The sequence below is a fragment of the Candidatus Neomicrothrix sp. genome (genome assembly GCF_035329545.1).
Classification (GTDB): Bacteria; Actinomycetota; Acidimicrobiia; order Acidimicrobiales; family Microtrichaceae; genus Microthrix; species Microthrix subdominans.
Window position 1 is genome coordinate 46,234 of record NZ_DAOLGP010000005.1, and the last position, 57,671, is coordinate 103,904.

Sequence of the window (57,671 nt, forward strand, 5' to 3'; positions counted from 1 at the left end):
GCGGGCGGGGCCGGTGGGGGCGGCAAGTGGGGGGCCGCCTCGGCACCGAAGCGGCGCAACTGGTCGCAGTAGTCCCCGACCGAGGTGGCCAGAAAGCTCAGCTGCAGCTGGTTGATGCCGCGCTCGGCGTAACGGCCAAGCCGCTCGGCGACATGATCGGCCGAGCCGCCGAGCGCGTACGAGGGCTGGTCGGCCACGGAGTCGCCCAGCCGGACCGGCTCGCACAGCACGCCGACGGCGAAGCCTTCGTCCGCGCGACCGGCCGCTTCGCGCAGTTGACCGATCCGCTCGATCGCCGCCCGCATGCCGCCCTCCGGCGGGCCCTGGGGCAGCCAGCCGTCGCCCAGCTGGGCGGCGCGGCGCACCGCCGCCGGCGACGAGCCGCCCACCCAGATCGGCGGGCCCCCCGGGCGCGTCGGGGGCGGGCCGACCCGCACCTGGTCGGCGCTCCAGCGTTCGCCGGCCAGGGTGAATCCGGCATCGACGTCGCCCGGGTTGGCCGCCTCGAACGCGGTGCGCAGCACGCCGATCGCCTCCTCCAACGCCGGACCGCGACCGTCGTAGTCGGCGTCGAGCGCCTCGAACTCACCCCGAACGTGGCCTGCACCGACGCCCATGATCGCCCGGCCCCCGGTCAGCGCATCGAGGGTGGCGAAGCCCTTGGCGGCAACCAGCGGGTGACGGTAGGCGAGCACGTACACGTGGCTGAGCAGCCACAGGTTGGGGCAGCGGGCGCCCAGCCATGCGAGCGTGGCCACCGTGTCGTACCAGGTGGAGCTGATGTCGACATCGGTCGGCACCGCCACGTGGTCACACACCGCCACGTACCCGAGGCGGGACTCGTCGGCAGCGGCGGCGATGCGGGCCAGATCGCCCGGACCGGCCTGGGCCTCCCAGGGCTGGGCGAACGTCGGGCTTTTGGATTGGATCGGCAACTGGATCCCCCGCAGCTGCTCCCCCTCCCCAATGATGCTCGACATCGCCTCTCTCCCCTTCGATCGGTCCCGCCGAGTTTCTGACGGCCCGTCAGATACTACCGGGCCTCCTTTCGCTCCCGCCGCCCCAAGCCAATTCGGGACGTCGGGGCAGTGTCGGTAACCTCGGCGTGTGAGCCGCTACTACGTCACGACCCCGATCTATTACGTCAACGACGCCCCCCACATCGGCCACGCGTACACCACGCTCACCGCCGATGCGCTGGCCCGTTGGCACCGTTTGATCGGCGACGAGGTGTTCTTCCTCACCGGCACCGATGAGCACGGCCAGAAGGTGGCGAGGGCGGCCGAAGCAGCTGGCCGCACGCCCGCCGAGCACGCCGAGTTGAACGCCGACCGCTACCGCCAGGCCTGGGACCTGTTGCAGATCAGCTTCGACGACTTCATCCGTACCACCGAGCCGCGCCAGATCGACACCGTCCAAGCCTTCATGCAGCGGATCCACGACAACGGCCACATCTACTCGGGCACCTACGAGGGCTGGTACTGCGTGCCCTGCGAGGCCTATTACAACGACGACGACCTCGTCGAGGACCCCTCGGGCGGCGACACGCCGCTGTGCGAGATCCACCGCAAGCCGGTCGAGTGGCTGTCCGAGGAGAACTGGTTCTTTCGCCTGTCGGCGTTCGCCCAGCCGCTGCTCGACTGGTACGAGACCAACCCGGACGCCGTGCAGCCCGAGGGCAAGCGCAACGAGGCGCTCGGCCTGATCCGTGGCGGCCTTCAAGACATCTCGGTCAGCCGATCGGCCGTTCAATGGGGCATCCCCGTGCCGTGGGCCGAGGGTCACGTGTTCTACGTCTGGTACGACGCGCTGATCAACTACGTGACCGCCATCGGCTACAACTCGGATCGCCAGCGCTTCGAGGACTGGTGGCCGTCGGTCAACCATCTGCTGGCCAAGGACATCCTGCGGTTCCACTGCGTGTACTGGCCCGCCATGCTGATGGCCGCCGGCGAGGCACCGCCCCGGCAGCTCAACGTGCACGGCTACCTGCTGGTCGGCGGCGAGAAGATGTCGAAGACGTCGCTCAACCAGATCACCCCTGCCGAACTGGTCGAGGACTTTGGCGTGGACGGCTTTCGCTACCAGTTTCTGCGCGGACAGCCCTTCGGGCCCGACGGCGACTTCAGCTACGAGGGCATGGTCGTCCGCTACAACACCGACCTGGCCAACAACCTGGGCAACCTGGCCGCCAGGGTGGCCACCGTGGTCGCCAAGAAGTGCGGCGGCATCGGTCCGGCCCCCGACCCGGACAGCCCACTGGCCCCCATCGCCGCCGAGGTCGTCGCCGAGGCGGTCCGGGAGTGGGCCGAGACCTCGCCACCCAAAGCCCTCGAGGCCACCTGGCGGCTGGTGCGCGAGGCCAACGCCCACCTGGAGAACAACGAGCCGTGGAAGGCCGAGCCCGGCCCGGCGGTCGACCGGGTGCTGGGCGATGCGCTCGAGGTGCTGCGAATCGTCGCCGTGCTGGCCTCGCCGGCGCTCATCGATTCGACCGACGAGCTGTGGCGCCGCATCGGCCTGACCGACGCCGAGGGCCAGCCCAACCGCCCCACCGACGTGCGCGTCCCCGACGGCCTGGCCTGGGGTGGCTACCCGGGCGGCGTGCCCGTCGACAAGGGCACCCCGCTCTTCCCTCGGCTCACCACCAGCTGAACCCGGTCGGCCCAACCGGGCTGCTGCCATTCCCTCACCCCCCCGGCGGGCCACCGACGCAGCCGCTCCGCTAGCTTCGGCGGCTCGGCGCCGCCGCCGTGGTGCGCGCATCTCAGGGAGGGCACCCATGATCATCGTCTCCGGCACCGTCAGCCTCGACCCGGCCAAGACCACTGCGTTTCACGAAGCGCTGGCACCACTCATCACGGCCACCCGCGCCGAGGCCGGCAACGTGAGCTACGGCTTCTACGCCGATCCCTTCGAGGACGGCAGTTACCGAATCTTCGAAGAATGGGCCGATCAGGACGCTGTCGACGCCCACATGAGCACCGACCACATGGCCGCCTTCATGGGCGCCATCGGAGACTTCGGCGTCACCGGCATCGACCTGAGCAGCTACCAGGCCTCGAACAAGACCAAATTCATGTGATCCGCGCCGGGCGGCTTCGGCCACCCGACGTCGAGACCACGCCCGACAACTACGAGGCGACGTAGTCCTTGGCCACCCAGGTGACGATCTCGTTCCACACCGTCTGGATCTGACCGAAGTAGCTCGTGTTGGTCGCCCACACGCCCGCCAGGTCCTTCCAGGTGGAACAGCAGCCCCGCACACCCAACTTTTCGGGGTCCCAGCGGACCTTTGGGTTGGCGAACTGCGACGACGTCAGGCCGGGATTGGCATAGATCTTCAGCAGCTGCATCTGGGCTCGGGCACCGGTTCGGGCATCGGGAAACCCGAAGCCATTGGAACAGGAGTCGCAGGCCCCGATGCCGGCGAAATTGTTGTCGGTGCCGCGGACCTGGCCAAAGCTCGGGTAGCTGAAGGAGCCTGTCTCCAGAATCGACTGGGCGAAGGCGATATCGCCGCGGATCGACTCGCTGCGGCCCTCCTCGATGAACAGCCGGGCGAGCTCCTCGATCGGCACGGTGGTGTTGGCCCGCCGCCCGTCGGCGACGAACCAGCGGGACAGGTCCTCAGCGGCCAACAACGGCTCGCCGTTGATCGATGTCGTCTGGTCGAGGGCCAACGCAACGAACCGCTCGGAGACGGTACCGGCCCGCTCCAAATCCTTGCGGACGGTCAAGCGTTCCTGAGCGGCGCTCTGGCGACGGGCCAGCTCGGCCTGCTCGGCCGCGGCCCGCTCCTCCACGAGTGCCTCCACCCGTCCGAGGTGGCCCGACTCGATCTCAAGCTGCGTTTGTTCCTCGGCGACCTTGCCGGCCCGTTGGTTGGCAAGCTCGTCTACCTGCACCTCGGCGGCCGCGACATACATCTCGGCTTCCTTGGTCCGCGACACGTGGGCCCGACCCGAACTGCGCAGCAGCTCGCGCCGCCGCGACGACAGCAGCTCCGCGTCGTCGGAGATTCCATCCAGGCCGGCGGGCGCACTGTTGGAGACGAAGGCGGCCACCGAATAGGTCCGCAGCTTGCCGGCCGTCTTCAGCAGTCCCTCGTTGGCGTCGACCCGGTCGACGTCGGCGCTCTTGAGCCGCACGGCCAGCTTCTCGGAGTCCGTGCGCGCCTCACCGGCAAGGGCCCGGGCCTTCTTGGCCCGCTCGCCCTCCGCGTTGGCCTCCTCGGCGAGTTCTCCGTCCCGCTTGGCCGCCGCCTCGCGCGCGGCAACATCGGCCTGTTCCGCCGCCGTCAGGGCCGAGGTGAGCCGACTGACCTCGCCCTTGGCCTTGTCGACCGCCTGCTGCAACAACACCGGCTGGCTACTCGAGGGGCCCGCATCGCCCGATCCCGAACCGCTCGGCCCGGTGTCGCTCGACTCGGTGCCAGGGACCACGGTCGGCGGAGCGGTGGCGTAGGGGGAGGGTGGATCGGCCGCTGGGTCGTTCTGGGCGGGATCGTTCGTCGCGGGAGGGGTGTCGGCGGGAGCGGGAACAGCGGTCGCCGCCGTGGCGATGGGCGGGTCCGAGGTCGGTGCGACGTCGTCCTGGGCGGGAGCGGCCCCTGCGGGCGACGCGACGACACCCACGGCGAACAACACGACCGCAGCCATCGCCTGAGCCAGCGTCCTGAGCGGGCGCCGGGGCGCCGACCGTCGCAACGGACGACCCGTGCTCATCAAGGTTCGGGAGGAGATGACGGCACCAAGGGATGACCGGACGCGAGATGGAGCGGCCGACCATGCGCGGCGGGGAGAAGACATGGCGATCGGGACAGGATAGGGGACGTTGGCGGTCACGTCCCGTCGAGGGCCCGGTTGGCGTGTGCCAAGGCGTTCCCCACCGCCTGGGTTCGGCCCGCCGATACGATAGAAGCGGGGGCCAGAGCATGCCGAACCTCACCAAACCAGGGGCCAACCCGACGCCGGGAGGTGCCGTGACCTCCGACAACACGCTCGACGACGCCTCGCCGGTCCGCGGCGCGACGGTTCAGCTCACCGAGGCCCATGCGCCCCAACACCTTCGGGGTGTCCAAGCTGCCCAACAGGCGGACGGACTGCGATGGGCGATCCGCATCCGCTTTGCGGCCGCCAACGTCGTCGGCGGGATGCTGGTGTGGGTCTACCTCCGCTTCCTGTTCCCTTGGAACGACGCTGGCCGCCCCCGCGACGACGCACTGAACGAGCGAGTGTTTCTCGCCTACCTGATCGTCGTCACGTTGATCGCATTCCTCATTCAGAACGTGCTGATGAACCTGGCGGTGCGGTGGGCCGAGCGGGGCCGCCTCCCCGGTCGCTTCCGACGAGGTCTGGTGCTGCGGCTGGCGCTGACGCTGTCGGTGCAGAACTACTTGTGGTGGGCCTTGGCCGGGTTGATCTTCGCCTGGTTGAACCACTCGCCCCGGGTGGGCATCGGCATCGCGGTGGTCGGCCTGGTGACCAGCACCTCCATCTACCTGCTGCTCGACCGGCCGATCCGCCCCCTGATCGACCTGGCTCAGGCCGGCCAGGTTCTCGGCCGGCGCCAGAGGGACGTCGAGCGGCGCATTTGGCTGTTCTGGCTACTGGGCAGCGGGCTGCCGCTGCTCGCGGTGGGCTTGGCATTACTCACGTCCCCGACCGGCCGTGCGATGCCTCACTGGCGGCTGGCGGCGCTGCTCGGCGCCGGGCTGGGAGCGGGCGGAGCAGTGATGTGGGGGGCCGCTTCCTCCACTGGTCGGCGCATCGAGCGGGTGCGCCGCGCGATGGGCGAGGTGGGCGAGGGCAACTTCGATGTGCGGGTCCCCCTCGACGACGGCGGCGACCTGGGACGCTTGGCGGCCGGCTTCAACTCGATGACCGAGGGCCTTGAGGAACGAGCCGTGCTCCACGACCTGTTCGGACGTCACGTCGGCCGTGACGTGGCCCGCTGGGCGATGGACCATCAGCACGACTTGGGCGGCGAGGAGCGCCAGCTCAGCGTGCTGTTCGTCGACCTGGACGGTTTCACCGCCTACAGCGAGACCCATGCCCCGCGCGAGGTGGTCAAGATGCTCAACCGGTTTTTTGGCGCGATCGCCGATGTCGTGACCGCCCACGGTGGGTGGATCAACAAGTTCGAGGGCGACGCTGCGCTGTGCATCTTCGGGGCTCCCGTCCCGCAGGCCGACCACGGTGCTCGGGCCCTCGGCGCCGCCGCCGAGCTTCCGAGCGCCCTCGCCAAGCTCCCCGGCTCGCCCCGCGCCGGGGTAGGCGTGGCAACAGGAACAGCGCTGGCCGGCTACGTGGGCACCCCGGACCGTCACGAGTACACCGTGATCGGCGACGTGGTGAACATCGCCGCCCGCCTGTGCGAGGGGGCCAAGCACAGCGAGTCGGGGGTGCTCGCCGACGCTGGCTCGATCGCGGCCGCCGACGGGGGGGCGAATCCGGCCAGCCGACGGGCGCTCGACAGCGGGTGCTACGCGCTGCGAGAAACCGTTCAGCTGCGGGGGCGAACGCAGGAGACCGAGGTCTACGAGCTGCTCCTGGGTGGCTCCGACGGCACTCCGGGGTGCTGACCGGACCGCCCTGCCCGTCGGATCGAACCCGACACCGGCCGAACAGGGCTGCCCGACCGATCGGGCGTCACCCGGCGGGCGTGGTGCTCGACGTCGGCTCGGCGGTGGTGTCGGCCGAGCCGCCAACCGGACCCGTCGTGGCGCACTCGGTCACGCCGGTCGCCTTGGCGGTGGCCCTGCCCATCGGCCCCAGCTCGCGCGCCGACTGGTCGAGCAGGGAGCGCACCCGCATCCCGTCCCCATCGCCGGCCGCCTCCTCGAGGTCGGCGACCAGCTCGAGTTGTCGATCGAGGTACTCGGCCATCGATGTGGGCGTTTCGCCGTCCGGCCCGTCGAGGTCGGCGATCTTGGTTTGCTCGGTGGTCAGCAACTGCCGGATCCGCCCGATATAGGCATCGAAGGTGGCCAGATCGTTACCGGGTTCGGGCAGCGCCTCAACCTCGGCGTTGATCTCGGCACACACCCGGTCGGCTTCTTTGGCCCATTGCGCCATCGATGGTCCGCTCGAGCACCCGGACAGGGCCATCGAGACGGCGACGGGCAGCAACAGCAAAGCGCCGGTTTGGCGCACTGCTGAGAGCGGCCGCAGCCGCGCGGCGACGCTGCGCCGGTTCGGGGTGTAAGGGTGAAGCGCGATGTCGAGGTCCTATCACAACCCCACCACCGTCCCCACCCCCCGGTCGGACGGCCACTCGGCCGACGCCCGCCGGGCGGTTCCGGTCGCCAACCCGGCGACCGCCGGCGTCCTCGCCGGGGCGGTCGGGCTCGGCACCGCTGAGCTGCTGGCCGCACTGATCGGACCGATCAGCTCGCCGCTGCTGGCGATTGCCGATCGGGTGGTCGACCTCAGCCCGACCGGTGTGCGGGAGTGGGCGATCTCGACGCTGGGGACCCTGGACAAGCCCGCCACGATCGTGGGAACCCTGCTGATCCTGGCCGCAATCTCGGCGGGACTGGGCCGGCTCGCCGCCTGCGGTCGTCGCCAGGCCGCCTGGGCGTCGGCGGGCGCCGCAGCGGTGGCACTCGTCGGTGCCGCCGCCGCCTGGTCCGGGCGCACCGGCGGGCCAGGCGCCGGGCTGGGGGCCATCGTCGGCGGGGCCGTGTCGGCGGTCGCCCTGTGGATGCTCTTCGGCGCGGGGACCGCGGCCGCAACCGACGACGACATGCCGGCCGACGAGCGGGCCACCGGGGCCGACACTCCCCCGCCCACATCGATCGTTGGGCGGCGCACCCTGGTCAGGGGCCTCGGCATGGTGGCGATCGCCCAGTTGGCTCTCGCAGGGGCGATCCGGTTTGTCGGCGGCAAGAGCCAGGCCGCCGCCGCACGTCGGCGGGTGACACTCCCCGCGGTCGACGAACAGCTCGAGGCCCTGCCCAATGCGGGCTCCGGCGGTGGTGCCACGCCCGGCCTCTCACCGCTGATCACCCCCAACGACGGCTTCTACCGCATCGACACTGCGTTCACCGTGCCCAGCATCGACCCAGCAACGTGGCAGCTGACGATCGGCGGCGGCAGCCGCGGTCCGCTCACCCTCAGCTACGCCGATCTGCTGGCTCGCGAGCAGATCGAAATCGACTGCACGCTGAGCTGTGTCTCCAACGAGGTGGGCGGTTCCCTGGTGGGCAACGCTCGATGGCAGGGGGTCGAGCTGGCACCGCTCCTTGCCGAGGCCGGCATTCCCGACGGCACCACCCAGGTGGGCGCCACCTCGACCGACGGCTGGAGCTGCGGTTTCCCGATCGAGACGCTCGATCGGCCCCCGGGAGACCCAACCCCGCCGGCGATCATCGCGGTCGGCATGAACGGCGAGCCGCTTCCCCTCATCCACGGGTTTCCGGCCCGTCTCGTCATCCCGGGGCTCTACGGGTACGTCTCCGCGTGTAAGTGGCTCGAGACGATCGAGCTGACCACGTGGGAGGACTTCACCGGCTACTGGGTTCCGCGAGGTTGGTCGAAGGAGGCGCCGATCAAGACCCAGAGCCGCATCGATGTGCCAGCCGAAGGCTCCACGGTCAACGCAGGGGCGGCCACAATCGCCGGGGTCGCCTGGGCCGGGATCCGGGCCCTGTCCAAGGTGGAGGTGCGCGTCGACGGCGGCCCGTGGCGCGCAGCCACGCTGGGGCCCGAGCTGTCCGAGGCCACCTGGCGTCAGTGGTGGTTGGACTGGGATGCCACACCCGGCCGACACACCCTCACCGTGCGGGCCACCGACGGCGACGGCGTCACCCAAACCGCTCAGCCCAGCCGCCCGGACCCCGACGGCGCCACCGGTTGGCACGCCGTCGTCGTCACCGTCCGCTGACGTTCAGAAGCAGGTACGAACCGGAGAGGCGACGAACCGGGGAGCCCAAACGACCGCCAGAGCGCGCTCTCGGCTCCCCGGTTCGAAGGTGGGGCGCCGTTCCCTTGCCAGTTGTGAAGGGGGTGGAGTGACGCGTTCCGCTGGCTGTCAGGCCAGGCTGAGGAACTCCAGGGGTGCCCGCTCCTCGAAACGCTTTCCGACGTTGCCGGCCAGACCGCCCTGCAGCGCGGTGTCGCCCATCAGGTCGAGCCGTCCCGCCGAGGCGCCCTCGGTGAGGTCCAGGTCGGCGAAATCCACCCACACGACGTTGGGTCGGGTGGTCGAGGTAAACACGTAGCGCTTGTTGGTCAGGTCCGCGACCGTCTGCCACAGGGTCTGGGATGCGTGGGGTTGATCCGGATCCGGAATGCGGAACGGCTGGGCAGCGTTGCGGATCACGCTCAGGATTGAGGCGATCGCATCGACCTGGCCGGTCGGGGTCGGCAGCCGGCCCACGTAGTAGTTTGCCCGGGCGAAGCGATCGGCCGCCAGGGTTGAACCCGGCAGCGGGGCATCGCCGCCGAAGCCCTCGATCGTGGCCAGCAGCTCGAGCTGCTGGTCGTAGGTCGGCGAGTTGGTCATCACCTTGTAGTCGGGGCTGTGCCACACGGTCGCTTCGTCGTCGGTGTACTCGATCACCGCCGAGTCGCCCGTCGAGTCGCTGAGCGCCAAGTGCACGGCCGGCACCTCGCCGGTGGCCGGATCACTCAACGGGACGACCTGCACCTTGGTCTCGGCAATCCACGCCGCCGCCTCGGCGACGGTGGCGAAGTTGTCGAGGAAGTACTGCAGCCACACCGCCATCGACAGCGCCGGGCGCTCCGGGTCGTGGTCGCCGTAGTGAGATTCGGTCAGCCAGAGAATGTGCCCGGACAGGCCCGCCTCGTTCATGCCATCGACGGTCATCATGTCGTAGGCCGCTGCGACCACGCTGCCGTACACGGCGGTCCAACTCAGCGAGCCACCCACCCCGTCGTTGCGCTCCAGGCCCTTCGGCAGCGACCACAGGTTCGTGCCGGTGTCGCGGTGGTAGTCCATGTTGCGGCCGACGAGGACCGGACCGGACGGGTCATGCCAAAGGACCTTGGTGCACATGTTGGAGCCTTTCGCTACACGTTAGACGTCGGTTGGCGGGCCTAGAGCGGGGCCGAGTCGGTCCGCTCGACTGCCGGCTCGTCGGCGATGGCCGAGCCCTGGCCCTTGGAGAACACCACGGCACCGATCAGCACGGCCGCGGCGACCACGGTGATGATCGCACGGGCGGCATCGTTGTCCGCCAGGGAGAACACGGCGGGCAGCACCAGCAGCGCCACCAGGTTCATCACCTTGAGCAGCGGGTTGATCGCCGGGCCGGCGGTGTCCTTGAACGGGTCGCCCACCGTGTCGCCGATGACGACGGCGGTGTGGACGTCGGAGCCCTTGCCGCCGACGTTGCCGTCCTCCACGTACTTCTTGGCGTTGTCCCACGCACCACCGGCGTTGGACAGGAAGTTGGCCATCAACGCACCGATGACGATCGCAGCGGCCAGGTAGCCACCGAGCGCCTCGGCGCCCAGGCCGAAGCCGACGGCGACCGGCAACAGCACGGCGAGCAGCGCCGGGGTGGCCAGCTCACGCAGCGCCGCAGAGGTGCAGATGTCGATGACCGGGCCGTAGTCGGGGCGCTCGGTGCCCTTCATGATGCCGGGCTTCTGCCGGAACTGGCGGCGGACCTCCTCGACGACCACCCCGGCGGTGCGGCTGACCGCCAGGATCGACAGCGACGAGAACAAGAAGACGACGGCGCCGCCCAGCAGAGCTCCGACGAAGATCTTCGGGTCGGCGATGTTGATCACTGCGGCGGCGAAGTCGCCGTTGAAGAGTTCCTCGGCGATGATCTCGCGGAAGGCGGCGAACAGCGCCACTGCGGCGATGACCGCCGACGCGATGGCGTAGCCCTTGGTGACGGCCTTGGTCGTGTTGCCAACCGTGTCGAGCCCATCGAGGATCACCTCGGTCTCGCCCTCGAACTCGCCGGCCATCTCGGCGATGCCCTGGGCGTTGTCGGCAATGGGACCGAAGGTGTCCTCGGCCACGATGATGCCGGTGGTCGCCAGCATGCCCACGCCGGCCAGGGCCACCAGGTAGAGCGAGAACTTGATGTCACCTCCACCGATGCCGATCGACACCAGGATGGCTCCGCCAACGGCGACGACGGCCCACACGGCCGACTCCATGCCCGAGGAGATGCCCGACAGCACGACGGTGGCCGGACCGGTTCGTCCGGCGTCGGCGATGTCACGCACCGGCTTGAACGAGGTGGACGTGTAGTACTGGGTGATGCGGCTGGCCACCTGGCCCAGCACGACGCCGGCGACGATCGCCAGGAAGAGTCGCAGGCCCAAATTGGACATCGTGGAGCCCTCGGGGTTGCCCACGTAGCCGAACGCGACGATCGCTGCGCCCACCAGGGTGATCACCGACGCCAACAGCACGCCGCGGTTGATCGGGGGCAGGGCATTGGTCTCGCCCGGGCGGGCCTTGACCGAGAAGATCGACACGGCCGAGGCCAACAGCCCGATCGCCATGATCGCCAGGGGGAAGATGATGCCCTTGGCGGCGCCACCGACGCCGATGCCCACCGAGTTGAAGGCGGTGATACCCAGGATGATCGAGGCGACCAGGATGACGCCAAAGCTCTCGAACAGGTCGGCCGCCATGCCGGCGCAGTCACCCACGTTGTCGCCCACGTTGTCGGCGATGGTGGCCGGGTTGCGGGGGTCGTCCTCGGGGATGCCCGCCTCGACCTTGCCCACCAGGTCGGCGCCAACATCGGCGGCCTTGGTGAAGATGCCGCCACCGACCCGCAGGAAGAGGGCCAACAGCGAACCGCCGAAACCGAAGCCGATCAGGATCGACGAGGCGGTGTTCTGGAACAACATCACGATTGCGGTTGCGCCCAAAAGCCCGAAGCCGGCGGTGAACAGCCCGACCGTGCCTCCGGCGCGGAACGCCACCTGCATGGCACCGTTCATGTCGTGGGCCTTGGCGGCGGTGGCGGTGCGAATGTTCGCTCGGGTGGACAGCCACATGCCGAGGAACCCGATCGAGGCGGACGCCAGCCCACCCACGAGAAACGCGAGGGTGCGAAAGCCCCCCGACTGGGCGAAGTTCAGGCCCTCGCCGCTGCCTTCATCGATCACCTTGCTGGACGTGAGGAACACGATCACCGCCAGCGGAACCACGATGATGCCGATCGTGCGGAACTGGCGGGTGATGTAGGCCATCGCCCCTTCCTGCACCGCTTCTGCGATCTCGCCCATCTCCGGGGTGCCCGTGGGCTTGGCCAGCACCCCCTTCATGCTCACCACGCCGACGACCAGCGCCAGCAGCGCCACCACCATCGAGAACACCAGCCAAAACCATTCGGCGCCGCCAAGCACAAAGAGTTGGTAGCCGCCTTCAGAAGCGAACAGGTTGGTCATGAGTTCCTCCGGGAAGCGCTCGGGCGCCTCCCCAGTTGGCAGGCCACGCGCGTTGCTCACGCGTGCCGGATTGCACAGGACCCGGACATGGAAGCCGCTCGCCCCCTGCGACGTCAAAAGACCCGGCCTGCCGTCGCAGGGTCAACTCCCTCTCATCGGGGGCCAACCACTACCGTGCTCGGATGCTGAAACAAGCTCCGATGCAGGTCGTACGAGGGTTCCTCATGGGCGCGGCCGACATCGTTCCCGGCGTGTCCGGCGGAACGATCGCCCTGGTTCTCGGCATCTACACGCACCTGATCGATACCGTGCGCGATGGCGCCGCGGTGCTCGGCGCGGCGGTGAAGGGCGACTTCTCCGGGGTGGTCGAGAAGTTCAAAGCGGTCGATTGGGCCTTTCTTCTTCCGTTGCTGCTCGGCATCGGCGTGGCGATCATCGCCCTGTCCCACACGATCGAGCGCCTGTTGGAGGACTACCCGGTGCGCATGGCCGCCGCCTTCTTCGGCCTGGTCGTCGGCTCGATCGTGGTCACCGCCCAACGCCTCAAGTTGGACCCCGCTCGGGCGGTCACCCTGGTCGTCGTCGCCGTCGTGGCGTTCTTCGTGCTCGGGCTGCGTTCCGGCCCGGTGAGCGATCCGGCGCTGTGGTACGTGTTTATTGCCGGGGCCATCGCCATCTGCGCCATGATCCTCCCCGGCATCTCCGGCTCGTTCCTACTGCTGATGCTCGGCCTCTACGACACCATCCTCGGGGCGGTCTCCGACCGCGACCTGGCGCTCATCGTCGTGTTTGGCCTGGGTGCGGTGCTCGGCCTGGCCGGCTTCTCCACCTTCCTGCATTGGGCACTGCACAACTATCACCAGCTGGTGCTCGCCGGGTTGACCGGCCTGATGCTCGGTTCGCTCCGCGTGCTGTGGCCCTGGCCGAACGGAACCGAGACCAACGAGATGACGATGCCGTCCGGCGACGTCTGGGTGCCGATCCTGCTGGCGATCATCGGTGGGGTCGCCGTCGTGGCGATGAGCATGCTCGCCGGCGAGGAGCATCACGACGAGGAGCTCGACGCCGAATCCGAAGCGCGCACCGCCGCCCGCTAAGACACGGCGGCCGGCGAGCTCGCCAACTCGGACGAGCCCGCCAACTCGGGAGCCCACACGACCGCCAGACCGCTCTCTCAACTCCCGACTACCGAGTGGTGAGACACAAACTACCGAACTCGGGAGCCCACACGACCGCCAGACCGCGCTCTCAACTCCCGAGTTGCGGGTGGGTGGCTACCCGGGCTCGGGCGAGGTGGGCGTGGTGGTCGAGGGAGCGACGGTCGTCGAGGCCGGTGCGCCATCGGCGGGCTGTCGGTCGAGCAGCTTTGCCGCCCGGTCGAGCAGATTCTTCGCCTCGGCGTTCTTCTTCTCGTATTCGGCCAGGCCGCCCTCCCCACCCTTGGCCTTCTCCGCCTCGTCCATCGTCCGGATCGCGTCGGACACGAGTTCGGCCGCGGTGGCATCGTCGGCGGGTGGCGTCGAACCCTCTGGGGTGGTCGTCGGCGTCGGTGTCTCAGCCCCCGGGTCGGGCGTGCTGCCGGTGGCCTCGGGCGCATCGACCTTGTTGCCGCGGATGGCGTTGAGCACACCTTCTTCGGCGGTGTCGCCCAGGAAGGCCGAACCCTTCCACACGACGACCACCTGGTTGAGCGCCGGCGAGCTGTCCTCGCCCTTGCCGACGACGTAGAGCGGCCGGATGTAGAAGACACTGTTGCCGACGGGAACGAGCATCATGGCGCCGAAGCGAACGTTGGACCCACTCTGGTTCAGCAGCGTGATCTTCTGGGAGATCCGGGCGTCGTTGTTGATCGCCACCTGGGCTCTGGTTGGGTTCTCCACCTCGGCGCCCTCACGGCGTTTCCCGTCGGCTTCAACCGTGGTCATCCGGTACGAGGTCAGGTCGCCGAAGCGGTCCGGGTCGGAATCACCGACCAGATAGGCGGCCAGGTCGGCGCGGGCCGCGTCCTCGGTGCCCGGCGTCAGCGGCCGGGTGCGTACGAAGCCGGGAGCGCCGTCGCGGTCCAGCATCAGCTGGGTGGGAGGGATCGGTCCCGAACCCGCCCCAGACGCCTCGGCCACCGCATCCCCGGGGTTGCGGGCGACCACCCAGTTTTCCGAGCCGTCGTAAAAGGTCTCGGGGTCCTTCACGTGGTAGCGGCCGTACATACGCGACTGCACACGCAACAGTTCGTCGGGATACTGCAGATGAGTGCGGAGGTCCTCCGGCAATTTGTCGAGCGGCGTGAACAACTGGGGCATCGCTCGCTCCCATGCGGCGATGATCGGATCCTCGTCGATGGCGGCACCCTCGGAGAACTCGCGGTCGATGCGATAGATCTTCACCGAGCCGTCGTAGCCGTCGATCGTGGCGACCACCGCAGCCCGCAACGAGTTGAACCGACGCGACCGCAGGTCCGAGCCTTCCGGCAGGTCGTCGGTGGGCGAGAACTGAGCGTAGGGGTAGGTGGAGACGGTCGTGTAGCCCATCTGGAGGTACTTCACCCGGCCTTCGGAGACGACGGGGAGAGCTTCGGAAGACCAGGACACGAACGGGGCCAGGGCCGACAGTCGCTCGTTGGGGTCGCGGCGCATCAGCAGCCGGGAGTTCTCGTCGACCGACGAGGAGATCAGCGGATCGATCGCACCGAAGCGCAGCGACGTCTCCAGCTGGCGCCAGAAGGTGCCCAGCTTGATGCCGGTCGAACCGTCGAACTTCTCGCCGTCCTCTCGCGAGGTTCCGGCGATCGCGTACCAGTCGGCCAGCCCCCGCCCGAAGTACACCTGGGGTTTGGTCAGCTTGAACTCGTCGGAGGTTCGGACCGGCAGGTCCTCGATCAGGTAGTCGGGTCGACCGTCGGCGGCCACGCGGTCGGCGGCGGCCAGCGCTACCCCTTCGCCGGCGGTGTAAACGAGGTGTTCCTGTTCCCACGAGCGGCCGGGTAGGTCTTTGCGCGACAGGTCGCGGACCGACAACACGGCAGGTTGCGACGACCCCTCGATCTCGTAGCGGTCAAGAAACACCTGGCCCATCGAGAACTGGGGCTTCTTGGACTGCTGGGCCCGGAATGTGTCGCCGATCAGCACGGGATCGAGGACGGGCACCCGCTCGATCACCGGGGAGGCCTTCTCAGCATCGGCCGCGGTGACGTTCTCGGTGTAATCGAAATCGGCCGTCTTCAGCGTGTCGAGCCCGTAGGCCGCTTCGGTGGCTGACTGGTTGCGTTTGATGAAGTCGATCTCCCGTGCGGCCTTCTGGGGATCGACCTGAAAGCGCTGCACGAAGGCGGGTAGAGCGCCGGCGCCGAGCACCGCGACCGCCAACCACAGCGAGAGGGCCACCACGGGCAACCCCCAACCACGACGCTTCACGTTGGCGATGAAGAGGCCAGCGCAGAACAGCGACACCATCGTGAGCAGCAGCGTGGCCGGCAACTGGGCGTTGATCGCGGTGTATCCGGCGCCATCGAAGACCCGGCCCTCGGCGAAGGTGAGCGAAGGCCGCGCCACGAAGAAGTATTCGGCGGCTTTCACCAGGGCGAGCGCCGCCAACAGCACCGACAGGTGCGCCTTGACCGCAGGCGTTCCAAACCCGGCCTTTCGGGCGCCACGGGGGCGCAGCGAGCCGTTGAGGTAGTACACGCCGCCGGTGGCCAACGCGATCGTGATCAAGGCTGCAAACAGCCAGGTGAGTACGTACTCCAGGAACGGCAGGGTGAAGAAGTAGAAGCCAAGGTCGTAGCCGAACTGGGGGTCGGTCACGCCGACGGTCGAACCGTTGAGGAACAACAGCCACTGATCCCACTGGTTGATGGCCGGCAGGCCGGCGGCCAACGCCAGCACCAGTGCCGCAACCACCCGCACGATGCGGTGTCGAGTGCCGATCAGCTCGTGATAGCGCAGGATGAACTCGTCTGCGCCCAACAGCTCCTGGCGCCGCGAGACCCGGTCGGCGACCGTCAAGCTGGACAAGCACGCCAAGAAGAAGACGAGCGAGAAGACGATGCCGAGAAAGAACTTCGCTCCGGTCGCCGTCAGCCATGTGTCCGGCTGAAGCAGCGAGTCGTACCAGAGGTACTCCAAGTGCACCTCAGCCGCGATGCGCAAAATCACGAGGATCGCAATCAAGCCCACCACCGAGATGATGAGCGTCTTCCTGAAACCGACCGACGGTGAACGCCCGCCGCGCGACGAAGGGCGGGGCATATCCCGGGGCATTCGCATATGGGCGGAGGTTACAAGACGCCCGGGCGGATCTCGGTCAGGGCGCGCCCCGTACCCGCGACTCTCAGCTTCACCGGGCCGTGGGCCGTGGGCCGTGGGCCGTGGGCCGAAGCCGTGAGCCGTCGGCCGTCGGCCGTGGCGACCGACGTGTCTCGATCGACCACGGCTTGGCGGGGTGGGTTGGCTCAGCCGGGACGGGTGACCAGCATGCAGCGGCACCCGACGGGTACCTCCGGCGCTGACAGCACCTCGATCAGACCGGCCGGATCCCCGCCCCGGATGCGGGCCAGGTGTGCCTCGGCGGGCTCGCCACCGTGGTCGAGCACCCAGTCCAGCCCGGGGCCGGGCTTGGCGGCCGCGGCGACACCGACGTTGTAGGCGACGACGACCACCCCGGATGCGAGCTCGGGAAGGGCCACCGTCTTGCGCTCCCGATAGGCGCTGCGCAGTCGCTCGGACAGCTGTCCCCGGTCGGGCTCGGCGGAGATCATCGTCGCGACCTCGTCCCGCCAAGGGTTGACGAGGCGGGCAGCGATCGCCGTCTCCAGCTGACCTGCCAAACGCTCGAGGTTGGCCCTGCCCAGCGCCACCGGCGTACCCGAGCGGGCGGCGACCGAGGCGGCACCGGCGGCCACAGCGTCGGTCAGGTCGGCGCCGAGCAACTCCATCAGGGCACCCACCTGCTCGTCCGTGTCGGGCAACAGGCCGCTCACGGTGATGTTGCGACGGCTGCGGCGAAGCGCGTCGAGCAGCTCGTTCTGTTCGTCGTCGACCAGACGCTTCACCCGTCGGGAAACGCCCCGTTCGATGGGACCGATCGCGTCGTCGCGGTGGTCCAGGATCTCGTCGGCCTCTTCTGCGTCGACGATTGACGATGACTCGTCGTCGGCGGGTTCGAAGGCCTCAAGGGGGTCCACCTCGTCATCGTCGCCGGTCAGCTGCCCGTCGAGGTCACCCCCAGCCTCGGCATCGGCAGCGTCGTCCACGCCCAAGGTTTCTCGGGCCTGGGCGACCGCCTGGTCCCGCTCGGCCCGCAAGCGGGCGAACAGGTCGCCGACGACCGCCGGCTCCTCGCTTTCGGCCTCGATGTCGTCTTCAACGGTGTCGCCCACCTCGATGTCGGCTATATCACCGACAGCGCCCTCGATGTCGGCTGGGTCATCGACGACGGCGACCGCACCGCCGTCGGTCTGCACAGCGTCAGCGGCACGACCTACCCCACCCGCTGCTTCCGCATCGGACGCTGCAGGCTCAGCCGAATTCGGCTCTTCGTCCGACTCGGCCGGTGGGGGCGTCGAGCCGGCCACGAGGCGGAGGTGCTCCCGGCCGGTCGGCGCCGATGGGCTCTCGGCCGCGGACATTTCAGCGCCGTCGGACTCATCGAGGAGGTCGGCCACGTCCAGGGAGGTCCATTCGAGCTCGGAACCGACCATCGGGTGTTCGCCGGTGGTCACCTCGTCCAAGGGCTCGCCGTTGGCAGTCCCGTCGGTCTCCGCATCATCGGCCGACCCGGCCGAGTCCTCGGCACCCGTCGGGTGGTCGATGTCGTCCTCGTTCGCCGACGCCTCGACGCCGTCCGATTCGTCCTGGGGCTCGATCGTCCCGTCGTCGTCCGCAGCCTCGGCGACGCCGCTCGGGAGCTCGGCCTCATCATGGCGCACGGGGAGAGCGGCGGAGGTCAGCGCGGTCCGCCCGGACAGGTCCGGTCGCCCGATCTCTCCCAACACGACAGCGGGCAGTTCGCCGGTGGCGATCGCCGCCTCCATCGCTACGACGACATCCTCGATGTCGTCGGTGACTCGTTTGGCGGCGTCGTCCGCCGCCATCTTGGCCTCAGGCAGGGCCGTGTGCAGCTCGCCGGTGGCGGACTCGACCGCCACCGCGCACGCCGTGAACGCACCGAGCAGCCGTTCCTGGGCCGCCCGCATCGACTCGAGCTGCTTGCGGGCCAGCTTTCGGCGACCGGCAAGGTCGCGCAGGATTCGCTCGCGGAACGTCTTGGCCTCGACGACCAGGCGGCGGCCCTCGTCCTTACCCGCCTCGATGTGTTCGCGGGCCGCTTGGCGGGCCTCGGCCAGTTCGGCTTCGGCCTGCGCCTTCAGCTCGGCCGCGGCCTCGTCCGCCAGCTCGGTCCGCTCGGCGAGCACGTTGTTGGCCCGTTCCAAGATTTCGCGCTCGTCAGCTTCGGCTTCGGCGCGGCGCTCGGCCAGTTCCTCGTCGAGCCCCTCCAAGCGCTCGGCCGCCTCGGCCTCTGCTGCGGAGCGGGCCCCTTGCGCAGCCTCCTCGGCGCGCTCGGCAATGCCGGCGGCGGTGGTGCGGGCATCGTCGAGCAGCTTGACCATCTCTTCGCCGAGCACGCGCGTCAGCTCAGCGTCGTCGGGCAACACGACCGGTGCCGACTCCGCCTGACGCCGGACCCGTTCGGTTTCGGCGCGCGCTGCCGCCAGCTCGTCGCTCAGACGACCGCGTTCGGCGCGCAGGCGGCGCAGCTCAGCCGCAGTTTGCACGAGGGTGGCGCGTACTTCGGAGGGCTCGTAGCCCTTCCTGGCGCGCGAAAACTCGCGTTGTTCGAGGTCGTCGATCTGTCCCCCTCTTGGGGTTCTCATGGGCTCAGCCATGCCAGCGATCGTACGACCAACCGATGGGCTCATCGGTGGATGCCCTCAAGGCTCAGGCGCCGACGAACTCCTCGATTTCGTCGATGGCCTCGTCGAGGGTGGCCACCTCGACCAGGTCGACCTCGTCTCCGGCGATCTGCTTCGCCTGGACGAGGTCCTCCTTCGGCAGGCCCTCGGGGACCAAGAACAGCTCTGCCCCAGCCCGTCGAACCGCGGCGGTCTTCTGGGGCAAGCCACCGATGGGGCCCACCGCACCGTCCGGCCCAATCGTGCCGGTGGCGGCCACCCGCTGGCCCATCGTCAGGTCGTCGGGGGTCAGCTCGTCGACGATCGCCAGCGTCCATGCGAGACCGGCCGACGGCCCGGTGACCTCGCCGGAGTCGAAGGAGATGTCGATCGGCAACTCGACATCGAGGTTGTAGTCGGCCACCTGCACGCCCATCACCGGACGACCATCGTCGGCGGCGACCAACGGGACGATCACCGATTCCTCGTCGGCCGACTGCTCGGCGGGCGGGTCGGTGTCAGCACCGTCGTCCTTGCCGTCGTCCTTGCCACCGGTTTTCTTGCCATCCTCGCCGTGGGGACTGGTGCTTGACGGAGCGCCGCCGCGCACCACGCTGAGCTTCACCGAATCGCCCGGCTTCTTTCCCTCGAGGATCCGGTGCAGGTCGTCGGTAAGTTCCAAGCGCTGGCCATCGGCGCCGACCAGCAGGTCACCGGCTTTCAACAGGCCGTCGGCCGGCATTTCGGGCGCCACCTCGACAATCGCAACGCCGTCGCCGGTAAAGGTCACCTTGCGGCCGAGGTGCTGCAGGGCCACGACGCTGGCGACCGTCTTGGAATCGTCCATCGCCGATTCGTTGGCTGCGTCGACAGCGGCCTTGTCGCCGTCCGGGTAGACCTCATCGATCGGGGTGAAGCGCAGGGTGTCGTCGAGGGGACGCCGAAACACACGATCGAACAGCGTCGCTTGGCGGACCGACACGGTGGCGAAGAGCACATCGCCCTTCATCGGGTAGCTCTTCGTTCCGGACACCTCCACCAGCCCGGCCGTTCCGCGGACGCTTCCGGGCTCGAAGAGCACCTGGTCGGTCCGGATCGCAGCGCTGGCGCCGATCGCCCCACCGATCACCATCAGCACCACCACGCCGACAACCCATCCCACCCAGCGGGGCACACGCCGACCTTGGCGGGGCTGCACGTCGGCATCGGCTGGTTCGACCACGGTCGGCGAACCGTCGCCGGGGTCACCCTCTGGGGGCGGTACGCTGGGGCCTGTCATGTTCATGTTGATCGTTGGGCTCGCAACCGTGGCGGTGACCGCACTCGTCGCGGGCTACCTGCTGTTCGGGGTGAAGCCTAAGCCTCTCACCGATTCGGGATCGGGTGCAGCCACGTTGCGCTTCATCCCCGTCCCGCCCCTGAGAGAAGTCTTTGGACTCTGGACCGGTCGGCGTCGAGGGGACGGATGGGGCTCCCGGGTTCGCTCTGCAGTACTGCTCGTCGTGATGATTGCGTGTTTGGCGGCAGCGATGGCCGTGGTCGCCGGCGTCATCGGCTTCACGATCGGCCTGTTCGCCGACCGCACCATCGGGTGAGCGGCGGCCGAAACGCCGATACCCAGCGGGCCGAGCTGTTGCGCTGGGACGGCCTCGGCGATCCCCCCGTCGCGTCGACGCACCCCACCGGCGTGGTGCGCAGCGCCCGGTTACTGGCATTGGGTCGACACGACAGGCTCGGCTCGGCCGACCTGATCGAAGGGCTGAGCGACGACGACCAGCGGGTTCGGCTGTGCTCGTTACGGTTGGCCGCTGCCCATCCCGCTGTCGGCGACGAGGCGCTGAGCGAGGCGCTGCGGGAGGCCTTGGCCGGCGACGACCACCTGGTGGCCGAGGCCGCTGCGGCTGCGCTGGGTGAAGGCGACCCCGCCGCACCGTCGATTCGCGCCACGGTCGACGCTCTGGCCGATGCCGCTGGGCAACACCCCGACAAGCTGGTTCGGGAGGCCGCTGTGGCGGCGTTGGGTTCGATCGGACATCCATCCGGGGCCGACGCGGTCCTCGCCGCCAACGACGACGTGGCGACGGTCAGACGTCGGGCGGTGCTGGCGCTCGCAGCGTTTGAGGGGCCGGAGGTCGAACGGCGCCTCGTCGCAGCCCTCAAGGACCGGGATTGGCAGGTTCGTCAGGGGGCCGAAGACCTGCTGGATGCGGCTCCGCCACCGGCGGAGCCGCATCCAGGGGTCGACGATCCAGGCGGGATCTAGCCGCCGACGAAGTCGTTGGACTCGCCGTTGTAGTCCTTCAGCGGGGACGCCTCGACCCACTGGCCGTCGGTGCGCTTCACGATCCGCAGCGACTCGAGCAGCCACGGGTCATTGCCGCCATCGGTGACGAGGCCCGAGTTGGGCAACATCAGCCCGACCGCGTCGGAGTCCATCGACCAGGCGGTCTTCATCACATCTTCACGGGTGAGCTCCGGGGACTTCTCAAGCAATTCGGTCGTCATGGCGCCGAAGCTCCAGCCGAGAGCGGCAACGCCCAGCTGGGCTTCGTCCGCGGTCAGGCCGTGCTTCACAGATTCGGTGAGGAACTCCTGCATCGCCGGGTCCTTCTGGTCCTCGGTGTTGGATGGGTCGAGGGTGGCCTGGGTGGAGATGATGCCCTCTTCCTTGCCGCCTGCCAGCGACAGGGCCAGCTTGGAGTTGCAGGTGATCCCCACGTAGGTGAGCACGTCCCAGTTGTCGGGGACGAACTTCAGCGTGTTGGGGCACTGCGAGCCGGAGGCGCCGTTGACGAACACGGTGGCGTCACTCTGGGCCAGCTTGTCCACCTGAGCCTTGGTGTCCGTCGACGCCTGGGCGTCGTAGGTCTCTGTGGCGACGAGCTCCATGTCGTTGTCCTTGGTCAACAGCTCCAAGGAGTTCTCGTAGGCGTCCCCGAAGTCGTCGTTCTGGCGCAGCAGAGCGATCTTGGCGTCGGGCTCCACCTCTTCCAGGTAGTCGACCAGCCGCTTCATCTCCAGCGCGTAGGAGGGAATGCCACCCTGCAGCCACGGGTACTGCACCGCTTCGCCCCACTGCGGGGAGCCGGTGGCGACGCCCAGGTTGGGCACGCAGTTCTCGTCCAGGTAGTCCCGCACTGCCAGGTTGTTCTGGGTGCCGAGCACCGACACCAGCGCGAAGACCTTGTCCTCCTCGACCAGCTTCTTGACGTTGTCGGAGGTGCGGTCCGGCTTGTACTCGTCGTCGTAGGCGATCAGCTCGATCTTGCGGCCGTCGATGCCACCCTGGGAGTTTTGGTAGTCGTAGTAGGCCTTGAGACCGTTGAGGATGCCGCCAAATACGGCATACGGGCCGGACTGGGGCATCGAGGTGCCCAGCTTGATCGTGTCGTCGGTGACCCCTTCGGTGGCCTGGTAATCAGCGCAGATCGAGGTGTCGATGATCGAGTCACCCCCTGCGGCCTCCTCCCCGCCGCTGCCGCTGGTGGTATCGCTGGCGCTATCGCCATCGTCGCGTCCGCCGCAGGCTGCGGCGATCATCGTGAGGCTCAACGCGCCGGCCAGCAGCCGGGAACGTCGCCAGTTACGTGGTTTGGTCATTCTGTTTCCTCCTCGGTGGAAATCTCTGGCGAGGACCGCTGGGTGTTCAGCGGCTCCTCAGGTGGTGGTGTTGTCGGTTCCGACGAGTCGGAGGCCGACGATCGCAACGACTTCAGCCGACGTTGCACCGCAGCCCGTGCCCGCTTGGCCAGCCCCGTGATCCCACCCGGCGCTGCGATGATCAGGGCGATCAGCAGCGCCCCCTGGATCAAACGGCTGACCGGTTGCAGGTTCTCGGGGACCAGATCGGCCAGGAACACGATGGCGATCGCCCCGATCGCGGGGCCCCACAGGCTGGCGGCGCCGCCGATGACGACGGCGACCAGCAGGTAGATCGAGTCTTCGACGCCGAACTTGTCCGGCACGATGTTGCCCTCGTTCAGGGCGTACATTGCCCCGCCCACCCCGGCCAGCAGAGCGGACAGGCCGAAGGTGACCACCTTGATCCAGGCCAGGTTGATGCCGTTGGACGTGGCGGCGATCTCGTTGTCGCGCACGGCGACCATCGCCCGCCCGATCCGCGACCGGATCAGGTTGGACGAGACGAGGAACACCAGGGCGCCAATCGCCAGGTAGACGTAGAAGGTCCACTGTGAGGAGGACAGATTGCCGAACGGCGCGTCGAAGCGCACGGTGCGAAGTTTGATCACGCCGTTGCCCACGTCGACCCCGGTACGCAGCGGCTTGCCTTCCGAACCCCCGGTGAGCCAGGCAAGGCGTTTCACCACCTGAGGGAACAACATGGCCAGCGACAGCGTGACCAGTGCGAGGTACAGGCCACGAATGCGCAGCGCCGGCAGGCCGACGACGACGCCGACGACGAGTGCCGCCAGCCCGGCGATCACGACCGACCCCAGCAGCGGCCACCCGTGGTCGTTGACCAGGATGGCCGAGGTGTAGGCCCCGACGCCGAAGAACGCGGCGTGGCCGACCGACACCTGGCCGGTGAACCCGGTCAACAGGTTGAGACCCATGGCGGCGATCGCAAACGCGATCACCTTGGCGAAGCGGTCGAGCTGGAAGTCGGCGTATTGGAAGGGCAGCGACAACACGATGATCGCCAGCACCAGGGCGACGATGCCCTTGATCAGCTGGCTGCGGCGATCGGGCGCCAACAGCCGGTCGAGGTCTGCTGCGTCCGACGCCGGGCGTGAACCGGACGAGGCGGCGGCCTTCGGGGCTCCGGCGGCGGTGATCGGATCGGAGTCGTTCATACCCGGATCACCTCCTTGCGGCCGAACAATCCCTGGGGCCGCACGAGCAGCACGACCAGGATGAGAACGAATGCCGGCATCAGCTGGAACTCACCGCCGATGGCATCGACGTAGTACGGCAGGGTTTCGGTGATCAGGCCCACGATCAGGCCACCGACCACGGCGCCGAGCGGGCTGTCGAACCCGCCCAAGGTGACGCCCGCAAAGGCATAGATAATGACGACCAGCATGAAGTTGGGGTCGAAGATCGCTGTCCCTACCGTCGTGACACCGGCGACCACGCCGATGCTGACGGCCAATCCCCAGCCGAACATCAGCGTGCGTTGCACGGGGATCCCGCTGAGGCTGGCCGACTCGGCATTGGTCGACACCGCCCGCAGCGCCAGACCCAACTTGGTGTAGCGCAGCAGCGCCCAGAACGCCGCCGCCTGGATCAGCAGCAGCGCGACCGCGCCGATCGCCCGATAGGTCAGCGCAGTGCCGGCGATGTCGATCGAACCGGTGCCGAACAGGGGGGTCAGGCGGTGGTTGGCCGAGTCCCAGAAAAGCGCCGGCAACTCGTGCATCGCCAAATACAACCCGATCGTGACGATCACCACCGCCAACGGGTTGAGGTGGGGGTCGCCAAGCGGGCGAATGACCAGGGCCTGAATCGCCGCCGCACCGACGAAGGCGATCACCATCGCGATCACCAAGGCCAGCCACACGTTGAGCCCGCCGCCATTGTCCTTGCCCACCAGCGCCCACACCAGGTACGTGCTGAACATGGCCATCTCGCCCTGGGCAAAGTTCAGCAGACCTGAGCTGCGGTAGATGATGACCAGGCCGAGGCCCAACATGGCGTAGACCGCGCCCGACTCGAGGCCGGCGAAGACGCGCTGGAGGAAGAACTCGGTGTCGAACGCGAGGAGGAGGTGCATGAGTTCTCTACACTCCCGCCACGAGCTGAGGAACGGTGGGACACAACAGGTTCATCGTTCTTATACTCCGAGGTAGGCCCGTTGGACCGATTCGCTGGCCATGAGGTGGGCAGCGGTGCCCTGATCGGTGATCTTCCCCGCCTCGAGCACGTAGGCCCGATCGGCCACCTCGAGCGCCAGGTTGGCGTTCTGCTCGACCAGCAGCACCGCCAGGCCCTCGGCCTTGTTGATGGCGCTGAGCCGCTCGAACACCTCCTTGGTGATGAGAGGGGCCAGGCCCAGCGAGGGCTCATCCAACAGGATCAGCCTGGGCCGAGACATCATCGCCCGGGCGATCGCCAGCATCTGCTGCTCGCCGCCCGACATCGAGCCGGCTGTTTGCTGACGGCGCTCTGCCAGGCGGGGAAACGTGTCGAACCAGCGGGCGACATCGTCGTCGATCTCATTGTCGGATCGCCGGTAGGCCCCGACGGCCAGGTTCTCCTCGACGGTCAGCTCCGACAGCGTGCCCCGGCCTTGGGGCACGTGGGCGATGCCCAGCTTGGCCACCTGATCGGCGCGGTCGCCGAGGATCGATGAGCCGTCGAAGTTCATCGTGCCGTGGGCCGAAACCAGGCCGGACAACGCCCGCAGCGTGGTCGTCTTGCCGGCACCGTTGGCGCCGAGCATGACGACGAACTCGCCCGGGTTGACCACCAGATCCAGGCCGAACAGCACCTGCACCGGCCCATAGGCGGCCGTCAGGTCACGAACTTCGAGCAGCGGATCGGTCACGACGCCCCCAGGTAGGCCTCGATGACCACCGGATCCGCCCGAACCGTCGCCGGGTCGCCCTCGGCGATCTTCCTTCCGAACTCCATCACGACCACCCGATCCGAAATCTCCATCACCATGCCCATGTGGTGCTCGACGAGCAGCACGGTCAGCTTGAACTCATCGCGGATCGATCGGATCAGGCCGCCCAACTCGTCCACCTCGGAGTGGGTGAGGCCCGACGCCGGCTCGTCGAGCAGCAACGTGGTGGGGTTCGATGCCAATGCCCGGGCCAGCTCGATCCGCTTGAGGGTGCCGAAGGGCAACCCGGCTGCGGGCGACTTCGCGTACTGGGCAAGCCCCAGGCGGTCGAGCAGCTCCATGCCCCGCCGGCGGGCCGCCTGTTCACGACCGAGAAACTGCAGGCCTGCCAACGAAATCAAAAACCCGCCGGTCGTGCTGGAATGTTCGCCGATCATCACGTTGTCGAGCACGGTCAGTCCCGGTACCAACGCCAAGTTCTGGAAGGTTCGGGCGATGCCCAGCTGAGCGATGTCGTGAGCTTTGGTCGTCAGCAGCTCCTGCCCATCGAGCAGCACCGACCCTAAATTTGGTTCATAGAGGCGGGTCACCACGTTGAACAAGGTGGTTTTGCCGGCTCCGTTCGGCCCGATCAACGCCGTGATCGAATCGGGCGCAGCGGTAAAGGACAGCGAATCGAGCGCGACCACACCGCCGAAGCGCAGCGTTACATCCTTCGCTTCCAACTGCGGCATAGCGTCCCCCTTCCCCTTCCCCCGGAACAGTGGGGCGAACCCTACTTCAGCGCCCGATCACCATGAAGGATCGACCCGGCTCAAACTCCCCGCCAGGCGTCCATGAACCTCCGACGCCCGCCGTACCGAAACGACCCGGCTCAAACCCCTCACCGGGCGCCCATGAACATCGCCTGCAGCGCCTCGTAGCTTTCGATGACCCGGCCGGCTCCCAGCACGACGGTTTCCAGCGGCTCGGCCACCTGACGAACCGGCACCTCGGTCTCCAGCGCCAACCGACGGTCGAGGCCTCGCAGCATCGATCCACCGCCCACCAGGTACAGGCCTTGGGTGATCAAGTCCTGGGCAAGCTCCGGCGGCGCCTGCCCCAGGCAGGTGATCACCGAATCCACCATGGCACCGACCGGTTCGGCCAGCGCGTCGCGCACCTCTTCCGGGCTGATCAGCACGGTCTTGGGCAGGCCGGACATCAGCTCCCGACCCCGCACCTCCGCCTGGAATTCCTCCTCGGTGGGATAGGCCGAGCCGATCGTGATCTTGATCTCCTCCGCCGTCTGCTCGCCCACCGCAATGCCGTACTCGCGACGGATCCAGGTGATCAGGGCGGCGTCGAGGTCGAAGGACCCGACCCGCACCGCCTGAATCGCCACGATGCCGCCCATCGAGATGAGCGCTGTCTCCGAGGTACCTCCGCCGATGTCGACCACCATGTTGGCGATCGGCTCGTTGATGGGTAGCCCGGCACCGATCGCAGCAGCCATCGGCTGCTCGATCAGTTGGGCGTCGGCCGCTCCCGCCCGCCTGGTGGCATCGATGACCGCGCGGCGCTCGACCGGGGTGATCGCCGACGGCACGCAGATCACCACGCGCGGTCGATTGAACCGAGAGACGCCGACCCGCTTCAACAGCAGACGGATCATCTCCTGGGTCACCTCGAAGTCGGTGATCGCGCCCTTGCGCAGGGGCCTAACCGCAACGATGTGAGCAGGGGTACGCCCGATCATGTGCCAGGCCTCGCGCCCCATCGCCAACACGTCCTTGGTGCGGCTGTTGATGGCGATCACCGAAGGCTCGTTGAGGACAATCCCCTCACCCCGCGCGTACACCAAGGTGTTGGCGGTACCGAGGTCGATGGCCAGGTCGCGTGCCAGTGGGTTGTCCTCTCAAGTCGGCGTTCGGCCGGTGGGATGGGTCGGGGTTGCCCGAAGTGTTCAGGCCTCGTCACCGAGGACTCATGTTTCCGAGGGCTCTATCGTGCCCCATGACGCGCCGGTGAGGCACGTATGCACCACAACCGCCTCAGGACGAGGCGGTCATCGGGCCGTTCAGCGCTTCCGTGAGGAACCTTTCGACCCGTTGCGATCGCGTGGTTGTTTGGGGCCGTTGGGGTCGAGCGCCGACATCGTGCGACGAAAGTCGGCCATCGCATCGGTGGAGGCCGGCCGGTCTCGGAGGAACAACCAGGCGACCAGCGATCCGATCACGCTGAGCACCAAACCGATGACGAGAAACAATGCAGGGCTCATCGGTACGGCCCCGCATCGGTGGGTTGCTGTGTGCCGGGGTGGCTGACCATCGTCATCGGGGCTTCCTCGATCTGTGCTGCGATCGGGCTCCATCGCCGACCCGCAGTTGACACCTCTTGCTTCCAGATGGGCACCGTCGCCTTCAACCGGTCGATGAGATGGGCCGCAGCGGCGAATGCCTCGGCACGGTGGGGCGACGAGACTGCCACCACCACGGCCTCCTCGCCCAACGCAACCTTGCCGGTCCGGTGCAGCGCCGCCACCGCAACGACGGCCGGCCACGCGCTGCGGGTCTCGGCCACCAGCGCTTCCAGGCGGGGAACCACGTGGGCCTCGTAGGCCTCATAGTGAAGTGCGGTCACGCCGGTGAGGTCACCGGCGTGATCCCGAGTGGTCCCACAAAACACGACAACAGCTCCGCAATCGTCGCGGATGGCCCAACGTCGAACCTCCTCGATGGGCAATTGCTCGTCGAGGAGATCGAGCCATGTGTCCTCGCTGCGTCTCACCCGGGCCATCCTACTGCCGGCCCTCCCAGACCGTTCGGCAGTCGCCGAGCCGGTTCGCCCGACGGTCCACGCCCGCGGCCCCTCGCCGGCAGTGCGTCGATATCGTGGCCGGATGCCCAGCGGGATCCCACCGGACGAGCCTGAGGAGACTCCGCCCGGAACCGACCACAGCTCGGGCGGCGAGCCAGGCTCCGCCTCCGCCGCGCCCGGAGGGAAGGCGGATGGGACCGGAGAGGTCCCGGTTCACCCCGACGATCGGCTGTGGCGTCACCCGAGCGAACTGGCCCGCATGCGAGCTGCCGAACGAACCGCCGGCCTCCAGCCCACACCGGCTCCAACCCCGGGCAGTGCCCGCCAGGGCGCCACCAGCCCCCGGGTCAGCCGCATCCCGACCTCGGCCGTGATCGCCGCCGGCGTCGCAGCGGTGATCGCCTCGGTCGGCGGCCTGATCGCATTGGCCTCCGGCGGCACCGCCGACGCCGACGACGGGCCAACCCCCACCCTCGGTGGCGAAACCGCCGCCGAATCGCAGCCGTCGATCGTCGCCGGTTCTCGTCGGGCGACCGGCGTCATGGTCGACGCCGCCGGAGTGGCCATCGTCGCCATGGACGATCCGCCCGAGCAGGCGACGCTGATCGCCGATGGACGGCGGGCACCGGTCACGCTGCGATCGGCCGACCGGCGGCTGGCGCTGGCGGCCTACCAGGTCGACGCCGCCGATGACCCCGACGGCGCCGCCACCGTGGGGCCGACGACCCTGGCCGCCACGGGCCAGGCCAGGGAATCCGGCGATTGGGCACTGCCGACGGGCACCCCCGACATGAACGGACTCACGTCCGAGTGGGTGCCCAGCGACTGGGGTCGGATACTGGTGGCCGACCTCGGCCAGCGCAACGTGCCTCCTGGGACGGAGCTGACCGACCGAGGACGCCTCCTGGGCCTGACGACGAGGACCAGCGACGATCGGACGATGGCAGTGCCCTGGCCGGTGCTTCGGTCCCTCGGCGCTCGCCTGCGCCCTCAACCGCTCCCGGCGGGTGACCTGCCGGCCCAGCTCTCCGACGACGGTGACCACCCGACGGTGGCCAAGGCCTGGGGTGACGGCACCCTTCGGGAACGGGATCAGGTGGTCGCCGTCGGTGGCCATCCGGTCGTCAGCGGCGACGAGGCCCAGGCGGTGGCGGCGTTCTACCTCGAGGGCGACACCGTCAAGGTGCGCTGCCAGCGTTCGGGCAGGGCGATCACCGTTGCGGTGAAGCTGGAGTAGGACGGCGAACCCGGCGCCGCCAACGACTGGTCACCGCCCAGCCCACACCGCCGACGATGGCCACCAGGATCGTTGCGCTTCCACCCAACACGAGGTCCTGGCGACGCCGAGCGCTCAGCGAGGGCCACCAGGCTGGAGCATGAGCGACGAGAAACGCTTCGGCGCTCGAGTGGGATGCCGACCAACCCAACGCCTTGAGTCCAGACGCGTCGACTGCAAGATCGCTGCTCACCACTTGGACCAGGGAGGGCGGGGTCGGCGACCACCAGGTCGACCAGCGAATCTGGTCGAGGGCGACCAGCACCCAGCTCGGGGCGCCGATGCCGACGTGTCGGTCGGCCAGCTCGGCGATCGTCGGCCCGTCGAGCAGATCGTCGGGGGCGACGTTGTAGGTGCCCCGGCGACGGCCCTCACGCACGGTTTCCACGGCGGCTACGACGTCCCTGACGTGCACGTATTGCACGGTGGGCCATGGCGATGGGCGCACCCGGCGAACCCGCCAGCCGGATCGGTCGTACCAGCCGCGCGCCGAGAGCGACGCGCACAGCACCGGCCGCAGGGCGGCGACCGGCACGCGATGGCGATCACCCCACGACGTCGCCGACCGTTCGGCCCTCACGCGACCGGCGAGCGCAGCGGGCAGGTGTCGAAGCGCCAACGGCAACCCGAACGGATCGACTTCGGTACTGCGCGCCGACGGAACGCTGCGGCGCCGCCGGTCGTAGCCGAGGGCGCTCGACACGACGGTGACATGCGCCGGAGGCCGCTCGGCGGCGGAACGCAACACCGCGGCGACCAGCCCCTCGTCAACCAACCCGATACCCGAGCCATCCACGTCGCGGACGCCGGAGGCGGCCAGGATCACCAACTCGTCTGCGCCGGCCAGCGCTGCGGCGACGGCGCCGTGGCGGCCGACGTGGATCACCGGGTGATCAGCGAGCGTCGTCGGGGCGCCGTCGAGAACGCGGCCGATCACGGTGGCGGCGATCCCGGCCGCCTCCCACGCGTCGAGCAGGGCGATGCCCAACGGACAGTCCCCGCCAACGAGGACCACCCGATCCGACGCGGCACCCGGTCCGTGGCGATGCGAGGATCCGGACGGCGACGCCTCGGAATTTGGCTCCATGGCGCCTACCATGCCCGCGTGGCCTCAAACGATCCATTCGACCCCTTCGACGATGATGCCGATGATCCCGACGACCGTCCGGGTGGACCGGTCGAACCCGGCGGGACGGGCGATCCGGGCCCCATCGGTGGGATGGGGTCGATTCCCGGCATGGGCCCCATGGGTGGGATGGGGTCGATTCCGGGCATGGGAGGTATGGGTGGGATGGAGGGCATGGAGGGCATGGACCTCAACGCCATGTTGAACAGCCTGCTCTCCAGCCTGGGTTCGGTCGGAGGGGACGGTGAGCCCGACACCGCTCATCTGGCCAAGCTCGCCGCATCGATCGCCACCGAGGGTCAGCCCGAGGCCAACATCGACCCGGCCGAGCGCATCCGCATCGAAACGCTGGCCCGAGTGGCCGAGCTGCACGTGACCGAGATCACCGGCCTGTCCCTCGCCGGAGTCGAGGTGAGCGCGGTCAACCGCAGCCAATGGGCCGAGACGACGCTGAAGGCCCACGGTCCGCTACTTCGGCGTTTGTCCAATGCGCTGAGCACCCTGGCACAGGGCCAACTCGACCAGGCGGCAGCCGAGGGACCACCCAGCGCCGAGGACCTCCCCGACGGCGTGGATCCGGCCATGTTCGGCGCCTTCATGGCGATGGGCCCGATCATGGGGTCGATGCTGTACACGATGATGGCGTCGGGCACGGTCGGTCAGCTGGCGATCCGCAGCTTCGGCTCCTACGACCTGCCACTGCCCCGACACACCGACGAGGTCAACCTGATCGCGTCCAACCTGGACAGCTTCGCCACCGAGTGGGAGTTGGAGCGCGACGACCTGGTGTTGTGGATCACCACCCAGGAACTGGCCCTGCATGCGGCGTTGAGTCGGGCCGCTTTCGGACCGCAGCTCGAAGCCCTGCTCGGGGCCTACGTCGACGCCTCACCGACCGACCTGTCCACCGACGCCATCAGGTCCATGCTCGGCCAGGACGACTCCGATCCGCTGGGGAGCGACTTCGACCCGAACCAGTTCGACCCCAACAACCTGGCGATCAGCCCGGAACGCCTGCTCGGTTCGCTGCGTTCACCCGAGCAGGAGGCACTGCGGCCGCGGATCGATGCCGCAGTCGCCGCCCTCGAAGGCTGGTCGGGCTGGGTCACCGACACCGTCGCCGAACGGCTCATGCCCGGCTCCAGCCGCGTGGCCGAGGCCCTTCGCCGGCGACGGGTCAGCGTCGATCCGGCCAGCCGCTTCGTCGAGCGCCTTTTCGGCCTCGAGCTCACCCAGGACGTCATGGATCGGGGCCGTGTGTTCGTGCGGGGCGTGCTCGAACGGGCCGACGCCGACGTGCTGACCCGTCTGGTGACCGACCCCGAAGCGATTCCCACCCCGAACGAGCTCGAGGCACCCGGCCTGTGGTTGGCGCGGCTCGGAGTGGAGCCGGATGGCGGTCCGGAGCCAGACTCGGACTCCTTGGATGTTCCGGACTTTCCGGACCTCTGAGGGACCAACACGTCTCTGATCGGGCGACGCGGTTTTCCCGCCGACCGGACGAGCCATCCGACGACCCGACGGGAGCGCACATGAGCGCCGATTTCACCCCAAATTACAGCGACATTCTGGCCGGCAACGCCGAGTACGCCGCCAACTTCCACGAGCCCGAGCTTGGGGTGGAGCCCACCCGCCGGGTCGTGGTGATTGCGTGCATGGACTCCCGCATGGACATCTTTGCCCTGCTCGGGTTGGCCAACGGCGAATCCCACATCATCCGCAATGCAGGCGGTGTGATCACCGACGACGTCATCCGCTCGCTGTGCCTGTCACAGCGAAAGCTGGGGACCCGCGAGGTCATCCTGGTGCACCACACCGACTGCGGGCTGCAGACCGTGACCGAGGACGCCTTCAAGGCCGAACTGGAGGCCGAGCTCGGCATCAAGCCGTGGTGGGCCCTCGAGTCGTTCGTTGACCCCTACGCCGACGTGGCTCAGAGCATGGCCCGGCTGGCCAGCAGCCCGTTCATCCCCTACAAGGACCACGTGTCCGGGTTCGTCTACGACGTCACCACCGGACGCCTCAACGAGGTCGCTGGCTGAACAACCCGCCGAGCGGACGGGCGAACGCCGGCGGCGGGCGCAGCCTCGGATCCACCCTCGACGCTGCGATCAGGTACAGCACCATGGCGCCCACCCCGCCGACGAGCACGAAGGCCGACCCGGCCGTGATGCCCAGGCGAAGAAACACGGCGACCGCAGCGCCGAGCACCCACACCAGCTGAAACTGGCTCTCGAACCGGGCGAAGACCCGACCGCGGTCGACGTCGGGCGCCCCCGCTTGAACCAGCGCATCGAAGGCCTGTTTACCCACGCTGGCACCGGCGGCCACCCCGAATGACAGCGACACCATGCCCGCCAACCCGGGCAGCACCAGCGCGGCCAGGGCGCTGAGAACGATCACCCCCATCGAGGCGGCCAGGATCGTGCCCTCGCTCGCCCGCGCCCTCATCCGAGGGGCGGAGGCAGAGCCGGCCAGCCCTCCGACGACCGCAGCGACGACCACCGCCGCGAAGAACCAGGTGGGGTACGGCCCGTCGCTTGCCGCCGCGACGTACTCCGAGCGGGATGCCGCCGCCACCCTCCCGACCACCGTGCCCGGCGGCGGGGCATCGGGCGGGCGACGAAGACCAAACGCCAGGAGGAACGTCACGAAGCCCACCACCCAACGCAGCCAGGACATCGCCGCCGCCGAGGTTTGCACCGGCAGGTTGTTGAGCTCGGCGGCCACGTCTGGATCGGTTCGCTCGACCGGTCGCCTGGGGTCGGGAATCCGGATAGCAGCGAGCGACGCTGCCAGGAATACGATGCCGGCCAACGCCAACACAGCGCCGGGCCCCACCAACGTGGCCAGGCCTGCCGGAATGGCGGCCGCCGCCCCGGCCAGCCCGGACAGCAGTTGGAGCTTGGAGTTGGCCTCGACCAACTCGCTGTCGCTGCTGACAGCGCTGGGCACCAGCGCCGCCTTGCCTACCTGGTAGGTCTTGCCCAGCACCAACACGAGGAAGGCTTCGGGGAACAACAACAGGCCGCCGTCGACGTTGGGGATCATCGCCAGGGCCAGGCCCATTCGTCCAACCGCCGAGGCGAGGATCACCAATCGGTGGCCACCGGGCACGCGGTCCATCGCCGGGCCGATGAACGGTCCGACCAGCGCAAAGGGCGCCATGGTGAACAACAGGTACAACAGCACCCGCCCGCGGGCGTCGGTCGGGTCCACCTGGAAAAACAACGTGTTGGCCAGTGCGATGGCGACGATCGCGTCTCCGGCCGTCGACAGCGCATGGGCAACGGCCAAACGAGGGAACGGGTCGTTCCAGCGCACCACCGGGCCCTGCGGGCCGGGCACGGGGAGCGGCCCATCCCACGTGTGGGGCCGGCCGCCGGCACTCGGGTCCACTACATCACGTTGAGGGCGGCCCGCTTGTTGGCCTCCTCCTCCAACACGACGTGGGTGTCGACCTCACCGGGACCGGAACCGGGCGGGTTGACCCGCTGCCAGGTTCGGTCGGTGAGGGTCCACGCCAGCGTGTCGTCGGCCAGCTGAATCGCCAGGATGTCGGCGATGCGGGCGCTCAGGTCCTCATCGAGCACCGGCGTGACCGCCTCCACCCTGCGGTCCAGGTTGCGGGGCATGAGGTCGGCCGAACCGAAGTAGGTGGCGCTGCGGCCGTGCCCGTCGCCGTTGGCGAAGTGGTAGACGCGCGAGTGCTCCAGGTATCGCCCGACGATCGAGCGAACCTCGATGTTCTCCGAAAGGCCCTCGACCCCGGCGCGCAGACAACAGATCCCCCGGACGATCAACTGGACGCGAACCCCGGCCTGGGAGGCGGCGTAGAGCTGATCGATCATGTCGCCGTCGACCAGGCTGTTCATCTTCATCACGATGTGGCCGGTGCCCTCCGGTGCTTCGATCTCCCCCCGAATGCGAGCGCTCAGCGCGCTACGCAGGTGATGGGGGGCGACCAGCAGCCGGTGGTACTGCACGTCCCGTGCGTACCCGGTGAGGTAGTTGAACAACGACGAGGCGTCGGCTCCGATCACTTCGTCAGCGGTCAGCAGACCAAAGTCCTCGTAGATGCGGGCGGTCTTCGAGTTGTAGTTGCCGGTGCCCACATGGCAGTAACGACGCACCCGATCGCCTTCCTGGCGGACGACGAGGGCCACCTTGGTGTGGGTCTTCAGGCCGACCATGCCGTAGACGACGTGGACGCCGACCTTCTCCAGGCGCTTGGCCCACACGATGTTGTTCTCCTCATCGAAGCGGGCCTTCAGCTCGACGAGGGCCGCCACTGCCTTGCCCTGCTCGGCGGCGCGGATCAGCGCCTCGATGATCTGGGAATCACCGGACGTGCGGTACAGGGTCAGCTTGATCGCCTGAACGTCGGGGTCGCGTGCCGCCTGCCGGATGAACTCCTCGACGCTGCTCGAAAAGCTGTCGTAAGGGTGGTGCACGAGCACGTCACCCTTGCGAAGGGTGGCGAAGAAGTCGGCAGGTACCGTCTCCGGCCCCGACGCCAGGCGCGGCTGGGTGATCCCGTTGAACTCGGGATAGGTGGCATCGGGCAGGTCGAGGGCGCGGATGGTGAACAGCCCGGTCAGGTCGAGGGGCACCCGACGCCGGAACACATTTTCGGGCCCCAGGTCCAACTCCTCGATGAGAAACTCGACCATCTCCTCAGAGGCGTGGTCATCAACCTCGAGACGCACCGCACCGCCAAAGCGCCGCCGGCGCACTTCGGACTGCACGGCCGCCAGCAGGTCATCGGCCTCGTCCTCTTCCAACATGAGGTCGGTATTTCTTGTCACCCGGAAGATGGTGGAGTCGACCACCGACATGCCGGGAAACAGCCGATCCAGATGGGCGGCGATCACCTGCTCAAGCGGGACAAACCGGTCGCCTTCGGGCAGCGCCAGGAACCGGTCGAGTAGGCGGGGCACCTTGAGACGGGCGAAGCGCACCTCTTCGGTCAGCGGATCCCTCAGGCGCACGCCCAGGTTGAGCGAGAGGTTGGAGATGTAGGGAAACGGATGGGAGGGATCGACCGCCAGGGGGGTGAGCACCGGGAAGATGCGCTCGTTGAAGACGTCCCGAAGCCAGTCCTGGTCGCTGGGGGGCAGCTCCCGCCACTTGATGAAGTGGATGCCGCGGTCGGCCAGCGCGGGCACCAGGCCCGAGAGGAACACCTCGTCTGCCCTGTCGGCCGACTCCGAGGCGCGCTTGTAGATCTCACGCAGCTGTTGGGCCGGCGTGCGGCCGTCGTCGGACCGGCTGGTGACACCCGATTCCACCTGCTCCATCAGGCCCGCCACACGAACCTGGAAAAACTCGTCGCCGTTGGACGTGAAGATAGCGAGAAACTTGGCCTGCTCCAGCAGCGGCGTGTCGGGGTCCTCGGCCAGGGCGAGGACGCGCGAGTTGAAGTCCAGCCACGACAGCTCACGATTACTGAAGCGGGCTGGGCCCAATTCGCTGGCCGCCCCCAATGACTCCCCACTCATGGCATCGCCTCCCCCTTCGGCGCTCAGCGGTCGTCGCCCTCGTCGTAGCCGAGGTCCCACGTGAGTCGGATGTGTTCGCGTTCGGCGTCCTTGTTGACCCGTTCCCGGTTGCGACGAAACTGTGGGTCGTGGGCGGGCAGCAGCATCAGACGTGCGTTGACGCGAGCGGCGAACGCGTCGGCGACGGAGCGGTCGCCAGAGACCGTACGGATGTCCCAGTGGGGTGCCACCGGGCCCCCGTAGACGATCGTCACGTCGGCCCGGGGCGGAGAGTCGGGGTCGTAGAGTGGCTCTTCGTAGGCGATGGCTGGCTCCAGAGATCGAGATCGGCCTGCGTCGCAGGCTGCGTCGACGCCATGATAGGTGCTTCTCGGCTCACGCCGTACTCTCGCACCACGTCGCCCAAGCGACGCTTTCAGCCGCTGTTCAGCCGCCCACCCGTCCGACGGTGGCATCGATGCTCTGGCGGGCGCCCGATCGCAGGAAGACGACGGACAGCTCGGTACCGGGCTTCGATGCCGCCACCAGGTCGCCGACCTGTTGGGACGAGGTCACGGTTCGACCGTCGATCTCGACGATGACGTCGCCCTTCTGCAGTCCTCCGTCCGCAGCGCCGGAGTCGGGCACGACGCTGGCGACGAAGGCGCCGGCGTCAACCTGGACGTCGAAGTTGGTCTTCACGTCGGCGGGCAGGGCCTCGACGTCCTGGGTGCGGACGCCCAGGAATGGGCTGTCCGCCGTCACCGGGCTGTCGCCGGATTCGATGTCCTCGACGAAGGGCATCACCGAGTCGATCTCCAGGGCGAAGCTGATGTTCTGGCTGTTGGCTGCGAATGCGGTGTTGATGCCGACCAGACGGCCCGAAACGTCGACCAACGGTCCACCGGAGTTCCCGGGGTTGATCGCGGCGTCGGTCTGGATCAGGTCGACGAGCTGACCGCTTGGGCCCGGGATGCTGCGGCCGGTGGCCGACACGATGCCGGAGGTGACGCTGGGATCCTCCCCGAGGCCGAGGGCGTTGCCGATCGCCACAACCTGGTCGCCCACCTTGAGGTCGGAGGAGCGCCCCAGCTCGACGGGAACGACCGGCTTCTCAAGGTCCTGCAGCTGGATCACCGCAACATCGCGCTCGGGGAAACTCCCGACCAGCTTGGCCGGGCGGGTGCGCCCGTCGAACAGGTCGACGCTGATCGACTGCGCACCCGAGACGACGTGGGCGTTGGTGAGCACCAGGCCCTCATCCGACAGCACGACACCCGAACCTGCGCTGGCAAACATCCCGTCGCCGGTCTGCTCACCGGTGTTGACCGCCACGACGCTGGGGCGAACCAGCTCGAGCAGGGTTCCGATGTCGAGGGCCTCGCGCCGCAGCTCGTCGCTCGGCCGGATCTCGGTGATCTCCCGGCGCGGCGCCAACACCAGCAACGCACCGACAACCATCGAGGTCACCAATGCGCCGACGACCCCACCGATCACGGCGCTTCGCCAGTGACCGGCGCCGCCGCCCCGCCGGTCGGAGCCCTGCGGTTCGCCACCCGAGGGAGCGGCGGGCGAGCCGCCCAACGGAGCCCCGACAAAGATGGGGGGCGACTTGGCCTCGGCCTCGGTTGCTCCGGGTCGAGGAGGCGTTCCGGCGGGCGAGAAATGGGGAAGGGGGGACCCGTCGCGCCCTGCCTCGTTGCCCGAAGACGTCAGGCCGCCAGCCCCGGGGTGAACACTCTCGGATTCCATGAGACCCCCAGCATGCAGGCTGCGGCCCGTCCCTACCAACCGCCCCCACCCGATCGGAGTGGCCCCGCTCGGCCTGTCTGTGCCCGCTCTCAGACCAAGTGCGCTCTCAGCGGCGACGTTTGGGAACAAAACCCTGGGCTGCTAGTTGTAGGAGGCATGAAGTCCATGATGGATAGCGAATGGATGGACGAAGGCAACTGCGTCGAGCAACCGCCCGGCCTGTTCTTCCCCAGCGATGGTGTCGGTGTCGAAGTCGCCAAAAAGGTGTGCGTCGACTGCCCGGTTCGAGAGGTGTGCTTGGAGTACGCCTTGGTCAACCGGGTCGACCACGGAGTTTGGGGTGGCACGTCCGAGCGTGAGCGCCGCCGCATACTCAAGCGCCGTTCCGTGACCAGCCCGGTTTCGGTCGGCTGAGCGCCTGACCCCTCATCCACGCACCAAACCCCCACCCCTGACCACCCCCCAATGTTGGCCGTCGGCAGCGTGAGACCTCCGCTGCCGACAGGGCCGCGCCCATCCGAGCGCTTCGCAACTGCTCACCGTCCCAAGCTGCACAGCTCGGGGCGTCGTGAAGTTCAGTCGACCGTCGGCTCGTCCCGCTTTGCGGCAGGAGGGGTTGGTGCCTGGGTGGGCTGAGCCGGATCCGGCGGGGGCGTTGAAGCCTTGCCCTCCTCCAAGCCGGCCTTGAACTCGTTCTGTGCGCGGCCCAGGTTGCGAGCCAACTTGGGGATCTGAGAGCCGCCGATGACCACCAGCGCAATCAAAATCACGAATATCCATTCATTACCCATGCGACCATGGTACCCATGAATCAGCGCCGAGCGGCATCGGAGCCTCCCGCCGGGGTGCCTCCAGAGACGGAAACACAAGCCCTCCGGGCCCGTCTTCTGGGACGACGCCGAGCGTTGTCCGAGGCGGCGGTCAGCGTCGCCTCGTCAAGCATCTTGGGCCGCCTGGCCGACGACCTGCGGGTGCGGCGAGCGGCCCAAGCCGGACCGATCGGCCTGTACTGGCCGGTCCGAGGCGAGCCCGACGTGCGCCCGCCTCAGGTGGTCGGTCCCCACCCCGGGGGTGGCCCCACGTTGATGGACGGGCCGAACGGCCTGACCCTGCCTGGCCATCCGGCGGCCCGCCCCCGGATGCTGGGCTGGAATCCCGGTGCCCCCCTGGCGACAGCTTGGGGAACGCTGCGCTACCCCGTCGCAGACGCAACCGAGGTGGAGCCGAGCGACCACGGGCTGATCCTCGTGCCCGGCGTGGCCTTCGATCCCGCCGGCAACCGCTTGGGCAGCGGGGGTGGTTGGTACGACCGCCTACTCGCCGGTTTGGGTGGGACGGCCGGCGACCGCCCCAACGCCAGCACCCCGCTTCTGGTCGGGGTCGCTCACCAGTTCCAACTGGTCGAGCATCTCGAAGTGCAGCGCTGGGACGTGCCGATGCACCTGATCGTCACACCGTCCGAGCTGGTCGCCACCCCCGGCTCAACGAGCTAGGCGGTTTGGGAATCGTCCCGCTTGGCCGCGCGTTCCAGTGCACGCTGGCGTCGGATGCGACGCCGTTCGCGCTCGCTCAACCCACCCCAGATTCCGAACTTCTCCCCGTTCTGCAGGGCAAACTCCAGGCAGTCCTCCCGCACCACGCAGCCTTTGCACACCGCCTTGGCCTCCTTGGTGGAGGCCCCCCGTTCCGGAAAGAACAAATCAGGGTCTACACCGAGACAGTTGGCTTCCAGCTGCCAGCTGGCCTCCTCAGTCTCGTCGGTCGCGTCGTCATCCATTGGTTCGGGGCCTCCAGCCTGCCTCTCCCCCCAGCGGTGGGGCACCGGCTCCGATGCGACCGACGATGCCTCCCTGAGGCTCCGTCATCGCTCGGCGCCTTCGCACCAACCTCCAGCGAGACACGCTTGTAATTACAGCAGTGTGATTTATTCTGACCGCTGCGGGCCCCTCTTTGCAACGCCGAGTTGATTCTTCGGCTGAAAATCTGCACATCCGTCGACCGAAACGTCCGAGTCGAAAGACCCGGGTCGAGGACGCGGATCGGGACCGGAAGCTTCGCCTCAGCGCTGGCGGAGCAGCTTGCGGCGCTGTTCGACGAAGTCGACGAGTACGAACTCGCCAAGGTTCTGGGGGTCGGCGAAGAACGCCCGACCGCCGTTGATCTGGGTGAGCCGCTCGACGAAGCGCGCCAGGCCCCCATCGGGTTCGAGCATGAAGGTGTTGATGCGGATGCCCGCACGGGTGCACCGGCCAACCTCGGTCAATGTGGCGTCGATCGTCGCCTGGCTGGGGGGATATTGAAACTGGGGCTCGCCGGAGGGCCCGATGTGAGCGGTTGGTTCGCCGTCGGTCACCATCAGGATCTGTTTGGTGCCCTGCTCATGGGCCAGCAGCTCGCGGGCCAGCTGGAAGCCGTGGGCCATGTTGGTGCCGTAGACGTAGTCCCAGCTGGCCTCGGGCAATTGGTCCGCTCGCAGCACCCGGGCGACCTCGGAGAACCCGACGATGCCCAAGTAGTCGCGGGGAAACTGCATGGTGATCAGCCCGTGCAGCGCCATCGCCACCCGCTTGGCCGGCAGGAAGTAGTCCCGCATCGGCATCGACAACGACAGGTCGAGCATCAAGACGGTGGCGGCCCGCACCTGGTGCTCGGTTTCGGCGATCTCGAAATCGTCGGGAGACAGCGATACCCGACCGGTCGGTCGCCGGCCCTCGGCGGCCTCCCTCAGCACGGCATTGCGGACCGTGGCGTGCAGGTCCACCCGAAACGGGTCGCCCCACTCCCACGGGCGGGTGACGTAGGCCGGCTCGTGGCCAACCCCGATATCTGGATGATCGTGGGTGCCGAGCTGATCGTTGCGCAGCTGACGGAACACCTGGGCCAGGGCATTCTGGCCCAGCCGCCGCAGACCGGCCGGGGTCAGCTCGAGGCGGCCTTCCTTGGTGTCGATCAGGCCCGCCTCCTGCAGCTGGCGGGTCAGCTCGGCCAGCCGCTCGACCTGCTCCGCGGCCTCGGGGCCCATCAGCTCGGACAGCCGGTCGAGATCGACCTCGCCAAGCGCTCCCGGCGTGGCCGCGGAGCGCAGCAAGCCCTGCAACGAGTCGAGGTCGCCCAGCTCGCTCATCAGCTCTGACGCCTGGGCCAGATCGAGCGGATCGAACCCGGAGGTGTCGTAGCGGGCCGACCAGCCGGCGTCCGGGAACATCTGACGCAGGTTGTCGGCCAGGCGGGACATCTCGAAGTTGAGACCCAAGTCGGACATGATCTGCTCGGACAGCGCCGCCAGCTCAGCGCGTTGCTCGGGCGACAGCGAGTTCATCAGGGCCTGGGTGGCGGCCATGCGACGGGCCAGCGCTTCAAGCAGCTCGTCCAGGTCCTGGGGGTTTTCGGGAAACATGTCGCCGAACCGCTCCATGAAACCCTCGAAGTCGGGCTCGCGCCCCTCGGAGCGGGCCTCGAGCATCGAGTTCAGCTCGGCCATCATGTCGCGGTTGCGAGCGAGTTCCTCGGGGCTGAGGTTTGCCATCGCCCCCGACATCTGATTAAACGCCTGGTCGAGCAGCTGGCCCCGAAGCCTCTCGGTGAGCGCCTCGAAGCGCTCGGCGGCCTCGTCGGAGGTGAAGTCGTAACGATCGAGCGCCTTCATCTGCCCGGCCAGGTCCGGCGGCATCAGGTCGAGGTCAAAACGCTTGTTGGTGAAGGACTCCTGGGCCGACCGGGCCCACTCCTCGTCGCCCGAGGCCCGCGCCGCTGCCTCCTGGCAGTCCATCTCGGCCCGCTCCATGTCGGTGATCTCGGTCAGCTCCTGACCGATGCCCTCGACCGCCGAGCCGAGGTCGGAGTTGGCCAGCAGCTCCTCGCGCCGCTCCCGAAGGCGTTCGATCAGGTCGGTCAGGCCCTCCAGGCGTCGGCCGTCACGATCGGTCATGCCCTCCTGCAGCAGGCGACGAAGGGCAGCGTTGACGTCGCCGGAGTACAGCAGGTCGTCGGTCAGTTCCTCCATGACGTCGAGGGCATCGACGTCGAAGACCACCTGGGTGCCGTCCCATGGTGAGTACCGCAGCCGAGAGGTCACGAGATGCCCATCAGCGGCGGCCCGAGTAGGTGGTGGCGGCGCCCATCGCGTCCTTATTGAGCCGCTTGGACAGGTGCAGGCCTTCGAGCACCAGCTCGGCGGCGGAAGCCAACTCGGCCGCCGTCGCGGCGTCGCCCGCCACCGATGAGGCCACCTTGGTGAGCTCCGGGGCCCCGGAGAGCAGCTCGGTGAACTCGACCAAGGTCACGTCGTCGCCAACCTCGACGGCGCCGTGCTGTTCGATTTCGTCGACAACCCGTCCTAGATCCCCGGGGCTGACCAGCTCGCGGAACACGGCCAGCACGGCGTGGTTCATAAGCTGGCCCACGATCTGGCCCTCTCGGCCCTCCTCCAGGCTCTCGATCTCGAGCTTGCCCATCGTCGAGGCGGGCAGGGATTCGAGATCGCACACCCTGGGAGCGGCCTCGCTCTCGCCAAGGCGCAGGGCGCGTCGCACCGCGTTGGCGGTCATCGTCTCGGCGTTGGTCACGCTGAGGCGCACCGACACGCCGGATCGCTGCGAGATCTGTGAGCTCTGCCGGGCCAGATGGGAGAATGTGGCCACCACATCGGCCATCGGTCGCGGCATCCCGATCGACACGCCCTCGACCTGAGGCACGGTGACTTCCTGGTCGAGAATCTCCACCTCGGTGGCCACCTCGAGTGGGTAGTGGGTGCGGATCTGGGCACCGAAGCGGTCCTTGAGCGGGGTGATCAGCCGACCGCGGTTGGTGTAGTCCTCCGGGTTGGCCGAGGCGACCAACATGACGTCGACCGGCAGCCGGATCCGGTAGCCACGGATTTGTACGTCTCGCTCCTCGAGGATGTTCAACAGGCCCACCTGGATGCGTTCGGACAGATCCGGCAGCTCGTTCATGGCGAAGATGCCGCGGTTGGCGCGAGGCACCAAGCCGAAGTGAATGGTGCCCTCATCGTCGAGGTGCCGGCCTTCGGCCACCTTGATCGGGTCGACCTCCCCGATCAGGTCCGCAATCGAGGTGTCGGGCGTCGCCAGCTTCTCGGCGTACCGCTGCGAGCGGTGCAACCACTCCAGCGGGGTGTCGTCGCCCCCCTCGGCCACGGCGGCGATCGCACCGGGGCTGATCGGGGCGGTCGGGTCGTCGGCAAGTTCGGAGCCCGCCACGGCGGGGAGCCATTCGTCGAGCAGCTCGACGAGTGCCCGGATGATGCGGGTCTTGGCCTGACCGCGCTCCCCGAGCAGGATCAGATCATGACCGGCCAGCAGCGCGTTGGTGAGCTGCGGCAGCACCGTGTCGTCGTAGCCGATCACGCCGGGCACCAACGTCTCGCCCGAACGAAGCTTGGCGATGGCATTGGCCCGCAGTTCATCGACCACGCTGCGAGACGTCCAGCCAGAGGCCAACAGCTCACCCAGCGTGGCCGGCAGGGTGTCAGGAGGTGTTGGAACCCGGTGATCTGCGTCGGCCGATGCGGCCGTGGTCTCGGAGGGGGAATCGTGTGCGGTCACCCGGGCAAGGTATCCCGCGATGGGCCGAGGACGAGCCCGCGTCCGGACGAAGACGGAGAAAAGGGTCGGCCTTGGCCGGACCGACCGGCAGAGAGCGATCAAGCCGCCATGCCGATGAGTGCAATTTCGCCTAAAATCTGTTAGCAATCTCAGAACGAAATCACAGCACACCGAGCGGAACCTCACGGAGAGTGATCGTGGCTACACATTCAGCGTCTAATTCGATGAAGCGACGGACCACCGGCAGGACCCGTCTCCTCATCGCCATGCTGGTCATGGCGACGCTGGGCGCCTCGTGCGGTTGCAACACCACCCCCGTGCCCACCGGCCAGACGCTGCGCAGCGGCTCGAGAGGCGCTGCGGTCAAGTCGATGCAATCCCGACTTGGCCAACTCGGCTTTTTTGTGTCGGCCGACGGCTCCTACGGGTCCAACACCTACCACGCCGTCATGGCGTTCCAGAAGTTCTACGGTCTGGGGCGAGACGGGGTCGCCGGACCCCAAACCCTGCGCCACATCAACCTGGTCGGTCGTCCCAACGCCCGCAGCCGCTCGGGCCGGGTGATCGAGGTCGACCTGGCCCGCCAGGTCGTGCTGCTGGTCGACGGTGGCTACGTCCATTCCGTGTTCAATGCGTCGACCGGCGATGCCAGCCACCGCACGCCCCGTGGCAAATACCGCATTTTCCGTCAAATCAACGGCCTACGAGTCTCACCGCTCGGCAAGCTGTGGCGTCCGAAGTATTTCAACGGTGGCATCGCCCTCCACGGCTCGCCGTCGGTTCCCGCCTACGCCGCCAGCCACGGATGCGTACGGCTGACCAACCCGGAGATCGACTTCCTCTGGGGGACAGCTTGGGGCCGCATCGGCACAACGGTGTGGGTCTACTGACGACACTGAGGCGGTGTATCTGCGCTGCGTCGAACTCGACGCCGACGACCTGAGCGTTGCCACGACCGCGCAGGCCCAGACCGTGGCCCGGCGGGCGGTCGACCTCGGCGCCAACGCGGTGCGCGCCCCCTCGGGCGCCATTCCGACGATCGTCAGGAATGCGGCCACCTCGGCAGGGCTGCGGGTAATGGACGAGGAGCACCGGTACCGCCGACGGTCGTTCCTGGAACGGTTGGCAGGCACCGGGGTCTCCTCTTGGCCCGATCTGGCACCTGGAGCTGCGGCGGCGCTGCTGGCCCGGCGCCACCGACGGTGGCCCACGACGCTGGCATGGGTGCGGTCGACCAGCGCCGACGACACAGCAGCGCCGACGACCGGGGCGACCAACCGAGTTCCACCCCAGGAGCCCGTGCCGTCCAACGTGATCGCGACCGTACGGCGGATGGCGGGACGGCCCGGGCGTGGGTTCAGCGCGCCCTGGCCCGAGCAGCCCAGCGATCCGGCCTGGGCACCGGTCACCGTCCTCCCCGAGCCCCCGCCACCGCACCTGCGCCCCGGCCGCGGGTTTGCCGTCAACCTGTGGTTGTGCCGGGACTGGATGGACGGCGACACGGGCGCGGACGCCGACACAGCACGGGTGGTCGCCACGGTGCGGTGGGCAGAACGTGTCCACTCGTGGACATTCTCCGGGCCCGTCCCCACGGCCGGGTCGGCCACGATCGCCACCCTGCCCCTCGTTCGGCCGCTGGAAGGGTCGTTGTCGCTCGAGCTGACCCTGATCGCCGGGGCCGAGGACAACTCGCGACCTCCGACGGCGTGGCGCTACGTGCTGACCGACGACGCAGCGGGTGTGGCCTTCTGGTCGCTCTCGATCCCCGACGAGTAGGTTGGCCACCGACGTCTGGCTCCGCCACCGTCTTGCTCGTTCACACATTCGAGTCGGCTTGACCGACGCAACCGGAGGCCCAATCCATGGCGCAGGTGGTCCAAGGTCGACCAGGAGCCCAGGAACCCGAGTCGCAGCGCCCCACGCGCCGCAACCTTCCCTGGCCCATTCGCTTCCTCGACACGACGGTCGGCATGAAGTGGGCGATGGCCCTGTCCGGCGTCATGTTGATCGGCTTCATCGTCTTTCACATGATCGGCAACTGGAAGATGTTCCTCGGGGCCGAGGCGATCAACCATTACGGCGAGTTCCTGAGGGAACTGTTGTATCCGATCCTCCCAAGGACCGTGTTTCTGTGGATCATGCGCCTCGGGCTGATCGGCGCCTTCCTCGTCCACATCCTGGCTGCCTATCGCCTGGTCGTGATCAACAAGCGGGCCCGCCCGGTCCACTACGAGTCCAAGCGCCAGTTCGTAGCGGTCAACTACGCCAACCGCACCATGGCCGTCTCCGGCACCATCGTGTTGTTCTACCTCCTGTTCCACCTGGCCGACCTCACCTGGGGCGTCGGCGGCGCCGCCGGAAACGGCTGGCAACGGGGCATGCCGTACGAAAACTTCGTTGCGTCGATGAGCCGCCCGCCGGTGGCGATCTTCTACATCGTCGCCAACCTGCTGCTGGCCGTGCACCTCTACCACGGTGCCTGGTCGATGTTTCAGAGCCTCGGCCTCAACAGCCCCAAGTACAACGTCGCCCGGCGCTATTTCGCCATCGGCCTGGCCGTGCTGATCGGCGTGGGCAACACCATCATGCCGCTGGCCGCCATGACCGGCATCGTCTCGTAGGGAGAGCCACATGACCATCTCGCTCGACGCGAAAATCCCCGAAGGCCCGCTGGCCGACAAGTGGGACAACCACCTCTTCAACATGAAGCTGGTGAACCCCAGCAACCGCCGCAAGTTCAAGGTGATCGTGGTGGGCACCGGGCTAGCCGGCGGCGCCTGCGCCGCAACGCTGGGCGCACTCGGCTACGACGTGCAGGTCTTCACCTTCCACGACAGCCCCCGCCGTGCGCACTCGATCGCAGCACAGGGCGGCATCAACGCCTCCAAGAACTACCAGGCCGACGGCGACTCGGTGTACCGGCTGTATTACGACACGATCAAGGGCGGCGACTTCCGTAGCCGCGAGGCCAACACCTACCGGCTGGCCCAGGTGTCGTCGAACATCATCGACCAGTGCGTCGCCCAGGGAGTGCCCTTCGCCCGCGAGTACGGCGGCCTGCTGGCCAACCGCTCTTTCGGCGGCGCACAGGTGAGCCGCACCTTTTACGCCCGCGGTCAGACCGGTCAGCAACTGCTACTCGGCGCCTATCAGGCCCTGGCCCATCAGATCGAGGCGGGCACGTGCACCCTGCACAACCGCACCGAGATGCTCGATCTCGTCCTCGACGACGAGGGCACTGCGGCGGGCATCATCGCCCGGGACCTGATCTCCGGTGAGCTGACCCGGCACTCGGCCCATGCGGTCGTGCTGGCCACCGGCGGCTACTCCAACACGTACTTCCTCTCGACCAACGCCATGAACTCCAACGCAACGGCGGCCTGGCGTGCCCACAAGCGGGGCGCAGCGTTCGCCAACCCCTGCTACACCCAGATCCACCCCACCTGCATCCCGCCGTCGGATGAGTTCCAGTCCAAGCTCACCCTCATGTCGGAGTCGCTGCGCAACGACGGCCGCATCTGGGTGCCGGAGTCGGTCGACGACGTCGACACGCCCCCGGCGCAGATCCCGGAGGAGCGGCGCGACTACTACCTCGAGCGCAAGTACCCGGCGTTCGGCAACCTGGTGCCCCGGGACATCGCCTCTCGCAACGCCAAGACGGCTGTCGACAGTGGCCGCGGCGTCGGCCCGCTGCACAACGGCGTGTACCTCGACTTCGCCAGCGCCATCGAGCGCCTGGGCAAGGACCTCATCGCCGAGCGCTACGGCAACCTCTTTGAGATGTACGAGCGCATCACCGGCGAGAACCCCTACGAGGTTCCGATGCGCATCTACCCCGCCACCCACTACACGATGGGTGGCCTGTGGGTGGACTACAACCTGGAGACCACCATCCCCGGGCTGTTTGCGCTGGGCGAGGCCAACTTCTCCGACCACGGCGCCAATCGGCTGGGGGCCTCCGCCCTCATGCAGGGCCTGTCCGACGGCTACTTCGTCGCCCCGCCCACGGTGGCCAACTACCTGGCCCCCAAGCTGGGCAGCGACCCGCTGTCCACCGACGACCCCGCGTTCGACCGGGCCGAGGCCGAGTTGCAGGGCCGCATCGATCACCTGATGTCGACCAACGGCACCAAGTCTGTCGATCACTATCACCGCGAGCTGGGCAAGCTGGTCTGGGACTACATCGGCATGAGCCGCAACGAGGCCGGCCTGGAGAAGGCGCTGGCCGAGATCCCCGCACTGCGCGAGGAGTTCTGGAACAACGTGAAGATCCTCGGCACCGCCGAGGGGGTCAACCAGAGCCTGGAGAAGGCATTGCGGGTGATCGACTTCATGGAGTTGGCGGAACTGCAGGCCAAGGACGCACTCGATCGCGTTGAAAGCTGCGGCGGCCACTTCCGGGAGGAATCCCAGACGCCCGAGGGCGAGGCGCTCCGCGACGACGTCAACTTCCAATACGTCTCTGCCTGGGAGTACGGCGGCCCGAACATCGCCCAGGACACCGTGCTGAACAAGGAACCGCTCGTCTTCGAAGACGTGACGCCCTCCCAGCGCTCCTACAAGTAGATGCTTACCGACGACCGGTCACTGAGCACCGAGAACGGACCCCGACGATGACCGAAATGCTCAACCTCACCCTCAAGGTATGGCGCCAAGCAGGCCCCGAGAGCACCGGCGAGTTTGCGACGTACACCACCAAGGTGGCCGACGACGCCTCGTTCCTCGAGATGCTCGACTACGTCAACGAGGACCTGATCGACCACGATCAGGAACCCATCGTGTTCGACCACGACTGCCGCGAGGGCATCTGCGGCACGTGCGGCGTCATGATCAATGGTCAGGCGCACGGCCCGCAGAAGGCGACCGCCACCTGCCAGCTGCACATGCGCCAGTTCACCGACGGTGACGAGATCATCATCGAGCCGTTCCGCTCGGCGGCCTTCCCCGTCATCAAAGACCTGATGGTCAACCGGGCGACGTTCGACCGGATCGTCGAGGCCGGCGGCTACATCGACGTCACCACCGGCGGCACGCCTGACGCCAACCTGATCCCCATCGCCAAGGATGCGGCCGAGGCGGCCATGGACGCCGCCGCATGCATCGGCTGTGGCGCCTGCGTCGCCGCCTGCCCCAACTCGGCCGCCAGCCTGTTCACGTCGGCCAAGATGCAGCACCTCAACCTGCTGCCCCAGGGCCAGGCAGAACGCTGGGACCGCTCGATCGCCATGGTCGAGAAGATGGACGAGTACTTCGGCTCGTGCCGCAACTACGGCGAGTGCGGCGAGGCGTGCCCCAAGGAGATCTCGATCGACTTCATCGCCATGATGAACCGTGACTACGTCAAGGCGCAGTGGACCAACCGCCGCCGCCTCGGCGAGCGCAAGGTCGGTTAGAGCGCCAAGCTCATTATCGCTCCGGGGGGGCTCAGCCCTCGGTGGTCGTTGACTTCTCGCCGCCCTCGGTGGTGGAGGTTGCCTCATCGTCCTTGGCGGTCGTGGTCGAGGACCCCGAGGTGTCCGACTCATCCTCACCGGAATCGCTGCCCATCGTGCCGGAGAGGTCCTCCTCAGTGAGCTCGAAGGTGACCTCGCCGCTCGCTTCTGCCCCGTCGGTTCCCCATTCACCGACGACCTTCAGCGTCCACTCTCCGGCCTCGGGTTGCTCGATCACCGCGCTGAACATGAGCCCTTTCGATGATTCACCCGCCGGCTCACAGTCACCAACCCCGTAGGCAGCGGTCGTGTCGCCGTCCGGACTGACAAAGCTCACTGCGTCGCGCACACAGGTTTGGCTGTCGGTGTTGTTGGTTGCCGACGCTTCGAGCATGACGGCAACTTCATCCTTGCCCACCTGGTAGCCATCGGAGTCGCTCCACTGGGCTTCGAGGGAGACGAACGTGATGTCCACGTCGTCGACGCTCAGTTCGGCGTCGCTCGGCTCGAGCTCCACCGGAGTCCGGCTGACCTGATCGCTCCCGTCCAGCGGAAGCTCCACACGAGCCTCCCCGCTGTCGCCCACGAGCAGCGTCCACCCCTCAAGGTCGTCGAAGCCGTCGCTGGAGCTGAAGACAAAGGTCGCCTTGCCCGATGAGCCTCCGGGAATCGAATCGCTGTCGGCCGATCCGCTCACGCCCGTGCCTGCATCGTCCTCGATCGACACCGGCGGGCTGAACACCTGAGAACCCGACTCGCGCAGGTTCTTCACGTCGACGCTGATCGACAACTCCGCATCGACACCCTCCTCGACAACGACCTCCGATTCGGAGAGCTCGAAGCTAAAGCCGCCGTAATAGCCCGTGCCCGAGACCTCGTCGGTCGCTCCCGACACCGCAGTCGTCGTGGTGTCCGCCGACTCGTTGGAGGCCCCAGTCGTGTCGGTGGTCAGCGTCGTCGGCGTCGTCGGTGTCGACTCCGACTTTGCGTCGGTGTCGTTGCCGCACGCCCCGGCACCCAGCATGACCACCCCGGCCATCGAAACCGCTGCCAGGATTCGTCCCCGATTCACCATGAGCTTCTCCCCTGCGACACGAGCGGGCCGTCGATCGGGTGATCGTCACCTGAGCCCCCGGGAATCGAAAGTTCCCCACTCGGATGTGAAATCACCTTAGCGGCCCGTGATCGCCCGCAGCCCCCAATCAGCGAGTCGCCGGCCGACCCGGCGCTCACCCGTCACGGCGTCTCGGCGCGGCGACGAATTACGGTTGACCTTCGCGACCCCAGCGACGAGGAGCACCGTGAACGCAACCAAACCCACTCTCCCGCTACGAACCCGTTTGGGGGTCGGCCTCGCCGTGGCAGCTCTCGCCTTGATGGCGGGATGCGGCAACGACCTCTCTCAGGCAGGGGATACGACGACCACCTCGTCGCAACCGACGCGCACCACGGAGGCGACCGGGGGTGATTCGACCACCACCACGTCATCCACCAGTTCGACCACCACTGAACCCTCCGGCGGTGTCGACGGGAGTGTGGCCTCCTCCACCAGCGCACCGACCGGCATGACCATCCCCACCGGAATCACCCTGCCCGACGGAACCGAGCTCACCCTGCCCGAAGGGGTCGACCTGACGATCCCCGATGGGCTGGGCGGGTGCGTCGACGCCGGCGCTGCGCTGACGAGGCTCAGCCTCGGGGCGCTCGGGGTGTCATCGATCGACAACATCGACCAGGATGTCACCACCCTCAAGAAAGCATTCGGACCAGCCTCGACCAAGGACATCGACATCGTTGCCCAGGTTGCCCGGGACACCGCCGAAGGTGGCCAGATCAACCCGGGTGCCGCCGCCAACAAGGCGTACACCGACGCCTTGGACAACCTCACCACACGCCTCTCGGAGGTGTGCGGCGTCGGCTGACACCCCCCGGCGCCCAGCGCTCGGGGAAGCTCAACCGGCCGGTGGCTGATTCCACTCGATCCAGCCGTAGCCCTGCCGCTCGTCGGCTGAGGTGAACCGCGCCAGCGCACGGGGAAACCTGTCCTCGCGGCCGTCAGGGTGGGTGAGGAGCACCGGGGAGAACGCCAGCGGTTCGACATCGAGTTCAAGTTCGCCCACCGCCAGCTCGGCCGACTCGGGCAGCCCTTCCCGTCCCATCTCGGTTGCCACCCGCACGCTGTCGACCTCGACCAGTTGGTCATCGGGGTCGATCACGTACCCGACCCCAAAATCGCTGTCGGGGATGAGGGCCCCGGTGGAGTGAAAGCGGGTGTTGTCCTCGAGGCGACCGGCGTTCCAGCACCAGGTGTTGGCCCACCAGTCCCGCGAGGCCCCCCAGGAGTGATCGCGCTGGCCGAAGCCATCCACCTCGAACTCCTCGGATCCGATCAGCACGCGACCATGGACCGTGCAGGGGATCTCGTAACGGGGCGTGATCGGCGGCCACATGTAGGCCTCGCCGTTGGTCTCCCAGTCGAGCTCAAACCCGAAGGCCACCCGCTCGCCCCTGGGTTCGGGGCGGTACATCTCCGCCGGATCATCCACCCGCAAACCAAACGCCTCCAGGTTGCATGTGGCGTGAACCAACGGATCCTCGACCGTGTGGTCGGCCCACAGCGCATCGGTGCGCAGCTCGAGTGACCGCGGATCGGTGGGAAGCGGCACCTCGTTGTCGACGACGGTGACCAGCTGCCGATCGGGGCCCACCGCGCACGCCCAGTACCAAACTCGGTTCAGGTTGGGGATGAAACCGATGCGCAGGTAGCCGCCCAAGCTGCCGTCCGGAGCAAAGAAGTCGTAGTAATACGACTCGTTCCACAGTTCTTCGTCGCTGTGAACGTGTCGGGCCTCGTCGGTGGCGTCGACCGCTGTCATGGTGTCCCCCTCGGACGTCGGTGCCGCACCCGCATCGGGCGCAGTCGTTTGGTGAAAGATCGCCTACTTCAAGAACTTGCTGGTCGTGTTGTCGGCCAGGATCCTGCCATCGGTTTGGCAGGTCGGGCAGTAGTTGACCACATAGGACCGGTAGGCGACCTCGCGGATCGGCTCCCCGCACGTCGGGCACGGCTCACCGGCGCGACGGTGCACGTTGGTGGGCCGCTTCGCCGTGTTGACCAGCTCCGCTTGGGTGACCTCGAAGGCGAGATCGCGCTGGAGCAGGTCGCCGAGCGCGAGGTGCACCCGCTTCACCTCGTCGTCGGTCAGCCTGCCGGTGGGGGCAAACGGCGACAGCCGGGCAACGTGGCACAGGTCGTTCGCCAGCCGTCGGCCGAGGCCCGCCACCACCCGTTGGTCGCGGAGCACGTTGTGCAGCCGACCGGACCGGCTTCGCAGGCGCTCGCCCAGCCCGCGGGCGTCCAACGTGTCGGCGTCGGGCCCCAGGTCGGCGAACAGCTCCGCCTCGGCGGTCGAGGGCCCGTTGCGGCGGTCGAACACCCACACCCCCACCCGGCGTTCCTTGCCGGCCTCGGTCAAGGTCCAGTCGTCCGCCCCGTCGAAGCCCCACCGGGCCAGCGCGCCCCGGGGCGCCTTGGGGCCGCTGGCCGGCGCCGTCGCCCGCAACCGCCCTCCCTGCATCAGGTGGACGACGAACACCACGCCGTCGAAGTTGGCGATCAGATACTTTCCGCGCCGCCCCACCGTGCTCAGCGGACGGCCGACCCCCTCGTTGGGATCGGGTATCACCGTCTTCATCACGGCGAAGCTGAACGGCCGGAACCCGCTCAGCGTGTGCCCCGCCCAACCGTCGCGCAATCTCCCGGCGTGGGCCTCCAGCTCGGGAAGCTCAGGCACGGACGCACCCGGGAACGATGGACCGGCGCTGGAGCTTCCGGGCGCTCACCGTGCTCAGCCTCGCCGCCCTGGAGGCGTGGCCGCCGGTCGGTGCGCAGCCGCCTGGGGAAGCGCCAAGCCCAGCTCGCCGTCGACCCGCAGCCTGCCGAGCAGAAATGCACGCGACACCTCCAGCGTGCCATCGAGCAGTCCTCGCGCCGTCGCCGGGTCGCAGGTGACGACCACATCGGGATCGTCGAGCCGGCCGATGCCGGTGGATGGCGAGCCCTTGCGGGTGCTCCACCACCACTGTCGGTCGCCGGGTTCAATGCGGTATTGGACGGCCAACCCGTCGGTGTCCGATGCCCCGGCGGCCAGGTGGCTCTGGACATCGGCAGCCTCGAGCAGCGCCAACAGCTGCTCGTCGGAGGGCAGATCGTCGGTCATAGGGGCAGGGTACCCGGCGCCGGCCCAAGCAAACCGCAGACCGTGGGGTACAACGTGCCGGGGGCCGCACGTCGACCTGCCGCTCGGGCGATGTTCTAGAGCAGACCGAGTTCGGCGACGGCGTCGCGCTCCTCACGAAGCTCGGCGACCGAAGCGTCAATGCGCTCACGGGAGAAGTCGTCGATCTCCAGACCCTGAACGATCGAGTAGTCGCCGTCGGCGCAGGTGACCGGGAACGAGGAGATCAGCCCCTCGTCCACTCCGTAGCTGCCGTCAGAGGGCACGGCCATCGAGGTCCAGTTGCCGTCATCGGTGCCCATCGTCCAGGTGCGGATGTGATCGATCGCCGCGCTGGCGGCCGAGGCGGCCGAGGAAGCGCCGCGTGCATCGATGATCGCCGCGCCGCGCTTGGCGACGGTCGGGATGAACTCGTTGGCCACCCATGCCTGATCGCCGATCGTCTCAAGGGCGGACTTGCCGCCAACCGTGGCGTTGCTCAAGTCGGGGTACTGGGTGCTCGAGTGGTTGCCCCAGATCGTCAGCTTGGCGATATCGGTGACCGGCGTTGAGGTTTTGGCCGACAGCTGGGCCATCGCCCGGTTGTGATCGAGGCGGGTCATCGCCGTGAAGCGGCGGGGATCCATGCCGACGGCGGCCGACTGGGCGATCAGGGCGTTCGTGTTGGCCGGGTTGCCGACGACGAGCACCTTGATGTCGGCCTTGGCCGAACGCCCGATCGCCTGGCCCTGCGGGCCGAAGATGCCGCCGTTGGCCGCCAGCAGGTCGCCGCGCTCCATGCCCGCTTTGCGGGGCATGGCGCCGACGAGCAGCGCGACGTCGGCATCGCCGAAGGCCACGTCGGCGTCATCGGTGCGGACCATCTCGCTCAGCAGCGGAAAGGCACAGTCATCCAGCTCCATCGCCACGCCCTCGAGCGCGCCGAGGGCCGGGGTGATCTCCAACATGTTCAACGCCACCGGCTGGTCGGGGCCCAGCATGGCCCCGGATGCGATCCGGAAGAGCAACGAGTACCCGATCTGCCCGGCCGCGCCGGTGACTGCTACTCGAACTGGGGCGTTGGTCGACACGGTGAGGCTCCTGCTTGTCGCTTCGTTTGGATGGACGGCCGAGCCTACCGGCGCTACCCGGCGCCACCCGAACGGCGAGGCAGCGGCCGACGCCGAAGGCGCTCCTTTGTACCGGACGGCGGCGAGGTTGCGAGCGCAGCGAGTCACCTCAAGCGCCGCCGGCCCGGCGACGCAGCGAAGCGAGGACCAGCCGAACCGGCACAGGGGTCAGGGCCGAAGGCGCTACGCAGTACCCGATCGGGTGTTGCCGACCCAGCTGTCGTAGAGGCGCTCATAGACGCCGCCGGCGACGGCCAGCTCGGCGTGGGCTCCCAGTTCGACGATCCTGCCGGCGTCGAAGACGACCACCAGCTCGGCCGCCTCGGCGGTCGACAGGCGATGGGCCACCGAGATCGTCGTCCGACCTTTGGACAGGCTGGCCAGGGCCCGGCCCAGTACCCGCTCGGTTTCCGGGTCGACGTTGGAGGTCGCCTCGTCCAACAACAACAACCCAGGATCGGCCAACTGGGCCCGCGCCAAGGCGACCAGTTGGCGTTCACCCACCGACAGCGCACCGCCGCGCTCGCCCACGGCGGTCTCGGCGCCGTCGGGCAGCTGGGCCACCCACTCGGTCAGGCCAAGGGCGGCGAACGCCGCCTCGACGTCGGATCGGGTGGCACCGGGACGCCCCAGCGCCACGTTGGCGGCCACGGTGTCGTCGAAGAGAAACCCGTCCTGGGGAACGAGCCGGATCGCCCGGTGCCGGGATGCGGGATCGACGTCGCGCAGGTCGATACCGCCGAGGAACACTCCACCGAGTTGCGGGTCGGCCAGCCGACACAACAACTTGGACAGGGTGGTCTTGCCCGAGCCGGTCTCGCCGACGATCGCTACGGTCGTTCCGGCCGGAATCTCGAGCGAGACGTCGTGCAGCACCGGCTGGCCCGGCAGGTACGAAAAGGTCACGTTGTTCACAGCGACTCCGAGGGCGCCCTCGGGCAGCGCCAACCCGGCGGTGGGCTCGATGACGTCGATCGGCTGGTCCAACAGGCCGAGGATCTTGCCCCAACCGGCCAGCGCTGTCTGGGTCTGGTCGAGCACCTCGCCGATCTCGGCGATCGGCTGGGCCAGCTGGTTGGCCAGCAGCAGGCAGGCGACGATCACACCGGCGGTGAGGCCCCACGACCCGGCGAAGTACAACCCCGCACCGGCGATGACCGCCAGCAGCAGCCCACCGAAGAGGTCCGACATCGGGAACATGATCGAGAAGAAGAAGCGGGCGCGCAGCTGCGCGGCCAGTTGCTCGCCGATGGCACCATGCAGGTCGCCGCGGGCGTTCTCGGAGTGGTGATAGGCCCGGATGACGCGCACGCCGGACACGGTCTCGGCGATGCGCCCGAGCGTGTCACCGACCCGGTTGCGCAACGTGTCGTAGGCGATGAGCTGGCGCCGCTGCACGACGATCATGATCGGCACCACTGGGGCGAGCACGACAACCGTCAGCACGCCCAGCTGCCACGAGTAGATGAACATCGTGATCAGCGAGACGACGAGCACGCCTGACGACACGGTCCAGTTGACCGCCCCCCAGGTGGCGAACTGGGCGAGGGTTTCGATGTCGGAGGTGACCCGGCTGACCAGCACGCCGGTCTTCGACTCGCCGTGGGCGGCGATCGACAGCCGGTGCACGTGGGCAAACGTCCGTGTGCGCAGTGCATAGAGCACGTCTTCAGCCACTCGGGCCATGGCCATGGTCAAACGCTGCACGACGACGGTCAGTACGACCACGACCACGGCCGCAGCCGCACTCGCCCACAACACGAACGGAATGTCGACGCCGCCCGACCCGCTGAGGCCATGGTCGAGCACCTGCTGAAGGGCGATCGGCACGACCAGTCGCCAAGCTGCGTTGGCGACCGAGAGGGCGATCGCCGTGCCCAAACCGGCCCGCAGCTCCGGCGTCGCCGCCACGCCAGCGCGCAGTAGGGCCATCGCGCCCGGCCGCTCGACAAGGTCGTCCGAGAACGGGTCGACGTCCAGCTGGGCGACCGCATCACTCATCGGAGCTCCCCTGCCGGGGCGACCGCGACCTCGTCGCGCTCGTACGCGGTGACGAGCGCCTCATAGCCCGGGTGATCGAGCAACTGGGTGTGGGTTCCGACCGCCACGATACGGCCGGCCTCCATGAAGGCGACGCGATCGGCCAAGGCGATCGTCGATAGGCGGTGCGCAACGACCAGCACCGTCATAACGCCGGCGTCGGCCCGATGGCCGCCACCTCGGAGACCACCCAGGATCTCGGCCTCGACCACCGGATCCACCGCCGAGGTTGCATCGTCGAGCACCAGCACCCGGGGTCGGCGCACCAAGGCCCTGGCGAGGGCGACACGCTGGCGTTGCCCACCGCTCAGGGTGACGCCCCGCTCCCCCATCATCGTTTCGAGGCCATCGGGCAACTCTTCGACGAAGCGGCGCGCGCGAGCCCGCTCGAGTACGTCGAGCACCTCGCGATCGTCCAGGTCGCGCCCCAGCACCACGTTGTCGCGCAGCGACGTGGCAAACAGGAAGCTCTCCTGAAACACCAGCGCCACCGTCGAGCGGAGCTCGGAGGGCGTGAGGTCGTCCAGCGGGACACCGCCGAGAACGATGCGCCCGGCGGTCGGCTCGTCGAGGCGCACCAACAGCTCGCACAGCGTGGACTTGCCCGCTCCGGTCGCTCCGACCAGCGCGACGACCTCCCCGGAGGCGACCTCGAGGTCGACGTCGGTGAGCACGTCGGGTCCCGGCTCGAAGCCGAAGCTCACGCCCTCGAAGCGGACCGACGGCGCCCCGGCGGGCAACCGGTCGACCCGCCGGTCGGGGTGTGAGCCGGGCAGCGACTCCGGCGGGTAAGCGCCAGCCCAGGTGCCGGCGGCGGCATCGGCACCATCCTCGACGGCGAGAAGCGACTCGATCCGCCCCATCGACACCAGCGAACGCGGCATCGACTCGAACAAAAACCCAGCCACCCGCACCGGAAAGTTGAGCCACCCGAACAGGGTGACCGCAGCGAGCACGTCGCCCGTGGTGACGGCGCCCGCCTGCACGCGGTACCCGCCGACGACGATCAGCGCCACCATGCCCAACAGCGGCAGGGCATCGACGAGCG

At 68.2% G+C, this 57,671-nt stretch carries 51 protein-coding genes (1 of these 51 running past the window's edge); 18 read left to right on the plus strand and 33 right to left on the minus strand.

The annotated features are described in order from the left end of the window. Positions 1-980 (minus strand): LLM class flavin-dependent oxidoreductase (locus PKD89_RS04395; protein ID WP_324332284.1); only part of this gene is annotated, 980 nt, incomplete at its 3' end. A 127-nt stretch (positions 981-1,107) separates the two neighbouring features. Between PKD89_RS04395 and metG the strand changes: the two genes are divergently transcribed. After that, the gene (metG, locus tag PKD89_RS04400) at positions 1,108-2,655 is read left to right on the plus strand and encodes a methionine--tRNA ligase (protein WP_289012323.1); all 1,548 of its coding nucleotides are present in this window, start codon (positions 1,108-1,110) and stop codon (positions 2,653-2,655) included. Between the two features lie 127 nt (positions 2,656-2,782). Continuing rightward, on the plus strand, positions 2,783-3,085 hold the full coding sequence (locus tag PKD89_RS04405) for a putative quinol monooxygenase (protein WP_289012322.1): 303 nt from the start codon (positions 2,783-2,785) through the stop codon (positions 3,083-3,085). A gap of 49 nt (positions 3,086-3,134) precedes the next feature. Here PKD89_RS04405 and PKD89_RS04410 read toward each other — a convergent pair whose 3' ends face one another. Then, positions 3,135-4,727 carry a glucosaminidase domain-containing protein gene (locus tag PKD89_RS04410; RefSeq protein WP_289012321.1) on the minus strand — a complete coding sequence of 531 codons (1,593 nt, stop codon included), beginning with the start codon at positions 4,725-4,727 and terminating at the stop codon, positions 3,135-3,137. A 257-nt stretch (positions 4,728-4,984) separates the two neighbouring features. Between PKD89_RS04410 and PKD89_RS04415 the strand changes: the two genes are divergently transcribed. Continuing rightward, positions 4,985-6,586 carry an adenylate/guanylate cyclase domain-containing protein gene (locus tag PKD89_RS04415; protein ID WP_289012320.1) on the plus strand — a complete coding sequence of 534 codons (1,602 nt, stop codon included), beginning with the start codon at positions 4,985-4,987 and terminating at the stop codon, positions 6,584-6,586. A 67-nt stretch (positions 6,587-6,653) separates the two neighbouring features. On the opposite strand, the gene PKD89_RS04420 is transcribed toward PKD89_RS04415, so the two are convergent. Then, entirely contained in the window at positions 6,654-7,157 is a 504-nt protein-coding gene (locus PKD89_RS04420; protein WP_289012319.1) for a hypothetical protein, read from the minus strand. 64 nt (positions 7,158-7,221) lie between these two features. Between PKD89_RS04420 and PKD89_RS04425 the strand changes: the two genes are divergently transcribed. Then, positions 7,222-8,889 (plus strand): molybdopterin-dependent oxidoreductase, encoded by a 1,668-nt coding sequence (locus PKD89_RS04425; protein WP_289012318.1) that lies wholly within the window; start codon positions 7,222-7,224, stop codon positions 8,887-8,889. A 147-nt stretch (positions 8,890-9,036) separates the two neighbouring features. Here the strand turns inward: PKD89_RS04425 and PKD89_RS04430 are convergent, their stop codons facing one another. Both PKD89_RS04430 and PKD89_RS04435 read right to left on the minus strand, forming a co-directional pair. Further along, positions 9,037-10,023 (minus strand): linear amide C-N hydrolase, encoded by a 987-nt coding sequence (locus tag PKD89_RS04430; RefSeq protein ID WP_289012317.1) that lies wholly within the window; start codon positions 10,021-10,023, stop codon positions 9,037-9,039. 41 nt (positions 10,024-10,064) lie between these two features. After that, a complete protein-coding gene (locus PKD89_RS04435; RefSeq protein ID WP_287380213.1) occupies positions 10,065-12,452 on the minus strand; it encodes a sodium-translocating pyrophosphatase in 2,388 nt (795 codons plus the stop codon). 122 nt (positions 12,453-12,574) lie between these two features. On the opposite strand from PKD89_RS04435, the gene PKD89_RS04440 reads away from it, so the two are divergent. Continuing rightward, on the plus strand, positions 12,575-13,489 hold the full coding sequence (locus tag PKD89_RS04440; RefSeq protein WP_289012316.1) for a DUF368 domain-containing protein: 915 nt from the start codon (positions 12,575-12,577) through the stop codon (positions 13,487-13,489). Between the two features lie 177 nt (positions 13,490-13,666). On the opposite strand, the gene PKD89_RS04445 is transcribed toward PKD89_RS04440, so the two are convergent. From PKD89_RS04445 to PKD89_RS04455, 3 genes are all read right to left on the minus strand, one after another. Next, on the minus strand, positions 13,667-16,564 hold the full coding sequence (locus PKD89_RS04445; RefSeq protein WP_287380210.1) for a UPF0182 family protein: 2,898 nt from the start codon (positions 16,562-16,564) through the stop codon (positions 13,667-13,669). 275 nt (positions 16,565-16,839) lie between these two features. Next, positions 16,840-19,272 (minus strand): hypothetical protein, encoded by a 2,433-nt coding sequence (locus PKD89_RS04450; RefSeq protein ID WP_289012315.1) that lies wholly within the window; start codon positions 19,270-19,272, stop codon positions 16,840-16,842. Between the two features lie 52 nt (positions 19,273-19,324). After that, positions 19,325-20,557, minus strand: coding sequence for a YlbL family protein (locus tag PKD89_RS04455; RefSeq protein WP_287380202.1), 1,233 nt, complete (start codon positions 20,555-20,557; stop codon positions 19,325-19,327). Here PKD89_RS04455 and PKD89_RS04460 point away from each other — a divergent pair. Together PKD89_RS04460 and PKD89_RS04465 are read left to right on the plus strand one after the other, a co-directional pair. After that, positions 20,556-20,873, plus strand: coding sequence for a hypothetical protein (locus tag PKD89_RS04460; protein WP_287380200.1), 318 nt, complete (start codon positions 20,556-20,558; stop codon positions 20,871-20,873). The genes PKD89_RS04455 and PKD89_RS04460 overlap by 2 nt on opposite strands. Beyond that, complete coding sequence (locus tag PKD89_RS04465) at positions 20,870-21,541, plus strand: HEAT repeat domain-containing protein (protein ID WP_287380197.1); 672 nt, start codon at positions 20,870-20,872, stop codon at positions 21,539-21,541. Before PKD89_RS04460 ends, PKD89_RS04465 begins: the two co-directional genes overlap by 4 nt. On the opposite strand, the gene PKD89_RS04470 is transcribed toward PKD89_RS04465, so the two are convergent. The 8 genes from PKD89_RS04470 to PKD89_RS04505 form a co-directional block, all read right to left on the minus strand. Next, positions 21,538-22,878 carry an ABC transporter substrate-binding protein gene (locus tag PKD89_RS04470; RefSeq protein ID WP_287380195.1) on the minus strand — a complete coding sequence of 447 codons (1,341 nt, stop codon included), beginning with the start codon at positions 22,876-22,878 and terminating at the stop codon, positions 21,538-21,540. The two genes, PKD89_RS04465 and PKD89_RS04470, sit on opposite strands and share 4 nt — an antisense overlap. Then, complete coding sequence (locus tag PKD89_RS04475) at positions 22,875-24,092, minus strand: branched-chain amino acid ABC transporter permease (protein ID WP_287380194.1); 1,218 nt, start codon at positions 24,090-24,092, stop codon at positions 22,875-22,877. The genes PKD89_RS04470 and PKD89_RS04475 overlap by 4 nt, the downstream gene beginning before the upstream one ends. Continuing rightward, entirely contained in the window at positions 24,089-25,012 is a 924-nt protein-coding gene (locus PKD89_RS04480; protein ID WP_287380192.1) for a branched-chain amino acid ABC transporter permease, read from the minus strand. The genes PKD89_RS04475 and PKD89_RS04480 overlap by 4 nt, the downstream gene beginning before the upstream one ends. 60 nt (positions 25,013-25,072) lie before the next feature. After that, a complete protein-coding gene (locus tag PKD89_RS04485; protein ID WP_287380190.1) occupies positions 25,073-25,786 on the minus strand; it encodes an ABC transporter ATP-binding protein in 714 nt (237 codons plus the stop codon). Further along, positions 25,783-26,541 (minus strand): ABC transporter ATP-binding protein, encoded by a 759-nt coding sequence (locus PKD89_RS04490; protein WP_287380189.1) that lies wholly within the window; start codon positions 26,539-26,541, stop codon positions 25,783-25,785. Before PKD89_RS04490 ends, PKD89_RS04485 begins: the two co-directional genes overlap by 4 nt. A gap of 149 nt (positions 26,542-26,690) precedes the next feature. After that, positions 26,691-27,692 carry a rod shape-determining protein gene (locus PKD89_RS04495; RefSeq protein ID WP_289012356.1) on the minus strand — a complete coding sequence of 334 codons (1,002 nt, stop codon included), beginning with the start codon at positions 27,690-27,692 and terminating at the stop codon, positions 26,691-26,693. A gap of 174 nt (positions 27,693-27,866) precedes the next feature. Beyond that, entirely contained in the window at positions 27,867-28,067 is a 201-nt protein-coding gene (locus PKD89_RS04500) for a hypothetical protein (protein ID WP_287380187.1), read from the minus strand. Further along, on the minus strand, positions 28,064-28,576 hold the full coding sequence (locus PKD89_RS04505; protein WP_287380185.1) for a molybdenum cofactor biosynthesis protein MoaE: 513 nt from the start codon (positions 28,574-28,576) through the stop codon (positions 28,064-28,066). Before PKD89_RS04505 ends, PKD89_RS04500 begins: the two co-directional genes overlap by 4 nt. A 112-nt stretch (positions 28,577-28,688) precedes the next feature. On the opposite strand from PKD89_RS04505, the gene PKD89_RS04510 reads away from it, so the two are divergent. After that, entirely contained in the window at positions 28,689-29,843 is a 1,155-nt protein-coding gene (locus PKD89_RS04510) for a hypothetical protein (RefSeq protein WP_287380183.1), read from the plus strand. Here PKD89_RS04510 and PKD89_RS04515 read toward each other — a convergent pair. Beyond that, positions 29,818-30,969: a hypothetical protein gene (locus tag PKD89_RS04515; protein WP_287380181.1), complete on the minus strand. Its 1,152-nt coding sequence runs from the start codon at positions 30,967-30,969 to the stop codon at positions 29,818-29,820. The genes PKD89_RS04510 and PKD89_RS04515 overlap by 26 nt on opposite strands. Positions 30,970-30,987: 18 nt before the next feature. Here PKD89_RS04515 and PKD89_RS04520 point away from each other — a divergent pair, with 18 nt between their 5' ends. Both PKD89_RS04520 and PKD89_RS04525 read left to right on the plus strand, forming a co-directional pair. Further along, the gene (locus PKD89_RS04520) at positions 30,988-32,460 is read left to right on the plus strand and encodes a zinc-dependent metalloprotease (protein ID WP_287380179.1); all 1,473 of its coding nucleotides are present in this window, start codon (positions 30,988-30,990) and stop codon (positions 32,458-32,460) included. A gap of 80 nt (positions 32,461-32,540) precedes the next feature. Then, positions 32,541-33,050 carry a carbonic anhydrase gene (locus tag PKD89_RS04525; protein ID WP_287380177.1) on the plus strand — a complete coding sequence of 170 codons (510 nt, stop codon included), beginning with the start codon at positions 32,541-32,543 and terminating at the stop codon, positions 33,048-33,050. On the opposite strand, the gene PKD89_RS04530 is transcribed toward PKD89_RS04525, so the two are convergent. From PKD89_RS04530 to PKD89_RS04545, 4 genes are all read right to left on the minus strand, one after another. Continuing rightward, positions 33,031-34,407, minus strand: coding sequence for a hypothetical protein (locus PKD89_RS04530; protein WP_287380176.1), 1,377 nt, complete (start codon positions 34,405-34,407; stop codon positions 33,031-33,033). The genes PKD89_RS04525 and PKD89_RS04530 overlap by 20 nt on opposite strands. Next, a complete protein-coding gene (gene ppk1, locus PKD89_RS04535; RefSeq protein ID WP_287380174.1) occupies positions 34,407-36,509 on the minus strand; it encodes a polyphosphate kinase 1 in 2,103 nt (700 codons plus the stop codon). Before ppk1 ends, PKD89_RS04530 begins: the two co-directional genes overlap by 1 nt. 23 nt (positions 36,510-36,532) lie before the next feature. Next, on the minus strand, positions 36,533-36,739 hold the full coding sequence (locus PKD89_RS04540) for a hypothetical protein (RefSeq protein ID WP_287380172.1): 207 nt from the start codon (positions 36,737-36,739) through the stop codon (positions 36,533-36,535). 196 nt (positions 36,740-36,935) lie between these two features. Continuing rightward, entirely contained in the window at positions 36,936-38,240 is a 1,305-nt protein-coding gene (locus PKD89_RS04545; protein ID WP_287380170.1) for a S1C family serine protease, read from the minus strand. 168 nt (positions 38,241-38,408) lie between these two features. Between PKD89_RS04545 and PKD89_RS04550 the strand changes: the two genes are divergently transcribed. Further along, positions 38,409-38,654: a WhiB family transcriptional regulator gene (locus tag PKD89_RS04550; RefSeq protein ID WP_287390339.1), complete on the plus strand. Its 246-nt coding sequence runs from the start codon at positions 38,409-38,411 to the stop codon at positions 38,652-38,654. Between the two features lie 161 nt (positions 38,655-38,815). Here the strand turns inward: PKD89_RS04550 and PKD89_RS04555 are convergent, their stop codons facing one another. Beyond that, positions 38,816-39,031: a twin-arginine translocase TatA/TatE family subunit gene (locus PKD89_RS04555; RefSeq protein ID WP_287380167.1), complete on the minus strand. Its 216-nt coding sequence runs from the start codon at positions 39,029-39,031 to the stop codon at positions 38,816-38,818. Between the two features lie 15 nt (positions 39,032-39,046). Between PKD89_RS04555 and PKD89_RS04560 the strand changes: the two genes are divergently transcribed. Further along, on the plus strand, positions 39,047-39,733 hold the full coding sequence (locus tag PKD89_RS04560; protein ID WP_287390341.1) for a 5-formyltetrahydrofolate cyclo-ligase: 687 nt from the start codon (positions 39,047-39,049) through the stop codon (positions 39,731-39,733). Here the strand turns inward: PKD89_RS04560 and PKD89_RS04565 are convergent. The 3 genes from PKD89_RS04565 to PKD89_RS04575 all read right to left on the minus strand — a co-directional run bounded on the left by PKD89_RS04565 (position 39,730) and on the right by PKD89_RS04575 (position 43,804). After that, positions 39,730-40,017 (minus strand): WhiB family transcriptional regulator, encoded by a 288-nt coding sequence (locus PKD89_RS04565; protein ID WP_287380163.1) that lies wholly within the window; start codon positions 40,015-40,017, stop codon positions 39,730-39,732. The two genes, PKD89_RS04560 and PKD89_RS04565, sit on opposite strands and share 4 nt — an antisense overlap. A gap of 282 nt (positions 40,018-40,299) precedes the next feature. Further along, entirely contained in the window at positions 40,300-42,315 is a 2,016-nt protein-coding gene (locus PKD89_RS04570) for a hypothetical protein (RefSeq protein WP_287380161.1), read from the minus strand. Between the two features lie 10 nt (positions 42,316-42,325). Beyond that, positions 42,326-43,804, minus strand: coding sequence for a sigma 54-interacting transcriptional regulator (locus PKD89_RS04575; protein ID WP_287380159.1), 1,479 nt, complete (start codon positions 43,802-43,804; stop codon positions 42,326-42,328). 224 nt (positions 43,805-44,028) lie between these two features. Between PKD89_RS04575 and PKD89_RS04580 the strand changes: the two genes are divergently transcribed. From PKD89_RS04580 to PKD89_RS04600, 5 genes are all read left to right on the plus strand, one after another. After that, on the plus strand, positions 44,029-44,694 hold the full coding sequence (locus PKD89_RS04580; RefSeq protein ID WP_287380157.1) for a L,D-transpeptidase family protein: 666 nt from the start codon (positions 44,029-44,031) through the stop codon (positions 44,692-44,694). A 13-nt stretch (positions 44,695-44,707) separates the two neighbouring features. Then, positions 44,708-45,580 (plus strand): hypothetical protein, encoded by an 873-nt coding sequence (locus PKD89_RS04585; RefSeq protein ID WP_287380155.1) that lies wholly within the window; start codon positions 44,708-44,710, stop codon positions 45,578-45,580. Between the two features lie 86 nt (positions 45,581-45,666). Next, complete coding sequence (locus PKD89_RS04590; RefSeq protein ID WP_287380153.1) at positions 45,667-46,425, plus strand: succinate dehydrogenase cytochrome b subunit; 759 nt, start codon at positions 45,667-45,669, stop codon at positions 46,423-46,425. A 10-nt stretch (positions 46,426-46,435) separates the two neighbouring features. Beyond that, entirely contained in the window at positions 46,436-48,370 is a 1,935-nt protein-coding gene (locus PKD89_RS04595) for a fumarate reductase/succinate dehydrogenase flavoprotein subunit (RefSeq protein WP_287390344.1), read from the plus strand. A gap of 47 nt (positions 48,371-48,417) precedes the next feature. Continuing rightward, a complete protein-coding gene (locus PKD89_RS04600; protein ID WP_287380149.1) occupies positions 48,418-49,197 on the plus strand; it encodes a succinate dehydrogenase/fumarate reductase iron-sulfur subunit in 780 nt (259 codons plus the stop codon). Between the two features lie 31 nt (positions 49,198-49,228). On the opposite strand, the gene PKD89_RS04605 is transcribed toward PKD89_RS04600, so the two are convergent. Both PKD89_RS04605 and PKD89_RS04610 read right to left on the minus strand, forming a co-directional pair. Next, the gene (locus tag PKD89_RS04605; protein WP_287390346.1) at positions 49,229-50,308 is read right to left on the minus strand and encodes a hypothetical protein; all 1,080 of its coding nucleotides are present in this window, start codon (positions 50,306-50,308) and stop codon (positions 49,229-49,231) included. 330 nt (positions 50,309-50,638) lie between these two features. Then, positions 50,639-50,815: a hypothetical protein gene (locus PKD89_RS04610; RefSeq protein ID WP_287380146.1), complete on the minus strand. Its 177-nt coding sequence runs from the start codon at positions 50,813-50,815 to the stop codon at positions 50,639-50,641. On the opposite strand from PKD89_RS04610, the gene PKD89_RS04615 reads away from it, so the two are divergent. Next, the gene (locus PKD89_RS04615) at positions 50,802-51,158 is read left to right on the plus strand and encodes a hypothetical protein (RefSeq protein WP_287380145.1); all 357 of its coding nucleotides are present in this window, start codon (positions 50,802-50,804) and stop codon (positions 51,156-51,158) included. The genes PKD89_RS04610 and PKD89_RS04615 overlap by 14 nt on opposite strands. Positions 51,159-51,188: 30 nt before the next feature. Here PKD89_RS04615 and PKD89_RS04620 read toward each other — a convergent pair whose 3' ends face one another. From PKD89_RS04620 to PKD89_RS04645, 6 genes are all read right to left on the minus strand, one after another. Then, positions 51,189-52,112, minus strand: a complete 924-nt coding sequence (locus PKD89_RS04620) for a hypothetical protein (protein WP_289012314.1) — start codon at positions 52,110-52,112, stop codon at positions 51,189-51,191. 63 nt (positions 52,113-52,175) lie between these two features. Beyond that, complete coding sequence (locus PKD89_RS04625; protein WP_287380141.1) at positions 52,176-53,030, minus strand: DNA-formamidopyrimidine glycosylase family protein; 855 nt, start codon at positions 53,028-53,030, stop codon at positions 52,176-52,178. Between the two features lie 54 nt (positions 53,031-53,084). Then, on the minus strand, positions 53,085-53,456 hold the full coding sequence (locus tag PKD89_RS04630) for an SCP2 sterol-binding domain-containing protein (RefSeq protein ID WP_287380139.1): 372 nt from the start codon (positions 53,454-53,456) through the stop codon (positions 53,085-53,087). A 95-nt stretch (positions 53,457-53,551) separates the two neighbouring features. Next, the gene (locus tag PKD89_RS04635; RefSeq protein WP_287390352.1) at positions 53,552-54,544 is read right to left on the minus strand and encodes a malate dehydrogenase; all 993 of its coding nucleotides are present in this window, start codon (positions 54,542-54,544) and stop codon (positions 53,552-53,554) included. Positions 54,545-54,766: 222 nt separating this feature from the next. Next, the gene (locus PKD89_RS04640) at positions 54,767-56,584 is read right to left on the minus strand and encodes an ABC transporter ATP-binding protein (RefSeq protein ID WP_287390354.1); all 1,818 of its coding nucleotides are present in this window, start codon (positions 56,582-56,584) and stop codon (positions 54,767-54,769) included. Beyond that, a protein-coding gene (locus PKD89_RS04645) for an ABC transporter ATP-binding protein (RefSeq protein ID WP_324332287.1) crosses the window boundary here: on the minus strand, positions 56,581-57,671 show its 3' portion. The gene runs 823 nt beyond the window's last position; the window shows 1,091 of its 1,914 coding nt (coding positions 824-1,914); its start codon lies off the right edge, out of view; the stop codon is at positions 56,581-56,583. The genes PKD89_RS04640 and PKD89_RS04645 overlap by 4 nt, the downstream gene beginning before the upstream one ends.

Coding starts and splice junctions, on each gene's coding strand:
- PKD89_RS04450 (WP_289012315.1), bottom strand. CDS start 19,272: ATGGCTGAGCCCATGAGAACCCCAAGAGGGGGACAGATCGACGACCTC.
- PKD89_RS04475 (WP_287380194.1), bottom strand. CDS start 24,092: ATGAACGACTCCGATCCGATCACCGCCGCCGGAGCCCCGAAGGCCGCC.
- PKD89_RS04640 (WP_287390354.1), bottom strand. CDS start 56,584: ATGAGTGATGCGGTCGCCCAGCTGGACGTCGACCCGTTCTCGGACGAC.
- PKD89_RS04630 (WP_287380139.1), bottom strand. CDS start 53,456: ATGACCGACGATCTGCCCTCCGACGAGCAGCTGTTGGCGCTGCTCGAG.
- PKD89_RS04545 (WP_287380170.1), bottom strand. CDS start 38,240: ATGGAATCCGAGAGTGTTCACCCCGGGGCTGGCGGCCTGACGTCTTCG.
- PKD89_RS04500 (WP_287380187.1), bottom strand. CDS start 28,067: ATGAGCCCTGCATTGTTTCTCGTCATCGGTTTGGTGCTCAGCGTGATC.
- PKD89_RS04615 (WP_287380145.1), top strand. CDS start 50,802: ATGACCATCCCCACCGGAATCACCCTGCCCGACGGAACCGAGCTCACC.
- PKD89_RS04565 (WP_287380163.1), bottom strand. CDS start 40,017: ATGGATGACGACGCGACCGACGAGACTGAGGAGGCCAGCTGGCAGCTG.
- PKD89_RS04600 (WP_287380149.1), top strand. CDS start 48,418: ATGACCGAAATGCTCAACCTCACCCTCAAGGTATGGCGCCAAGCAGGC.
- PKD89_RS04515 (WP_287380181.1), bottom strand. CDS start 30,969: ATGGAGCCAAATTCCGAGGCGTCGCCGTCCGGATCCTCGCATCGCCAC.
- PKD89_RS04620 (WP_289012314.1), bottom strand. CDS start 52,112: ATGACAGCGGTCGACGCCACCGACGAGGCCCGACACGTTCACAGCGAC.
- PKD89_RS04560 (WP_287390341.1), top strand. CDS start 39,047: ATGAATCAGCGCCGAGCGGCATCGGAGCCTCCCGCCGGGGTGCCTCCA.
- PKD89_RS04490 (WP_287380189.1), bottom strand. CDS start 26,541: ATGCCGCAGTTGGAAGCGAAGGATGTAACGCTGCGCTTCGGCGGTGTG.
- PKD89_RS04580 (WP_287380157.1), top strand. CDS start 44,029: ATGAAGCGACGGACCACCGGCAGGACCCGTCTCCTCATCGCCATGCTG.
- PKD89_RS04480 (WP_287380192.1), bottom strand. CDS start 25,012: ATGCACCTCCTCCTCGCGTTCGACACCGAGTTCTTCCTCCAGCGCGTC.
- PKD89_RS04555 (WP_287380167.1), bottom strand. CDS start 39,031: ATGGGTAATGAATGGATATTCGTGATTTTGATTGCGCTGGTGGTCATC.
- ppk1 (WP_287380174.1), bottom strand. CDS start 36,509: ATGAGTGGGGAGTCATTGGGGGCGGCCAGCGAATTGGGCCCAGCCCGC.
- PKD89_RS04455 (WP_287380202.1), bottom strand. CDS start 20,557: ATGACAGGCCCCAGCGTACCGCCCCCAGAGGGTGACCCCGGCGACGGT.
- PKD89_RS04430 (WP_289012317.1), bottom strand. CDS start 10,023: ATGTGCACCAAGGTCCTTTGGCATGACCCGTCCGGTCCGGTCCTCGTC.
- PKD89_RS04590 (WP_287380153.1), top strand. CDS start 45,667: ATGGCGCAGGTGGTCCAAGGTCGACCAGGAGCCCAGGAACCCGAGTCG.
- PKD89_RS04550 (WP_287390339.1), top strand. CDS start 38,409: ATGGATAGCGAATGGATGGACGAAGGCAACTGCGTCGAGCAACCGCCC.
- PKD89_RS04470 (WP_287380195.1), bottom strand. CDS start 22,878: ATGACCAAACCACGTAACTGGCGACGTTCCCGGCTGCTGGCCGGCGCG.
- PKD89_RS04440 (WP_289012316.1), top strand. CDS start 12,575: ATGCTGAAACAAGCTCCGATGCAGGTCGTACGAGGGTTCCTCATGGGC.
- PKD89_RS04460 (WP_287380200.1), top strand. CDS start 20,556: ATGTTCATGTTGATCGTTGGGCTCGCAACCGTGGCGGTGACCGCACTC.
- PKD89_RS04405 (WP_289012322.1), top strand. CDS start 2,783: ATGATCATCGTCTCCGGCACCGTCAGCCTCGACCCGGCCAAGACCACT.
- PKD89_RS04525 (WP_287380177.1), top strand. CDS start 32,541: ATGAGCGCCGATTTCACCCCAAATTACAGCGACATTCTGGCCGGCAAC.
- PKD89_RS04410 (WP_289012321.1), bottom strand. CDS start 4,727: ATGAGCACGGGTCGTCCGTTGCGACGGTCGGCGCCCCGGCGCCCGCTC.
- PKD89_RS04425 (WP_289012318.1), top strand. CDS start 7,222: ATGTCGAGGTCCTATCACAACCCCACCACCGTCCCCACCCCCCGGTCG.
- PKD89_RS04510 (WP_287380183.1), top strand. CDS start 28,689: ATGCCCAGCGGGATCCCACCGGACGAGCCTGAGGAGACTCCGCCCGGA.
- PKD89_RS04595 (WP_287390344.1), top strand. CDS start 46,436: ATGACCATCTCGCTCGACGCGAAAATCCCCGAAGGCCCGCTGGCCGAC.